Source organism: Waterburya agarophytonicola KI4, from assembly GCF_020640915.1.
Taxonomy (GTDB): domain Bacteria; phylum Cyanobacteriota; class Cyanobacteriia; order Cyanobacteriales; family Xenococcaceae; genus Waterburya; species Waterburya agarophytonicola.
Genome location: NZ_JADWDC010000016.1, coordinates 1 through 57,671 on the forward strand (window position 1 = coordinate 1; position 57,671 = coordinate 57,671).

Below are 57,671 nucleotides of genomic sequence, written 5' to 3' on the forward strand. Positions count from 1 at the left end.
TCAAGACTATTATGCTCTTCTAGTCTGCATTTCAGACTTAGCGGGAAAAGTCAGGACTGAACAACTAAATGGAGAACTTACAATAGATCGAGCCAAAGGTACAAGTTTCAATATAACTTTTAGCGAGCTTCAATACAATGAAAGGGTAGCAATCTAACAACAACTTTAGAACACTACCCAGTAGAAAAACACAATTAAAAATTAGAACGATCATTGATCGCCTTTTGTAATTTCTCAATCACTTCAGAAATCGCGATCGCCCCTAATTCCCCTGAAGCACGGGTACGGATACTCAAAGTATTTTCTTCTACTTCTTTATCTCCCACTACAGACATCATAGGGATCTTTTGCTTCTCTGCATTACGGATCATTTTACCCAAACGCTCCCCACTAGTATCGGCTTCAGCCCGAATACCCACTTCTCGCATTTTGGCAGCAACTTCTTTAACATAATTAAAGTGAGCATCCCTAACGGGTAAGAGACGCACTTGCACTGGTGCTAACCAAAGAGGAAAATCTCCCGCGTATTCTTCAATTAAAATACCGATCAGCCTTTCTAACGAACCAAAAGGTGCGCGGTGAATCATAATTGGACGCTTACGACTACCATCTTCAGCTACATATTCGAGTTCAAAGCGTTCGGGCAAATTATAATCTACCTGTACTGTTCCGAGTTGCCATTCCCTACCCAAAGCATCTTCAAAAATGAAATCTAGTTTTGGACCATAAAAAGCAGCTTCTCCTGGTGCTTCAAAATGATTCATGTCCATTTTTTCCACAGCCCGACGGATAGCATTCTGAGCCTTGTCCCAAGCTTCATCCGAACCGACATATTTATCCGATGCGGGATCTTTAAAACTCAGACGAGCTTTAAAATTACTCAGTTGCAGACTTTTGAAGACAGATAAAATTAGATCGACTACTTTCAAAAATTCATCATCCAACTGTTCGGGAGTAACAAATAAATGAGAATCATCCACAGTAAAACCACGAACTCTTGTCAAGCCTCCTAACTCCCCAGACTGCTCATAACGATAGACAGTTCCAAACTCTGCTAACCGCATTGGTAGCTCTTTGTAGGAACGCAATTCACTTTTATAGATCTGAATGTGGAAAGGACAGTTCATGGGCTTAAGAGCAAAACCTTGTTCCGCTGCTGCTGCTGCTGCACTTTCTGCCATCATCGGGAACATATCTTCTTTATAGTTTTGCCAATGTCCCGAAATTTTAAATAGATCTACTTTCCCCAAGTGAGGCGTAACTACAGGAAGATAACCCCGCTTAGTTTGTTCTCCTTTAAGATAATCTTCCAATTGCGATCGCAAGATAGTCCCTTTAGGAGTCCACAAAGGCAAACCAGCCCCCACAGCATCGGCAAAGATAAATAATCCTAATTCTTTACCCAGTTTACGGTGATCCCGTTTTAAGGCTTCTTCCTTACGGCGTTGGTATTCTTCTAACTGTTCGGGAGTTTCCCAAGCCGTACCGTAAATTCGCTGCAACTGGGCTTTGGTTTCATCTCCCCGCCAATATGCCCCTGCAACACTTTCTAAAGCGATCGCTTTGGGATCGATATCTCCCGTACTCTCAACGTGAGGCCCCGCACAAAGATCCCACCATTGTTCTCCTAAATGATATAGGGTAATTGGCTCAGAGATGCTATCCAAAATCTCTAGCTTATAGGGTTCATGCAACTCTTCAATACGGCGTTTAGCTTCTTCTCGGCTAACTTCTTCTCTCACTACAGGCAATTTACGGTTAATAATCTTAATCATTTCCTTGCGGATTTTTTTCAGATCCTTCTCTGTAAACGCATCGGGACTATCAAAATCATAATAAAAGCCATTTTCCGTCCAAGGACCAATTGTTACCTGTGCTTTAGGAAACAGCTTTTGCACTGCCATCGCCATAACATGAGACGTAGTATGGCGGATTTTTTGTAATGATTCGGATTCGCTAGTGCGGAGTAATTTAATTGGTTGTTGTGCTTTTTCTGCTTCAGGCATCGGCTGTTGTAATCGGCTATTGTAAAAGAGGCTCATTATCTCGTTATATTCTACAAGCACTTTCCCCTTCAATTACCAGCAACGATCAATAAAGCTGTAGCTATTGTATTAATATAAATTAAAAATATATTAAATTTTGTAAAAAACGCTAATATAAATATTGAGATAATCAGCTAATTTAAAGTTAAATGTCCACAGAACAACCTACTGAAAAAGAGTTGCTCAAGACAGTTTTAGAGCCACTTCTAGAAGATTTTCAATATTGGTTCGAGAGATCTCGCAACCTTTTGGAGTCCGAGCAAATGTCTTTCTTTTCTCATCAAGAACAAGCTCAATTATTAGAGAGAATTATTCGATGTCAAAAAGAAGTTCAAACATCACAAATGCTGTTTAAAGCTACCGATGGCTCGGCTGGAATAGATTCTAAAATGTTGCTTCCTTGGCATCAATTGGTAGCAGAGTGCTGGAATGTCGCTCAAAAGTGGCGAGAAACAAAAAATCAATCAGATCGAATCTTACCAGAATCTTAAACAACCCCAGTAGAAATAAGTTTATTAATCAACAATAATAAAAGTATATGTTGCATCTAGTTTATATCTTGGTATTCACCGTTATTGCTCTTTTGGCAGTAAGCAATTTAATTCGTAGCTTAATCACTCTAAGCACAGAAACTCAGAAATTCTATCCTCCTAACTATAATAGTGCGATCAACAACCGATCCCGTACCCCAAAAAAAGTCCATCCAGAATTATTAGACGAACAAGGTCAAGTAATAGAAGAACCATTACTGGTTATGCGTTCTGTGTCTGTGGACGATGCTCGCTCCAGATTAGATGCACTCTATGAAGCTTCTCCTAGCAAAACTATCGATCCAGAAGATTAAATTTAGATCGAAAACAATTCTGGTAAATTAATTGCTAGGTAAATAGCGTTTAAAATAGGATTTATGGGAACTATAGATATTGCAGTTTTCAAATATCTCCTATGCCCAGAAAACCCGACGAATATTCAGTTCATCTTCTAATTGCAGGCGGTCACAGAGAAGAAGTCAGATTTACTAATGTTCAGGAATTCCAAAAATGGTACAGTAGCGAACTGATGACCAAATCCGATTCGGAAGACTTTATCAACGTACCCATCAAAAACATCCAGGGCGAATATATGGTTCTTAGACCCAAAAGTGTTTTAGCTATTAGAGTAGAGCCTATTTTTCTTGGCAGTGTAGAACGGTTTTAGTCATCCAATAATCAACGCCATATTATTTACAGCTGGCTCAAATAACTTAATAAATCAGCCATTTCTTGTTGACTTGGCTGAAATTTTGGCATTGGAGGAGTTCTTCCGCTGGTTACTTGTGTAATTAAATCTCTTGAGGATTTTCGCTTAGAAATATTTTCTAATCTAGGTCCGACATTTCGATTGGCTTGTAGGCTGTGGCATCCAGCGCAATTGATTTGAAAAATAGCTAAACCCTTTTGAACATCTCCTGACAAAGAAAGGACGGCACTGCTATAAGGATCTGAGGTTTTTCGCCAATAGATACCCAGAATGCTAAAACCACCAATAAATATTATTGTTAGTGCAATTATAATTAGGCGATTTAGCCAAACTTGAGATTGGGCTAACTGGTTATCCACTGTTTATCTTAAATATTATATGAACGTTTACTTATATTTATTATGATTTATAAAATAACTTAAATTTTGTAAACAAGCTATGTTGGGTATATTTCGTAACTCGCGAAGTGCAAAGTAAATTTGCAAAACTACAAGAATTAACAACACAATTAATTTGTCCTTGAATTTTGGCTGTATGACAGCGATACCAGAATTAGCGTAGGATATATTTGAGTTAAACAATTTATTGTAGGAGACACGCTGTGATAGAACCTCTGTTATTAGGTATTGTATTAGGTTTAATCTTTATTACCTTGGCAGGATTGTTTTTTGCTGCTTATATGCAGTACAAACGTGGCAATCAATTAGGCATTGACTAAATATAAAAATTTATCAATATAACAAAGTTAATAATAAAGATGTACTAAAGATGAGAGAGTTTAAGATTTTTTCTCATCTTTTTTTTGATCGTGTATTGTGTGTTGTGTATTATGGACTACTTTTGGTCACTGTTAAATAGACTTTGGATAAATTTTAGATCGTAATTCTCCGTACCTTGTTGTCTGATACGAGCTTCTCTAGAATTTTCTTGAGTAACAAGATCTATTTCTAAATAGCTTGATGGTTTGAGCAAAAGACGTTGCCACCATTCGATCGCAGTAATGCCAGGATCTACTTCCATACCTTCCCAATAAATTTCGGGGTAAATAGTATCAACTTGGATGGGTTCTAAACGGTATAAGTCTAGATGATATAAAGGTAGACGACCATCTAAATATTCATTAATCAGAGTGAAAGTGGGGCTAACTATCGACTCTTCAATATTCAGTCCTCGTCCAATTCCCTGAACCAAAGTCGTTTTACCCGCGCCCAAATTACCTGAAAGAAAAATAACACTACCACTCGGCAAATATTTGCCGAGTAAATAACCCAAGCGTTGAGTTTCTAAAGAGTCGTTCAAAAACAATGTCAACATTCAAAAACCCTTATATAGCAAGAGAAATAGCAACATAAAACCAAAAAGAAACTAGTTGTTCAAAATACTTAATTAATTCATATTAGCGAGTTTTTTGACTAATTGAATGCTTATCGCCTATAGCTCATAGTTGAGATTACCTAAAAGATCGCCGTCAATTTAGGGTTGACTTTAGTGCGTAATATCGACAAGGAAGTTATTTTAGAATGGCGATCGGGAATTATAAATCTGTACTCTTATTACGGGCTGTTGAGATAACAATTAAAATTGATGAATGGAGAAGAGTTATTATCGCTTTATCAAAAAAGTAATAGAGATTTTAGCCGTGCCAATCTCAGTCAAGTACAAATCATCCAAGCTCAATTAGAGAATATTGACTTGAGTAGATCGGAATTAGACTGGGCAAATTTGAGCGGTACAAATTTGGCTGGAGCTAATTTAACTAGAGCCAATTTAACCAATGCTCGGCTAATTAAAACCAATTTAGCGGGAGCGAACTTTAAAAGTGCCGATCTCGCCGAAGCAGATTTTAGTTGGGCTAATCTGGAAAAAGCCTGTTTGATCCGAGTCGATTTGAGCAATGCCAATCTCAGTCAATCTTTTTTTCGCGATGCCAATCTATCTGATGCTGACTTGAGTAATGCTAACCTCAGTCGAGCTAACCTTGCAGGGGCTAATTTTAGTCGAGCTAATCTTTCTGGAGCAGATCTTACAGGAGTTGACTTGAGTGGTGCAGATTTTAGCCGTGCGGATTTGAGCGAAGCCAATTTAAGCAATGCTAATTTAACCCACGCCAACTTTAATAGAGCCGACTTGAGTGGTAGTAGTCTGCGTCAATCTAACCTACAACAAGCAATGTTGCAGGGGGCTAATTTACGTTCGGCTAATTTACGCAGTGCGGTACTAGCGGGGGCAGTGTTAAAAGACAGCGAACGAGGGAATAGTAGCCTATCAACTATATCGCAGTTAAGCTTAAGCAACTTTCAAGCAGACAATAAGATAGATTTTGGTTCGGCTAATCTAAGGGGGGCAAATATGCAAAATGCCAATTTGCAGGGTGCTAGTTTTCGATTTGCTCTGTTATTTAAAACCAATTTAGAAAAAGCTAATTTAGAAAATGCTAGTTTAATTGATATATATTTACGAGGGGCTAATTTACGAGGTTCTAACCTAAAAAACAGCATTTTAAGTGGTGTAAATTGGAAAGGAACAGTGATGCCTGATGGTACTATTCACCCATAAATAATATAATTACGGCGATCTATAAACCTAAAATAGTTTTGGCGATGTTGAAGTAGATTAGAACTCCTAAAACATCAACAGCAGTGGTGATAAAAGGAGCAGACATCAGGGCAGGATCTAGGTTGAGGGAACGAAACAGAAAGGGTAGAGCAGAGCCTGCAACAGAGGCTAAAAGAGCGATCGCAACTAGACTAATTCCCACAGAAATGGCTACCTGAAAACTACCCTGAAGAAAATAAGCCCAAACCGTTGCCATCACTCCCAAAATCAAACCCAATAAAATTCCCGCAGCAGCCTCGCGGAAGACTACTTTTCCCGCACCCATGTTTTGAATTTCTTCGGTGTTTAAACCCCGAATAACCACCGTCGAGGATTGCGCGCCAACATTGCCCCCCGTACCAGTTAATAGGGGGATAAATGCAGCTAAAATGACTACTTCTTGTAAAAGCGATTCATTGTAGCGAATTATTGCACCAGTAACGGTATTAGTGAGTAACAAGACAAATAACCAAACCACTCGACGACGAGCAACCGTTAAAAGATTTGTCTGAAAATAACTATCTCCATCAGACTGCACTCCACCCAAAGCATAAATATCCTCAGTGGCTTCTTGTTCGATAATGTCAATCACATCATCTACCGTTACTACTCCCACCAATCTTTCTTCGCTATCTACTACGGGAAGGGCTAAAATATCGTAGCGTTGGATAGTTCGAGCCACTTCTTCTCGATCTGTATCGGTATGGACAAACACCACATCTCTCGTCATGATTTCTGCCAAAGTAGTATCGGGTGCAGCAATTACTAAATCCCTTAAGGAAACAATTCCCGTCAATTGACGAGATGAATCGGTAACGTAGAGATAGTAAACTACCTCTGAGGCGTTAGATAAGCTTCTGATTCTTTCTAAGGTTTGGCTAACGGTTAAATTCTCTTTGAGAGAAATATATTCGGGGGTCATAATTCGCCCCGCAGTATATTCTCCATAACCGAGTAAGATAGCCGTAGCTTGACGTTCTTTGGGGCTTAATTGGGACAATAGACGGCGTACTATTTTGGCGGGAAGTTCGTCAAACATTTTAGCGCGATCGTCAGGAGACATTTTATCTACAATGTCTAATACTTCTTGGCGTTTGAATTCTTGAATTAGTGCTTGTTGAACATCAGTATTGAGATACTCATAAACTTCGATCGCTTCTGCTTTGGAGAGTAAGCGAAAAGCAATTAATTGGCTTGATTCTGGCAAACCTTCGATGGCTTCTGCTATGTCTACTGGCTGTACGGGAATTAATAGAGATTTTGCTCCTTCTAGGTTGCCACTTTCTAATAGTAGTTCCAGTTGCGATCGAACTAATTGTCTTAATTCGTTATGTTTAACTCCATTTGGTATCATACATCACGTCCAATAAAGTAAATTTATTATTATTTGTTAATCTCTATTCTGGAAAGAAAAAATATAGTTATTAAATATATAAATTATTAACTCCTATACATTTTTGGATTTTTTAACATTGTTTTCAATCTTGAGATGAATCCTTTCAATCTAGCTGTGTTAACCTACTAAAAAATGGATATTTTAATTCGGTAAGCGTGTTTGTTTCAATTTGTCATAACCTCTAGGCTACGTAATAGATTGACAAGCTTTCTGCCGAAATATCTATCTCAAAGCAATACTTGTTAATCAGGAGACAAAATAATGTCAATCTATGTCGGTAATCTATCTTATGAGGTTACTAAAGAAGATCTTACGACTGTTTTTGAAGAATACGGTACTGTATCTAGAGTTTCTCTACCAACAGATCGCGAAACAGGTCGTCCCAGAGGTTTCGGTTTTGTCGAAATGGGCAGTGAAGATGAAGAAAATAAAGCGATCGACAGCTTAGATGGTGCAGAATGGATGGGAAGAGAATTGAGAGTAAACAAAGCCAGACCTCGCGAAGATAATCGCGGTGGTGGCGGTCGTCGCTTTGAAAGTTCTTCTCGCAATTATTAAAAATTGCTTTTTTCAAAATTGATGGGTAGTGTTTGACAATAATTTGGCTTCTTCTACCCATTTTTTGATTCGTTCTACAGGAGGAGATAGATCTTTGGTTTGTAGGGTTGCCACCTGCAAGCGAACTATTTGACCATGGAGTCGGTGGAAAGGGGTTTGGGCAAGTTGAGCCACAGAGATAATGCCAGCGTGTAGTAATAATCCGCAGTATTTGTCTCCGACGCTTGGTATACGGGAAAGATCTGCTAAAGCGATCCATTTATTAATATATTTTTGATTTAACTGTAGTTTGCTTGCTAAAGCTAGTTTTGATTCTGAGTTAGTAGAAAAACTCAAGAATATTTTGGTATCGGTTATATTGTTTTCTTCTAGTAATTCTACTTGCGATCGCATGATTCCTGGCAAGCGATCGATCGACCAGTATTGAGATTTCATACTTTTTAAAATGAATAGTTAATAATTATATTGAGACATACTATTAATTAATGGTTTTACTTCCCTCGAAAAATGCACTGTCCCTTGCTACGGGCTTAAAGCAAAGAAGAGCTAAATTAGCTCGGTTAATTAATTATCCAGTTATTTTATGGTCTGGTAGTCCTCTAGGACGTAATTTTTCAGCTAACAAGTACCCTTTTCGCTCTAGCAGCCATTTCTTATATTTTGCAGGGATACCTTTGCCCAACGCAGCGATTTATTTAAAAGAGGGAAGATTGGAATTATATTTAGATAATCCTCCTCCATCGGCTACCTTATGGCATGGCGAGACTCCCGATAGAGCAGAAATTGGTGAGGCTATTGGGGCAGATGCAGTTTATCCTTTAAACGAGTTATCAGTTAAAACACCAGGTGCGGCAACCATAGCAGTACAAGATAGTGTGACTTATCAACAGCAGTGCCAATTATTAAATCGCTTTGTCCCATTATCTCACGAGACAACAGGAATCGATCTAGAATTAGCTAGAGCTATCGTTAAATTGCGATCGCACCACGACGATCTGGCACTACAAGAATTACGTCAAGCTTCCTCTGTCTCAGTAAAGGCTCATCAAGCAGGAATGGCAGCTACATCCAAGGCTAAAAGCGAAGCAGAGATCCGCTCTGGGATGGAAGGGGTAATTATTGCCAGCAATATGACTTGTGCCTATAACAGCATTGTGACGGTGCGGGGAGAAGTTTTACACAACGAAACTTACCAAAACCCGTTGCAACCAGGAGACTTGTTATTAGCCGATGTAGGGGCAGAAACTCCTAACGGTTGGGCAGCAGATATCACTCGCACTTGGGCAGTTTCGGGCAAGTTTTCTAGCACCCAAAAAGATATTTACGAAGTAGTTTTACAAGCTCATGATGACTGTATCGCTAAGATAGAACCAGGAGTAGAATATCAAGATATTCATTTACTGGCAGCAGAAATCATTACTAGAGGTTTGGTAGATTTAGGTATCTTAAAAGGTAATGTCGAAGATCTAGTGGCAATGGATGCCCATGCTTTATTTTTTCCCCACGGTGTCGGACATCTATTGGGTTTAGACGTTCATGATATGGAAGATTTGGGAGATGAAGCGGGATATGAAACGGGAAGATCTAGGAGCGATCGCTTTGGTTTGAGTTATCTTAGATTAAACCGCCCCCTCCAACCTGGAATGTTGGTTACTATTGAGCCTGGTTTTTATCAAGTACCCGCAATTTTAAATCATCCTGACTTTCGTCATAAGTATCGACACCTAGTGAATTGGGAGCGTTTGGCACAATTTAAAGATGTGAAGGGAATTAGGATTGAAGATGATGTTTTGGTTACTGATTTTGGTACAGAAGTTTTAACGGCAGATTTGCCTACTAAGATAGAAGATATGGAAAAATTGGTGTTGTAATAATCATAAAATGCTTGACTTATAGTTAAGCAACCTGAACTTTAGATTATTAATTAGAAGCTTTTCTTGACTTTATTTCTGCAATTTTTTCTTCTGTCAAACGATGTTCTCGCTCTAATGTTTTCAAAACAAACTCAGGTAATTGCTCTGATTTTTCTAAAGCCAAATCGAAATTTTCCAAAGCTTTTTTTAAAACTTTAAGATTATTTTTCTTCTGACCAATTTGTCTTAATATCTGTCCTTTCAAATAATAATGCTCTGGATTGTCGGGAGCAGTTTCTAAGGCTTTATCTGCATATTTTAGAGCTTTATCGTATTTTTCTAGATCGCGATAGGCTACAGCTAAACCACGCTCGACTAAGTAATTTGGGGCAGCATAATTTTCAAAACGGGCGATCGCTTGTTCGGGTTTGGAAAAAGGTAAATTTACTGCCAATAATAAGTCCATATACCCTTTGATCAAGTTTAATTCGGGATCTTTAGCGTCGATATCCTCGGCTCGATCCAGAAACTTAAATACTAGCTGTAACTTACTAATGGCGTCTAACGCCCCTTCTTTTTCATAGACATAAGCACCATCCATAAAATGTCCCACGGCTAAATACAGATTGCCCCGCACGGGATCGGTTTCACTTAATAATTGGGCAGATTCTAAAGTTTGTAGAGCGTATTTTTTAATACTTTCCCAATCTTTTTCTGTATAGGCTAAAGAAGCCAACATTGCATGAGCTAAAGGATCTGCTGCTTCTTTTGCTTCGGCTAATTCTAACTCTTCGCTAACCGTTTTATAATCCCCTTGCAGAAAAATCTTTTCAAAAGCTTTTTCAGTATACTTGCCAATATCCCGGGGATTGCGATCGCGAAAAGGATCTTGGGCTACAACAGCACTATGACTGAAACTCACAACCATAGCAACACTCAATGGTAAAGTCCAAACTATCTGTTTTAACCGAGTTTTTTTAGTCATTGTGCCTTAGAAGTACAGTTATTTAGCAAGTTTCATAAATATTGACGAGATCGCCAAAAATCTAGTTCCTGATAACTCGAACAATATAATAAGATCGATTATCGCAAATGCTGAGGAAAATTAAAAAGATTAAAATTAATCTATCTTTAACTGAACTTCTTTGATTGAAAAAAATACACATAAAAAACGAGTCGATATTTTAGTAGTATGGCGGTTGATTATTAATCTAGTAATTAATTCCGTCTACGACCGACTCTTTCTATTGCTATGCAGTTGCTCGATCTTTGGGGACCAATATTTGTTCGGCAGTAGGTAACTCCAAACAATATCCCGCACCATAAACTGTTTTAATATAGCTGGGATGACGGGGATCTGGTTCTAGTTTTGTCCGTAAATGACGAATATGCACTCTGATGGTTTCAATATCATCGTCTGGATCGTAACCCCAAACTTCCTTCAGAATTTCTGGGGGAGCTACGGTTTGTCCGTGACGCTGCAATAGACAGTGGAGTAATTCAAACTCTAAATGGGTTAATTTGACAGTTTTTTCAAACCAAATTGCTTCAAAACGTTCGGGAATCAGAGTCAAAGGTCCAAAACTCAATATTTCCGAATGTTTAGCTGCTTGGGGAATGCGATCTGTACGACGCAACAAAGCCCTTACTCTAGCGAGCATCTCTTCCACTTCAAAAGGCTTGGTTAAATAATCATCCGCACCAGCATTGAAACCTTCTACTTTATCTTGGGTTTGTCCTAAAGCACTCAACATCAAGACTGGAATATCAGACGTGCGCTCGTCTCGACGCAATCTTTGGCAGACGGTAAAGCCGTCTACTTTGGGTAGCATAAGATCGAGCATGACTAAATCTGGTTGCAATTGCACCGCCAAAGCTTGACCTTTAACTCCATCTTCTGCCTGATTGACATCATAACCAGCCATCTCTAAGTTAATAGAGACTAGTTCGGAGATTGCAGGATCGTCATCAATTACGAGTATTCTGGGCATATTTAAAATATCTAGTTTATATGGTTTATATTTTGATTGATATAATGTCCAACAGACGAAACCGAATTTAGGGCATCGCTATCTATTTTTTTTGATTAAATACAAAAAATTAGGATAAATTCATAAATCCTGTCCTGATTATAAGCAAAAATGCCCATTGTGTTTGAAGTTAGGATCTGATTTCAAAATTTTAATCAAGATTAGTTACTTATTATGTACATATTTACCAGTAAAATGTAAGTATATTTACTTATGTAAAGATGTTAAATTAGCTTTTAGTTTTGGGCAAACAGTGAAATTGTCATTGGCGATAGTCTAAAGTGGAAGATGCTTTCTAAGTAAATATATTTATTTCTATATATTATATTTATTACCGATTTTGGTGTGTGGGGTTGAGAACAATATACTTGCGTAGCTTTTGAGCGGATGGCTTCGATCTCTATCTGGTTATATGATGAGTTTGATGCGATGCGATTTTTTGTGTGAAGCAAGTCATACTGCTTTCTATTTTTAAACACTCATAAAAATTGAAGATTACAATTATCCTGATGAAGAGAATTATTTTATTAGCTGCGTTAATCTTTTCAGCTTGTCAAGCAGAAAACATTACCTCACAGTCTCAAACTGCCGAATTAGCTGCATCAAATCAGACTAGAGAGATTGCCATGCAATCCGTAGCACCAGAATTTTTAATTTCCGCCAGGGGTATTGGCAAAGCTAAATTAGGCATGACACTGGGAAGGCTAAAAAAAATATCCGACCCCGACACTGTATTTGAAATAGTGCCATCTTTTATGGTTGACGTAGATGCGATCGCCGTAAGTCACAAAGGTATCGTTCAATATTACATTCTCTGTGTAGCCGATAATAATGAAGATTCAAATCAACTACTCTTTGATCGCGATCGCGTAATTACCGCCTTAATGACTAATAACGATGATTATCAAACCGAGGGGGGAATCAAAGTGGGTACCCCCATCAAAGAAGCAGAAGAAGTTTATGGTAATGCAGTCTTAGCTTACAATACCGAAGGAGAATCGAGAGAATATATTACCTTTGCAGGAGAACACCCTGAAAATATTCAATTTAGAGCTTCTTACTTTAAATTAATCTCCGATGGTTTGGGTTTCTCGGGCATTTATCCCGAATACCCAGGAGTTTCTTACACTACCGACAAATATCGTAGTGATGCTGCCATTGCAGCCATTGAAGTTTCCTGCAACCCAGAAGACTGTATTAATTAAAAGTCAATTTTTATATAGTCATGCCCGATAATCTATTATTTAGTTTCATTTTGCTCTTGTTGGGTGGGTTTATTGGGGGAGAAATGGCTCGCAAAATTGGCGCACCACCACTGTTAGGCATGATGTTGGTGGGTATTTTATTGGGTTCGGAAGTAGGTAATTTAATTAGCGATCGCGTTTTAGCTTTAGCTGACGATTTAAGAGCGATCGCCGTGACCATTATTTTGATGCGAGCAGGTCTGGGTTTAGACCGCGATAAACTAAAGAAACAAGGTAGTGTGGCTCTGCGTTTGGGTTTTTTACCTGCCTTGACTGAAGCGATCGCAATTTCCTTTATTTCGATCTGGCTGTTTGATTTTAATTGGCTGACAGGTTTGCTTTTAGGTTGTGTTATTAGTGCAGAATCTCCTGCGGTAATTGTCCCTGGTATGTTGCGTCTCAAGAATTTAGGCTGGGGAGTTTCTAAGGGAATTGCCGATGCAATTTTAACGGGGAGTGCTTTATCCGATGTTTTGATTTTGTTACTCTTTAGCTTGCTGTTAAACTTTATCTCTTCGGGAGAAATCAGCCATAACGATCTTTGGTTGCTACCCCTAAAGGTTATATCCCAAGTTATTTTAGGGGTCATAATTGGCTATTTGGCTGCAAAACTAATTGTTTTTGGTACTGTTAAGCAAAAATGGACTCAAAATAGTCTACAAGACACTTTAATCACCGTTAGTATTGCCTTATTACTAGTAGTCTTGGCAAATCGTTTTCCTTACTTCTCTGGATATTTGGCAGTCATGGCGATGGGGTTTTTCGCGATCGAATTCAGCCCTCCTCTAGCTCGTCGTTTGCGCCAAGAATTTAATAACTTGTGGATTGTGGCTGAAATAATCTTATTCTTTTTAATGGGTGCAACTATCCAACTAAAAATATTAGTTAGTATCTTCTTGCCAGGGCTACTATTATTGATCTTAGGATTATTATTAGGACGTACGATTGGTTGGTATTTAGCTACCTTAGGAAGTAATTGGACGACGGGAGAAAAACTGTTTTTGTTACCAGGGAACTCCGCCAAAGCGACAGTACAAGCAGCTATAGGAGCAATTCCTTTAAGCATGGGCATCCCTGGGGGAGATAAAATTCTAGCGATCGCCGCTTTATCTATTCTGGTAACTGCACCCATAGGGGCGTGGGCGATACCTGCCTTTGCACCCAAACTATTAACTAAAAGTGAAATAGATCCGACTAAAACAAATTTGGCAACTGCCACTATAGTTTTAGGGATAACTTTTGCCCCGCTAGCATTTAACGATCCCTTGCACGATCAAAATGCCGCTGTATTAACCAAAGTTGCCGATCTAGCTCGTCGTACCAATGGCGAAGCTATAATCATCTGTGTAGCCCAAAATAAAGAATCGGACGCTCATCAATTAGAGTTACTCACAGCCAAACTACTTTTAGATATTCCCCACAAGTTTGTTGCGATCGCAAGAGAAACAACGGCAGAAATAATTCATATTGCTCAAGAATATCAAGTGAGTGAAATTATTGTCGCCCAACAAAACCCAAAAGACTCGGGACACAGTACTCTCCGCTCGTTGACCGAATTTATTCTCGAAAATAGTAATATCCCCGTGCTTTTATTAAGATAAAAAAAACCAAGTTGGTAATTTAACTAAAAAATAATAAGTTAAACTACCAAAGCCGAAAATTACATCAAACCAAATTGAGCCAAAACTCCGTGTCCCGTATTCATTTCGACAATAAGTGCTGTAACAAAACCAATCATTGCCAAACGCCCGTTCCAAATCTCGGCATAATTAGTAAAGCCAAATTTACCTTCTTTCTTTTCCATAATTTAAAACTATCCTCTAGTTGCAGGGAACTGCTAAAGTCAACTATTCTTAATATAGTGTAACTTTTTTATACAAACTGTTGCAATATGACTTTGGTATGAGTTAGATAAAAAGTATAATTGTATTTCATTGAGTCTCAAGCACCTTCCACTAAACAAACCAACCATTAAAGCAATTTCAACTGCCCGTGATTAGCACCGAAACTTTAGATCTACTAGAATGGCATCGTCTGTGTCAAAATCTATCTACTTTTGCCGCAACTAAGTTAGGTGTTGTAGCTGCAAGTCATTTAAAATTGCCCACCACACAGATAGAAAGTGAAAAACTATTAGCCCAAACTAAAGAAATATACAATTTAGAGCAAGAATTAGATTCTGGGTGGACTTTCAAAGGAATTCATGACGTAGGAGGATCTTTAGAAAGAGTGGGCATTGGCGGTCTATTATCAGCTAAAGAACTGTTGGATTTAGCTACTACTCTAGCTGGAGTGCGCTATCTACGTCGCTTAATCGATCGCCAAAGGGAAATATTACCAACCTTAGAAGAATTGGTATCAGATATTCGGACTTATCCCGAAATAGAACAGGAAATTCATCACTGCATCGACGATCGCGGGGAAATAACCGATCGCGCCAATCCCAAACTAGCAGGTATTCGCAGTGAAATCAAAAGTCTGCGAGAACGTATTTATAAAACCCTGCAAAATATCATGCAGCGCAACTCTACTGCTATTCAAGAGGCGGTAATTACCCAAAGAAGCGATCGCTTTGTTTTATCCGTGAAACCAGCCCAAAAAGAAACTATCAAAGGTATCGTTCATGATGTTTCTAGTACGGGTTCGACATACTATATCGAACCAAATGCCATAGTGCAGCTAGGAAACCAACTACGTCAAAAAGAGCGTCAAGAAAAACGAGAAGAAGAAATTATCCTCAAAGCTCTTTCGGAAAAGGTGGGAGAAGTACAAGAAGATTTAGAGAGAGTTTTGGCAGTAGCTACTATCTTAGATCTGGCTACTGCAAGGGCGCGCTATGGCTTATGGCTAGAAGCAAACCCACCCAAATTTATCGATCTAGATAAGGAAGAAACCATTACTCTGCGTCGTTTGCACCATCCTTTGTTGGTATGGCAACAACGTCACGAGTCAGGTATGGAAGTAGTTCCCATCGACGTTTTAGTCAAGCCAGAAACCAAAGTAGTCGCCATCACAGGCCCTAATACTGGGGGGAAAACTGTTACCCTCAAAACAATGGGATTAGCTGCATTGATGGCAAAAGCAGGGATGTTTGTCCCTGCTAAAGAACCTGTAGAAATACCCTGGTTTGATGTAGTATTGGCGGATATTGGCGACGAGCAATCTTTACAACAGAGTTTATCGACTTTTTCTGGTCATATACGCCGAATTAGCCGTATTATTGCAGCTTTACAACCTGAAAATATTCGTAGCTCTTTAGTTTTATTAGACGAAGTCGGTGCGGGGACAGATCCCGCTGAAGGTAGTGCTTTGGCGATCGCCCTATTGAAGCATTTAGCCGAACATAGTCTGCTGACTATTGCTACCACTCACTACGGAGAATTAAAGGCTCTCAAGTATCAAGATGAGCGATTTGAGAATGCTTCGGTAGAATTTGATGATAATACTCTTCAACCAACTTATCGTCTCCTGTGGGGCATTCCTGGGCGTTCTAATGCTCTTACTATTGCCCAGCGTTTGGGGTTAGATAGCAAAATTGTCGAAGAAGCTCAATCTTTGGTGGGGACGGGTTCGTCCTATGATGTCAATGAAGTAATTGCAGCCCTAGAAGCCCAAAGAAGAGAACAAGAAGCCAAGGCAACTGAAGCGGGGAAACTATTAGAAAAAACCGAACGTTTCTATTCAGAAGTATCGGCAAAAGCTTCGTCTCTCCAAGAAAGAGAACAAGCCTTGAAAGTATTTCAGGAAAAGGCTGTCACTGATGCGATCGCCGATGCTAAAAAAGAAATTGCCAAAGTTATTCGTCAATTACAACAGGGGGATCGCACCATGCAAAAGACGCAACAGGCGACAGAAGCGATCGATCGCATTACCGCCCAAGAATTAGCCAAAACTCAACCACCTAAGACAGCCAAACCAGGCTATAAACCCCACGTAGGAGAAAAAGTGAGGATTCCTCGTCTCAATCAAACAGGAGAAGTATTGAGTATAGATGAAACCACCGAACAATTGACAGTCAGGTTTGGCATTATGAAGATTAATGTCGGTTTAACCGAAATTGAATCTCTAGACGGACAAAAAGCCGACGTCAAACCCAAAGCAAAAGCAACTACAAAAACTACTCCTGCTAAATCCAAAAAACCTGGGGTGATGGTGCGTACTTCTAAAAATACTTTAGATATTCGCGGCAGTCGGGTTAATAATGCGGAAATGGAAATTGATAATGCGATCGCCCATGCGATAGAATCAGGAGTGCTTTGGATTATTCACGGCAAAGGAACGGGACGTTTGCGCGAAGGAGTCCATGAATATCTCAAAAGTCATTCCCAAGTAGATAAATTTGAACTAGCCGAGCAAAAAGAAGGTGGTTCGGGCGTGACTGTGGTACACATTAAATGAAAAACTAGTTAACTAAAGAACATTTTAAATGTAGAATCAAATCAGAGCTATACAGTCAGAGCAATACTGTAGATGTAATTCAAGTATATACTAAGATGTCAATCGAAAAATATTGCTCTAACCTTAAAGTGTAATATTTGATTTTTTTTAGCCCCATGACCTCCCTGATCAAAAAACAACCTGCTTTCTCATCTCTCATAGCAAAAAAAAACAGAGTGGCTCTTTTAGACAACAAAGTCATTTCTGCCAGTGGTAGAACTTTCGATCTGGTTTTAGGAGTTTTTACCGCAGCGATCGCCTTTCCTTTGGTTAGCTTAACTATAGTGTTGAGTGTTTTCTTTTCTGACGATCGATGGGAAGAATTTTGGGATAAGTTTTTAGAAAACTAGTACTCTTGTTAGTACCTAATCATCCAATTTGTTAGTTAATTTTTGTAATTCGTGGAACTTCTCTCGCCCTTCGTTATATTTATTACTGGGATATCCCATAACATTATGGATAATCCATTTTTGGGGTTTGCCATCTTTTAACAATAACGAAATAGCCCGTTCCATAATTTCATCGTCATCAAAACAATATTCCTTCATAAAACTGCTCACTTTACGAAAACTACTCTTACTATTTGACTCGTTCAAGTTTAAATATACTTTTGCCAATAAAGTTTTACAGGATTTGGGCTTATTTTCATTGGAAACAATTTCTCCCCAAGCTGCATCTGGTATTTGGGCAACATATTTGCTTTGACTATCTTTAGCAGTTAGTTTTTTGGCTAAAGACTTCAATCTAGTAGGACTAGCGGAAAGAATATGGCGGTATAAATAATCTACCGCGACTCCTTCGAGTAAACTGTTGCCTAAAAGCTCGATCTGTTTTACCGATGAATCTCGTGACAATTCTGGTTTGAGGTAAGGTTTTAACAAAGGAACAATCAAATGTTTTTGTAACCAGTTGCGCGCCTGAGAAAAACCGCGATCGATATAGATTGCTCCCACCAGCGCCTTAAATGCCTTTTCAAAGGGATTGCTTTGCTTGACTCGCAACCGATGTCGTTCCTCTTTCAACCCTAGAAATGGATAGCTTTCCCCAAGCTGAAGATCGTACCAAAGCTTAGTTAAGCGATCTGACTCGGTTAATTTATCTCGTAATGCTTTGAGCTTGCCAACTTGAAAATGGGAAAAATTGTCGCATATATAATCGACAATAATCAAATTCAGCATCGTCTCGCCGAGATATGTCAAACGTTGGTTATCAATTTCTGGTTCTTCAATTAGTTTGGCATAGGAAGGATGAATTAACGCCAGACGGAGGGTTTCATCATATTTAAAATTGATGCTGATTTTTTGTTCGACTCGCGATGAATCCCAATTATCACTCATTTATTGCTGTAGGTTAATCGATTAGGGCAAAAAGGCTATTAGCTCAAAAGTAGCAGAAAGCAAGTAGCAATAAGCATTCCTTCGATAAACTCTTTAAAAAAATTAATTCATCAAATAAAAATCCTCCCCAGAATAAACCTTGGAAGGATAGACAATATTTAAAGAATATTTAAAGTAAAAAAACTATCTGTTAAAGCTAACTTACACGCCTCTTTTCAAAGAAATTTCTACTTGTCTAAATTCTTGAGTTAGACGCTTTTTAAGTTTGTCTGGTAAGGGGCGATTACCATAGGAGCTATAATAACCAGCGATCGCATTTAAGGCGGTTTGCATAGTCGTAAAAGAGCGCAGCCCAGAAGTCTTAGAATTGCGACGATAACGAGAAGCATAGTCGCTGATTTGCTTGCGTGCTAGAGTCACAACTTCTTTTTTGTTGCTAGCATCGTCAGGTAGATCGATTGCGGTTCTTAAATTCTCTAGTACAGCGACAGTATCTTGGTTATAATTTCCCGATAATCCAGAAGGATTAGAACCACAACCAATCAAACTAAAAGAAACTACTAGAACTAGAGCTAGTATGCGAGATAAGTATTTTTTTGAAAACATAAATTTTTTGTAAACGATCCCAGGTTCAAACTATCCTACCAAGAAATTGACCGCGAGATTCGACCAGATTATCTGGCATTGAAAGATCGCTGTCGTACTACACTTTTGATTGTGATTGCCAAAAATAAGTTAGAGTCTGGTAATTAACCAAAACGACCGCTTACATATTGCTGAGTTGCTTCTTCTTGGGGATTTTGGAAAATCTGTTCTGTGGGGGCATATTCGGCTAAATAGCCCTGACGATTTCCACCTTCCACTTCCGTTACGTTAAAGAATCCTGTATAGTCTGCCACCCGCGAAGCTTGCTGCATATTGTGAGTAACGATCACGATAGTGTAGTTTTCTTTTAACTCGTGAATTAATTCTTCAACCTTGAGAGTAGAAATAGGATCTAAAGCCGAACAAGGCTCATCCATCAAGACCACTTCAGGTTGTAGGGCAATAGTGCGAGCAATACACAATCTTTGCTGTTGTCCCCCACTAAGAGCCAAACCACTTTGTTTGAGTTTATCTTTTACTTCATCCCACAGTGCAGCACCCCGTAGAGATTTCTCTACCAGTTCGTCCATATTGCCTTTGTAGCCATTAATTTTCGCACCAAAGGCAATATTGTCATAAATAGATTTAGGAAAAGGATTTGGTCTTTGGAAAACCATGCCAATTTTACGTCGTACTTGTACGGGATCGATATCTTTGCCGTATAAGTTTTGATTGCGATATGTTACCAATCCTGACAAGCGAAAAATCGGAATCAAATCATTGAGGCGGTTATAACAACGTAACAGAGTACTTTTACCACAACCAGAAGGTCCAATAAACGCTGTTACCTTATTTTTAGGAATATTAAGATAAATACCTTTAACTGCTAAAAAATCACCATAATATACATTGACATTTTCTGCTTGCAGCACTGTTTCAGTCTGATTAGCAGTTTTGTTATCGTAAACCATAAAACTTTCTTGCTCTAAAATCTAAATTGATATATCGAATTCTTTCTTATTCCCATTAAACTCAATCCTAATAGGCAACAGTTATGACTATTTTAACTTTTGGTAAAGAAATTTTTGATCGTTTTTTAAACTGGAATCTCCAAAATCATCTATAGTTTTAAAGTTTTTAAATAGTCAACATCCCTAGAATTATGTTACGTCAAACCAGAACAAGTATAAATAGTAAAATCAAAATTGAGCGAAAATTGAGCGCAATTTTATTGATTATCTCCCCCAAAGATCTCCCAAGTTCCCCTAGAATTCATCTTTGACGACCCAAATAGTTAACAAATATTTACAATAGTTGCTAAGGTATATAAAAAAGGTTGTTATGAATCTTACTTATTTAGATAGTAATTCTTGGTTGATAGAAATAGACGGTCAAAGAATCTTGCTCGATCCTTGGCTGGTAGGAGAGTTGACCTTTGGTAATCTGGATTGGTTGTTTTGCGGTAAAAAAAATAATCCCCAACCCATTCCCACAGACATAGATTTAATTCTTTTATCTCAGGGATTAGAAGATCACGCCCATCCTCCTACCCTCAAAAAATTAGACAAACAAATTCCCGTAGTAGCGTCTCCCAATGGAACAAAAGTAGTTCGAGAATTGGGTTACAGTACGATAACTACTCTAGATCATGGCGAAAATTTCCAATTAGGAACTACAGTAGAGATTAAAGCCGTTCCAGGTTCTCCTATCGGCCCTACCCTGACAGAAAATGGTTACATCATTAAAGGATTGGAGTCCCATAAAAGCATTTATTATGAACCCCATGGCTACCACGATGATTCTTTAAAAGATGCTGCGCCCATTGATGTAATTATTACTCCCATTACCAATCTTAAATTACCCCTACTCGGAGCAGTAATTAAAGGACAAGAAACCGCATTGCAAGTATGCCAGTGGCTCAAGCCCCAAGTAATTTTATCTACCGCCGCAGGAGGAGATATCGATTTTAGCGGTTTATTAATGTCGATTCTCAAAGCAGATGGTAGTGTGGAGGAATTTAGCGAGCTTTTGTTGCAAAATAATCTTTCTACTAAAGCAGTCGATCCTCCATCGGGAGAGACTATTGAACTATCTTTAGTTTAAATGACGCGCCCTATATGAACAATAACCGAATTTCTCTTTCTCTTACCAATATTGCCCTGCTGATTTTGCTTCCTTTGTTGTTAATTTTGTTATGGCAATTACGGAGCTTGATTGTGGTGCTGATGGTTGCGATAGTACTGGCTGCTACCTTAGCTCCTATTGTTAATACGACTCAAAAACTAGGAATACCCAGATTTTTAGCAGTTTTAATCGTTTATGCTAGCTTAATCGGTACTTTGACTATTTTTGGTTTAATTATAGGGCCTACCGTAGCAGAACAAATTCAACGTTTGATCGGGAAATTACCTGTTTATCTAGAAGCATTGCGATCGCTTTTATCAGATCTGATTCTGCGTTTTGGCATGGACGACACTGCTGCGCCAAATATTATCAATCAATTGCTGGACGTACAGGGATTAATTTCTTGGGCAATTCGTTCCAGCCAACAACTGGTAGTTCGCTCTTATAGCGTCACTAGAGGTATCATCGGTAGTGTTTTAGGGGCTTTATTGGCATTGTTACTTTCTGCATATATGCTCTCCAATTCCAACCAACTCCTAGAGGATATTATTAACCTGTTTCCCGCCCCTTGGAATCAAAGGTTGGCAGCTCAAATTGAACCTGTAGCCAAAAGAATGGGGGGGTATATCCAGGGCAGAATATTAGTTTCTAGCATTTTAGGCGTGGTTATTAGTATCAGCCTCAAATTCTTGGGTTTATCGGAATTAGCTTTGGGTTTGGGAGTAATTGCTGGGTTTACCAATCTAATTCCCTTTTTTGGGCCTGTTTTGGGGGCAATTCCCGCCTTGATTGTTGCTGTTGCTCAAGGAGGACTGAGTTTTTTCTCAGTATTGTTGCTTTTTGTAATCGTCCAAAATTTGGAAACTTATCTTCTAGATCCCCTACTTGTGGGTAATTCGGTTAAAGTTTCTCCCCTATATCAGCTATTAGCTGTTTTGGGTGGGGCGCAGGTATTAGGAATCATTGGTGCGTTAATTGTACCGCCCTGGATTGCGGGGATGGGAGTATTGCTCGAAAATCTCTATATCAAGCCCAAATTGATTATGGAAGGACAATACAATCTTTCGGTAAATTCAGATTAATTTTTTTGTAAAAATAATCCCATCTAAATCATGAAAACATTAATCATCTTAGATGAGATTGTGATTGTTAACTGGTAAGTTTTAATTACAAAAACCAACCATAAGAATGCAAACCCTGACCTAAAAGATTCACTCCCAAATAACACACCCAGACAACTACAAACCCAATTGCTGCCAGAATTGCGGGCTTTCTACCCTGCCAACCCCGAGTAATTCTAGCGTGGAGATAGGCAGCAAATACCAACCAAGTAATAAATGCCCAGGTTTCTTTGGGATCCCAACTCCAATACGAACCCCAAGCTTCATTTGCCCAGACTCCACCAGCAATAATACCAATGGTTAATAAAGGAAATCCTAACCCAATGACGCGATAGCTAATATTATCTAAAGTGTCTGCCAGACTCAAACGTTCGGGAGATAGGGTTACTGTTTCGGTTTGGGGTAAATCTAAGACTGCGGTAGTACCACTATTAGAGTTGCTAGGATAAACATTTTCGGGAGTAGGTTGGACTGTCTTTTGCTTAACGCGATCGCGAAAACTACCAGTCCCTACCGAACTACCTTTAAGTTCTACTTTTTGTCCGCGAGTGATAATCAAAAATCCAATGGCGATCGCACTGCCTACCATTAAGGTAGAATAACTCAGCATCATCACGCTAACGTGCATCATCAACCAATTGGATTTTAATGCGGGTACTAAAGGCGCAGATTCCTGCATTTCTACAGGTAGACTCAAGGCAGCAAAAGCAGTAATTCCCATAGCTACAGGGCTGGTTACTACTCCTACTAATCGGCTGCGACTCATTCTTTCGGCGATGAAGTGTATGGTGGTAATTCCCCACCCTAAGAAAAAGAGAGATTCGTAAAGATTACTGAGAGGAAAATAACCAGCCTCTAGCCAACGCGAAGCTAATAAGGTTGCCATACAGAGGTTGGCGATCGCCATGCCAATCGATCCCAGGGTTGCTAGATAAGGCAAATTGGGAAATGCAGCCCCTCCCCAATAAATCAACATCGTCACTAGCAACACTCCAAAGGAGGTGTTATCTAGTAAACTTTCTAATGCTATTAAATCCATAGTGTTTTATTATCTTCCCTTGCTTTCAATCTTAAATCTTATTAGTAGTTAGCTTTTCTCTGACAGATACCGCTTTAGATATAGCTGTCAGTTTTTCAAAAGAATTGCGATCGCATTTTTAGCCACACTCTTATTATCTCTCATTACTTTAATGTAGAGACAAGTCCGTAGTCCAGGGAACAAAATCTTCACCCAGTCACCTCGTCTTAATGTCTTAATGTCTTAATGTCTTAATACTTAACCCTCGGATCGAGCAAAGCGTAGACTAAATCGGCAATTAAATTAAATAACACGATCAAAATAGCGTAGATAAAAGCGATCGCCATAACTACAGGAGTATCGCTGCGATAAATAGAATCAATTAGCAACGCGCCAATACCAGGTACGCGAAATACTTGTTCGGTAACTAATGCACCCGTAAAAATTGCAGGAATATCTAAGGCAATTAAAGTCACTACGGGAATCATCGCATTACGCAGGACATGATTTTTAATAACGGCGAACTTACTCAATCCCTTAGATAAGGCAGTGGTTACATATTCTTGCTTTAATTCATCTAAAACTGCCGAACGAATAAAACGCATCAAAATTGCTGCATGATATAACGCTAAAACCGATATGGGCATAATCGATTGTCGAACTTGAGCGAGAAAGCTTTGCCAGTCTGTTACTTGGAGGGTGCTGTTGTAGATAAAAGGAAACCAACGTAACTGCACGCTAAAAATAATTATAAAAAGTAATCCTGTAAAAAAAGGAGGAATGGAAAAACCCAAAAAAGCGATCGTGGTAATCAGGCGATCTGCGATCGAATATCTTTTGATCGCCGAAATAATACCTAAAGGAAAAGCAAGTAATAAACCAATAAAATACGCAATTCCCACAATCCAAAAAGTAGTCAACAATCTTTGAGCTAGGAGTTGAGCTACGGGACTTCTACTATTAAAAGAATAGCCCATATCTCCTCTAACAAATGATATTAACCACTTGAAATAACGAATATAAACTGGTCGGTCTAGACCAAAAGATTTACGTATATTTTCTCTTACGACCGCAGTAATTGCAGGATTAGAAGCAAATTCACCTAAGGGATCTCCTGGAGCTACTGCCAAGATAGTAAAAATAATGATGCTGATAACAACTAAAGTAGGAATTGCAATTAATAGTCTTTTAATAAAATATTGACCCATTATTTTATTTCTAAATTAAGTTAAATAGCCTAATGACGTTCTATTAATAAATAGACTATTATTGTTGATAATTGTAAAGTTTTTCCACAAATATAAAACATAATTTGTAAGATAGCATGTTTCAAGTAAAAAACAAGAATGATATTCTGGTTAATTACCGTTCTGGAATAAGACATTTTCCTCAAACAATTTTAACGGCAGTTAACTTGACGGGTACTAATCTAAAGCAGATTAATTTGGATGAGTCTAATTTAATTGAAGTCAATTTGAGTAATTGTAATCTAGAGAGATCGAGTTTTGTGCGATGTTGTCTTTGTTTATCTAATTTTCAAAGCTGTTATTTGAAAGAAGCTAATTTTCAACAAGCAAACCTAGAGCTAACTAATCTTGAAGGAGCTAATCTTGAAGGAGCTAATCTTGAAGGAGCTAATTTACAACAGGCTAATCTCAAGGAAGCTAATCTCAAAGGAGTAAATTTCAAAAATATTCAATTAGATGGTACTTGTTGTGTCGGTGCAGTCTATAATCGTAAAACTATTTTCGATCCCAACTTTAATCCCCAAGCAGTAGGAATGATTGCTGAAATAGTAGATTCATCATCTAAAGAAAATCATAGTGCTGTCCAAAAAATATTTTCTTGGTATCGCTCCTCAAAATTAAATGTAGAAACTCAAGACTAATATGCAAAAAAGTTGGGATTAGGTCAAATAACCTAATCCCCAAAACTGATTCTTTATCTTCGGAAGTTGCAAAAAGTAAGATGCTTATTGCTGACTCAATAAGCGATATTTTTCAATACTTTGATAGTTATCTTGTTCTTCATAAAGATGACATACCTTGGTGACTTTTTGAACCAATTCCCAGTTAAAAGTACAATCAGGATAAAGATATTCGCCCCAATTTTCTACTAGACTATTGTGAGCTTGACGTAGGTTGTACCAAGGAATAGCAGTAGTGACATGATGGGGAATATGTACGTTGATATCGTGACAGAGAAATTCTACCCACCAAGGATACTTACAATTCACAGTACCAGATAACTGGGCGCGAGCTTCATTCCATTCTCCTTCCCCCTTAAAAGGAATTTCAGGCATAGTGTGATGGAACATCGTAAAAGTACTCATCCAGAAATGATATACCAGAAAAGGCATGAGCCAGAACTTAATCAAACCTGTAATTCCTGTGGTGATAATTAAAGCAGGGAAAGCGATCGCCATAGCAGCCACAACCAACAACACAGAAAAACGAACCTGCTCTCTTTGTTTCCCTTCAAATTGACTCCAGTTGAAATGCAATTTTGCCCAGTGAGCGATCGAACCCATCCACCAAAACCAACCCCGCATTCTGCGATAAAACCATTTTAAAGCAGGAGAAGCATTGTCAAATATTTCGGTAGTAAAAGGAGTCCAGGTATTATCTTTATCTAGGTTATTAGTATACTTGTGGTGATGATTGTGCAAAATACGCCAAGCATGGAAAGGATATGCTAATGGCAAGGTTACTATATGTCCCACAAGGTCATTTAGCCAAATACGATTGGAGAAAGAACGATGACCGCAATCGTGAGCAATGACAAAAAATCCTTGTAAACTAGTTCCTAGAAATATCCAAGCAAAAGGCAATAAATACCAAGGAGAAACGGCAACTGTCCAGTAACCCAACACAACACAAACGGCGTTGATTGCTACTTTAGTCCAAGCTTTGCGGGGATTTTTGACAAAAACTTCCTTGGGTAATGTATTGATCACATCTCTCAGCTTTACGCTATCATCCAACTGTTTTGGCTGAGAAGAAGTCAAGGTTGGTGGGGATACTGCTGTCATAAAATTTGTTTAATGAGTGAAATATTTATACTTTTTGGTATCTTGCGGACGATTTTGCCAAACAGTTTGCTTTGCTTATGGTCTTGAAAAAGCATTTTGAAAAAGCATTTTGTATGCAAATAAAAGCTCAACCACCTACAAAAAGCAAGCATGAAGAGTAAATATCCAATCTCTAGCAGCAACAGCAAGTTAGTCCACAACTGCTAAGGAAATATTACAAGATATGGCTTTTATTTCATAATCCTTAATATTTATAGCATAGTTATGGATCTTGTAAAATTTTGATGTTTTTTTTATTTACTAGTTCCTTTCCTTTGATCAATGTCGATGGTTTGTCTAATTAGGAAAATTTAGAATTAAATAGTTTATTCTGTAAAAAAGCGATCGGGAGAAAAATTTTGAAACTATACGGCGGCGCAAGAAGTAGAGCTTCAATCGTTCAGTGGTATTTGGAAGAATTATCTATACCCTACGAATTTGTCTTACTAGACATGGCTACAGGGGAACATCTTAAGCCAGAATATTTGGCGATTAACCCGATGGGTAAAGTACCTGCTCTTGAAGATGGCGAGGTAAAACTCTGGGAATCTGGAGCAATATTACTATATCTGGCAGAAAAATACGGCAAAGCAGGAACTTCAATTGAAGAGAGGAGTATTAGAGAGCAATGGGTACTATTTGCTAATTCTACTCTCTCTACGGGATTATTTATCGAAGCTAGTCGAGAGAAAGATGTACCCAGGTTGCTCACCTCTTTATCCAAAATCTTAGAGCAGACTCCATATATTTTGGGATCGGAGTTTACAGTAGTTGATGTGGCGGTAGGTTCAATTCTGGCTTATGTGCCAATCATGCTGCCCATCGATCTCAGTCCTTATCCAATAATCGTAGATTACATCAAGCGGATGAATCAAAGACCAGCTTTTGAGAAAACAATTGGCAAGCGATAGATAGTTGAACAGTTGGAACTTTAGTTCAAAAATAATAAGCACCCAATTTATAGAGTTCCTGGGTGCCGTATTTATATATCAGCCTTTTATACTGGTGGCTGACGGGCTTTATATAAATAAATGTAACTAACTTTCTTAAGAAATGTTGAATATTTATATTTTCTTAAGATTTGTCTTGAATCCTTGCTAGTGGATGTTGGTTGTTTAGAGTCACTACGATAAGGGGTAATTTATTTAGAGAAAATATTATGGCGATTATCAATACGCGCCGTAGTCTAATTTTTATTTCCTTATTAGCGATCGTTCCTTTGGGATTATATTCTAAAGTTTATATGGGAATAGCCCAAACCTGGGTACATGATTATTCAGGGGATGTACTGTACGAAATATTGTGGTGTTTGGTTATTTTTTGGTTCGTGCATTCTCCCAAAGATGTTAAACAGCTAAAAAATATCGCCTCTAGAATTGCTTTGTGGGTATTTGCTGTTACCTGCGCGATCGAAATTAGTCAATTATGGTTTCATTTAGTACCCCCAATATTGCGATCGCATGTAATTTGGAAACTATTATTAGGTGCGGGTTTTGCTTGGTGGGATTTTCCTCACTATGCTTTAGGATCTTTGATTGGCTGGTGGTGGATTTATTCAATTGGGAGGATCGAGTAGTAATCGCTGTATAGATAAAACATCTCTTGTCTATTTCATCCTAGAATTAATTTTAAATAAACACCGATCGCGCCAAAGATGTTAATTATGGTTAAAACTGCTTCAACTATGCTGGCTTTGGGTACTGTTGCGCCTCAGTTTGAGTTACCCGACGTAGTTTCTGGAAATACTATTACTTTAGATACTTTTAGCAATGAAAAGGCATTATTAGTAATGTTTATTTGTCAGCATTGTCCTTTTGTCAAGCACGTTCAAACTGAATTGGGTAAAATTGGTCGAGATTATCGCCAACAAGCTTTAGGCATAGTCGCCATTAGTGCTAATGATGTAGCTAATTATCCCAATGATTCTCCTGAAAAACTCAAGCAAATGGCAGAAGAATTAAACTTTAACTTTCCTATTTGCTATGACGAAAGCCAATCAGTAAGTAAAGCTTATACCGCTGCTTGTACTCCTGATTTCTTTTTATTCGATGGGAATAATAAACTGGCATATCGCGGTCAACTAGATGATAGTCGCCCCAGTACAGATATTCCCGTCACTGGTCAAGATTTAAGAAAAGCGATCGATCTCGTTTTGGGCGGGTTAGCAGTTGATTTTACCCAGAAGCCTAGCATTGGCTGCAATATTAAATGGAAGCCAGGAAACGAACCCGAGTATTTTGGCTAATTACCACGGAAAATGTCGATAAACTGCTGTAATTAACCATTGGGTATATCCTTTTTTGACTCGATCGCTGTAGGCTAAAAAAAGCCTACAATATCATCCTAGTTAAAAATGGGAAGTATTTCTTCTATCTATCAGCAAATATCAAACCATATTAAAATTATAGATCTACAAGATGATGAAGGGATTCTCGAAACAATCTCTTCCGATAACAACACATCAATTCTCAACAGAGAACTATTAGTTTCCCTTAATGCTGAATCTCAAGGCACTTTATTTGTTCCTTTTTTGGGTCAATCTAATGCCGAGCATATGAGCATAATTTACGATCCTTATCAACCAGGATCTGTCGCCAACGAAACTTCAGGGGCGATCGTTTTAGATCTAGACTTAACTAACTTAACGGGTAGCAATGTTGTTACTAGCGATGCGAGAGAAACCAATTTTGCAGTTGGCGGTAGTAAAGTTAATGGAAATGCCTACTATCAAGATCCTGAGTATATTTGGTGGTATCCCAATGAAAATCGACCAGGGGGAGCATTACTACAAGCCGAACAAGGATTAAAACAATGGTTGATTGATGGAGGAGCGCGATCGACAGATGAAATCGCGATTGTTTGGTCTCAAGGAGAGTCGGATGTGGGAGATATTACTCCTAGCGATCCTAGTACCAAAGAAAAGTATAAGGAGTCTACTCTAGCAGTTTTTGATTATCTCAAAAATAATTTGGGCTATGATAATGTCACTTTTTATCTCGTCCCTACTGGTCGTTTTCAGTCAGAAGGTGGGTTTAATGTGGGCTTGAATCCCCAAGAAATTGATAGCATCAATCAAGGTACGGCAATAGTCCGCAATACTCAATCAGAAATTGCCTTGGAAAGAGATGACGTGCAATTAGCACCAGATTATTCTGACCTAAACATGGTTTACGAAGAGGGTCAAATATATGGTGGAAGCTATGATCTAAGTTACGATCGCTGGTCTAGGGATTTTTGGCATCTGGGTCATGATGGGTTAAAGGTTAACGGCAGTCGTCTGGCTCAATATATAGCCTTAGATCGAGGACAAAATAACGTTATTAGTTTTACTGATTCTTTTGGCAACCCTGCTGAGTCTATTTCCTTGAGTCGGGATGGAATATTAGACCTCAACATAGCTGAAAATTCCAGTCAGGGAGTTATTCGGGGTACAGATAACCCAGATGTTATTGTTGGCAGTTTGGGGGTGGATGAGATTACAGGAGGCGTTGGTAATGATGTAATTATTGCCAGTCAAGGAATTGATACTCTCACTGGTGGTGCGGGTAGGGATATCTTTTTTTATGATTCTTTGGTTTATGAGAATCTTAATGCTGATGGCGATCGCATTGTGGATTTTGAACTTGGTAGCGATCGCATCGATCTTGCCGAACTTTTAAATGTTGCTGGATATAGGGGTAACGATCCGATTGGAGACGGCTATGTGGTAGTTAATTGTCAAAGTGAAACTAGCCTCGAAATTTTATTCGATGCCGATGGTGTGGGAGGGCAAACCGCCAATACCTTAGCTATTTTAGAAAATATTGACTCCCCAGGATTTCAAAACGATCTCGGCGATCGATTTGTGTTTATTCCCACAGAATATTAGAAATAAAACCCAGATTTTATTTTTTTATTTTAATGCGATCGCCATTTGCGTCTGATTTCAAAACAACTAATTAAAATTAAAGCGATCGTCAGAGGCAGCAAAAAGCGAATTGCTCGATATACTAATAACGATCCTAATATGTCTGGGGTTGCTAAAGTTTTGGGTAGTAAAAAAATAATTACGGTTTCAAATACTCCCAATCCTCCTGGGATATTGCTCATAATTGATGCGGTCATTGCTAATAGATAAATATCAAAAATATCAAGATAGGACTTGTGGAGATAATCAGGAGTTAAGCAATATAAGATTGCTGCTGCTAATGCCCAATCTAAGGAGAAAAGGAGTATTTGAGCCAGAGATATATTCGGTCGTGGAAAATAAAATATTTTATGTTTAATTTTTAAGCGTTTTCTTTGACAGCAAAAATAGAAATAAATTCCGACTAAGGACAAAGCCACAATTCCTATGGAACGAATTATTACTAAATTAAAATTTAAAGGATTGGGGAATTCTAGAGGATTAGTAACAAAAGTAATTCCAGTTAAAGTTAATACCCCCAACCAAAAAGTTATATTACCTAAAGCAATAATTTTGGCAATATGTTTTGCTGGGACGCCCCAAAGAGAATAAAAACGATAGCGAATTCCTCCACCAATTAATAAGGTAAATCCCGTCGTGTTGCTAACAGCATAGGTAATAAAAGTAGTAAACAGAATTCGCTTAATATCTAGACTATATTTTAAAAACCAAAAAGCAATTACATCGTAGCTACTAATAACCAAACAACCCAGAAAGCCAAATCCTAAAGCACAAGCAAGCTGGCGATCGCTAATTTGGGATAAACTAGTTAAAATATCTTGAGGATTATAACGAGCTAATTCTTGATTGAGAATACAGAAGGAAAAAGCTAACAAAAAAAATCCCAAAGTGGGATAAAGCCAAGAAGTCAGGCGATCGCGATTCATTAAATTGGTTGATGATCGTTAAAGATATCGGGATAATTAGTAAAAATACCATCTACGCCCAACTCTCTCATTTTACTAATATCCTGGGGTTTATTAACCGTGTACGCCCAAGCTTGCAAATTTTCCTGATGTACGGTGGCGACCAAGTTGGCATCGACATAATCTAAATTACTAATAACTATATTTGCTCCCAATTCATGAGCTATTTTAGTATATTTCCAAGGTAGACCATAAAATAATATTCCTGTTTCTATTTTTGGTTCAATTGTCTTGATTTGATTCAATTCATAGTGATTAAAAGAAGAAACTAGGAAATCACTATAAGACCATCCTAGATCAATATATTTTAAAATTGTATCGGCAGCCAATTTAGCTGTATTGTTTCCTTTTAATTCAATATTAACTATAGCCTGTCGATCTACCGCGTTTAAAACTTCAACTAGAGTAGGAATTTGTTGTCCTTTTCCCGCATCGAGGGTTCTTAAATAAGCAAAACTATAATTTTCAAGGTATCCTGTACCATTAGTAGTGCGAGATAAATCGCGATCGTGTATTACTACTAAGCGATCTTCGACGTTATGAACATCGATTTCAACTGCATCTACCCCCAACTCTAGAGCCTTTGCGATTGAAAGTAGAGTATTTTCAGGTTCGTGTCCCATCGCACCCCGATGTCCAATACACAGCATAATTTAAGTAATAAGCAATAAGTAAGATCTATCATAGGTGATTAGTGTATAAGCCGATGTCTATCCCATAACTCAGTCAGGAAAGGTTTTATCACAAACTCTGGAACAAGAAGCGATCGCTAAAATTGCCCTCAATCAACAAGCATAATTTCAAACAAAGAAAGCTAACTTTGACGATCGCTTTCAACGTTATTATGATTAATTTGAATTTTTAAAAACATTCAATTGCGATCGCATTTATAGTGTTCAAATCATTCTCTATTTTTTTGTGTCTAATCTTCTTATTCGCCTGTAGTCCTAACCAAGAAAAAACTAATCTATATTCAGGTAAAGTCAGGCGAGTACTTAGCGGTCAAACTATTGAAATAGCTTTTACAGAAACATACCAAACTGCAACAGTCAGAATTACTGGTATTGATGCACCCGATTTACGCCAGTCTCCTTGGGGAAAAACAGCCAAAGAAAGATTAAAAGAATTGGTAATAGGTTTGCCCGTCAGTATAGAAACTGATAACTTAAAAAGCGATCGCTTTAATCGCCTAAATGCCCATATTTGGCAAGATAAAACCCTAATTAGCGAAAAGCTAGTTCAAGAAGGTTGTGTCCTGGCAAACATAGAATATCCCCATTCATATAGTAAGCTGCTTATAGACGCTCAAGAGTATGCTCGCCTGATGGGTTATGGAATATGGAATCCTCAGCAAGCATTACGGCAAACTCCCAATCAATTCCGTTCAAAGATTAAATAATGACTCAACCTACCCAAGAACAACTGCAAATTTTCTTAGATGTCGCTACCGAATCAGTTTTGGCTGCGGGTGCAGTATTGAAAGATCGCTGGGGTAAATTTAATAATGTTCGAGAAAAAGGTCGTCAAGGAGATTTAGTTACTGAAGCTGATAAACTAGCCGAAGTAGAAGTTTTAAAAGTACTCAACTTACATTTACCAGACCATCAAATCTTAGCAGAAGAATCTGGCGCATTGGGCAATGCGGATAGTAAATATTTATGGGCGATCGATCCTCTAGATGGTACGACCAATTACGCTCATGGTTTGCCCTTGGTAGCTACTTCTGTCGGCTTGATGATTGATGGAGTTCCCACCGTTGGTGCAGTTTATAATCCTTTTAGCGACGAACTATTTCGTGCTGCTAAGGGTTTGGGTGCAACGCTCAATCGTATTCCAATTCAAGTATCTCAAACCAAAGAATTGAGTAAAAGCCTCTTGATTACTGGTTTTGCCTACGATCGCAGAGAAACAACCGATAATAATTATGCTGAATTTTGTCACATGACTCATTTAACTCAAGGAGTTCGTCGCTTGGGTTGCGCCTCGATGGATTTAGCAGGGGTAGCTTGTGGCAGACTTGATGGCTATTGGGAGAGAGGAATTCAGCCTTGGGATATGGCAGCAGGAATTGTTATTCTAGAGGAAGCTGGAGGTCTGGTTACGGCTTATGATGGTAGCCCCCTCGATATTAGTTCGGGTCGTATTTTAGCCACAAATAATTTGATTCACCAGAGTTTAAGTGAGGCTTTATTAGCTACTCCCGATCTAGCAACTTGGAAAAAATAGGATGGCGATCGCTTTGAATGTTGTTAATAGATCCTCTGCATAAGTAACGAAAATCACTCGTAGTATTATTTAGACAACGTACTATAAAAGTAGTTGTAAAATTTTGTATATAAATGGCAATTTTTTAGATTATACCTAGTCCATATATAACAATCACTTGAAGTTTTCCTAAGTGCTTTATACTACCTCTTGGAGTTCTATAAAACTGCTTTAATATTCAAAGTAATACATATTATTAAATTCAAAGCCTACACTACCTAATTGAAATATGAAATTATCTCTTCCTATCGCCTTTGCAACTATTACAACTATGGGCATGAGTGCGATCGCTCCCATGCAACCCGTTCATGCTGTTGAATTTGATGAATTTGCTGTGGATCAAAGTCAATTTGTCGCAGTGGCAGTTCCATACAACTATAGAAGATATAAACTAGCCATTATCGAGCAAGTCCCTGGTCAAAAATCCTGCTGGAGTGAGTCTGGTAGTAGACCTACTACTGTAGACTTAAGATTGCTCACTTTCGACCATACCAACGATTGTCTTAAAGCAGTTGATACTAATGGTTATTCTTTAAGAGTTAATGGCAAAGATGACAAAGTAGAATACACCCTCAATTTAGTAGAAAATAGAGGACAATTGGAACTAATTGCCGACCATAAAGATCCCGCTAAACCCAATATAGTTATCGGTAGTACTAATGGTTTGGTAGAATCTCCCATGAAAATAAACCTCGAACCCAATTGGCAATTTACTAAACGCCTTTATGAAGGTGGTGCAATTCAGCACATATATATGAGCAACAACCCCAGTCCTCAGGTATTGGATAACGTTGCTACTATTCCTACTACCAACCTTCCTGGGGAAGCTCCTGGTACATCTAGTAATCCTACTCCTCAACCACTACCCCCCGCAGGTACTGTAGCATCTCAACCCGCACCTCCTGACGTTACGACAGTAGAAGGATTTATTAGTAATATTTTGACTCCTCTAAGTCAGGCTGTATACAACACATATAACAGTTTGTTTACTACTACTACTCCTCCTGGCAGCCAGTCTACGCCAAATAAATAGGTAGGGTTGAATTTCCTACAATAATCATGAAAGTTGATACATAGCTCTAGATGGTAGCAAGATCGCGTTACTATCTAGAGCTTTTATCTTTTATATTATAAAATCAGTGTTTGTCATCCCTGAAAATCTATGTCTGACTCACAAGCTATTAATCAAGCCGTTGCCAAACTTTATAATACTTACCCTTTTCCTCCCGATCCTCTTTCCGATCTAGAGCCTCCTGGCTATAATTGGCGTTGGAGTTGGACAGCAGCCTATAGTTTTTGTACTGGAATAAAACCCGGTACTCAAGATATTTCTATTCTAGATGCGGGTTGCGGTACGGGTTCGGGTACGGACTATTTGATTCATCAGAATCCAGGTGCAGAAGTTACAGCGATCGATTTGAGCGAAAAAGCCTTATCATTGGCTCAGGAACGTTGTAATCGTTCTGGGGTAATAGCCAAGCACGACAAACCAGTCAATTTTTATAACCTAAAATTAGAAGAAGCTACCCAATTGGAAGGGGACTTTGATTTTATTAATTGCGTAGGAGTATTACATCATTTACCCGAACCAGATAAGGGTATTAAAGCATTGGCCAAAAAATTAAAACCAGGTGGTATTTTGCACATTTTTGTCTACGCGGAATTAGGGCGTTGGGAAATCAGTTTGATGCAAAAAGCGATCGCTTTACTCCAAGGAGACAAACGAGGTGACTATCGCGACGGTGTAAAAGTTGGTCGAGAAATATTTGCCAAATTACCAGAAAATAATCGAATTTTACAACAAGAAAAAGCAAGATGGGCGTTAGAAAATCATCGAGATGAAGCCTTTGCTGATATGTACGTTCATCCCCAAGAAATTGATTATAATATCGATACTTTATTTCAATTAATTGATGCTTCTGGTTTAGATTTCATCGGCTTTTCTAATCCTAAATATTGGCAATTAGATCGTCTTGTAGGGGAATCAGAAGAATTGATGTCTAGGTCAAAAGACTTGAGCGATCGCCAATTGTATCGTTTGATAGAATTACTCGATCCTAATTTAACTCACTACGAATTTTTCTTAGCCAAACCACCATTAGATCGACAAGATTGGTCGAATGATGCAGCATTAAGTAAAGCCATTCCCGAACGTCATCCTTGTATGCAAGGCTTCCCCAGTAAAAGCTTCCTCAACTTTGAATATCAAATGGAAAAGCTCTCGGATGATGAGTATGAATTTATGGTTGCTTGTGACAAGAAGATCGAGCAGACAACAGTCCAAGATATATTAGCCGATTGTCAATTGGATTTGGCGGGAGTGCGATCGCTGTTTGAGAGACAGTTGATTATTTTAAGTTGAGCGAAATTGTTCGCGATCGCATTCTACAGGTTGTATTTTCTAAAACTTGTCTTGTGTTCGCGAACTTAAAATTGATGGCAAAATTAGATTAAATAAAAATTTTGTAACGGTTTGTATCAAGATACCTGTGGCAAGATTAAGTTGAACTTTTCTTGATTTGACAAACAAAGATTATGACTCAGCCTTTTCAGTTTCCCAACGGTCAACTAGCTTATAGTGCGGAAGACTTGTTAAAACTTTGTCAACAATTTCCAGATGACGGAGTTAATTATTTAGTTAGAGAAGATTTAGAGAAATGGCTTGCTTATATAGGACAAGAGGATATTGCTCGATGTGCTGCTAATGCGCGTCAAACTCCTTTAGAAGATCGTCAAAAACTAGAGGAATTTTTAACTAAATGTCATGCTTTATCATCTCCAGAAAGCAGAGATTTAACAGAAAAAGCGATCGAACCTACTCCTGTTGCAGTGGAAACTCCTGTAGTAGAAGCAAAACCCGAACCTATTCCTGTTGTAGTAGAAACTCCTGTAGTGGAAACTAATCCCGTTAAACAACAAGCAGAAAATATTCAATCTTCTAACTCTTCAAATTCCACTGAAGCAAAACCTAGCTTCTTTAGAGCGATCGCTAGATTGATTGTTAATATCCTTTATCGGAATAAAGGTTAATTCAAGTTAAAATCTCTCTACTCATTAGACCTCTTACTCAAGAGGTTTAATCTATCATAATTATTCACACCCCCTCCTAAAAAGTGTTGATTTTCTTGTTTTTCGTTGATAAGTAGGGGGGGGAGTGAACGGTTACTAATCTATCGACTTTAGTCATTCTCTCCAGTTTTTGTCCTGTACTTAGTAAATAACCTTAAATTCGCGCAAACAGTAAAAATCCCTAGAAAGCAAAATTCTAGGGAAACAATAGTCAATCGAATTGAGTCGATTTAAAATATCTCAATCAAAGTAAGAATGGTTATTCTTTACCTACAACTTGAGTTTTAAGAGATTCAAACTCTTGGACTAATTCTTGACGAGAAGATTTGGTCAACAAGTACCGATATACAAACCAGCCAGTATAGCCCAAGCCTACTAATTCAAACATTGGTGCTAGTAAAGGAATATCGTTGATAGCTGCCACAATAGCCAGAGTCACTTTAACTGCAACTATGCCTAAGAAGATTAGCAGTAGATTGACGAGTAATTTTTGATTTTCGTCGACAAACTCTTTGATGTATTCAAAGATTTGACTCAAAAAACTCGTACCAATATTCAAATACTCTTGAACTTGGGTATCTTTTGGTGCAGATTTAGTAGCAGTTATTTTACCAGCGGTTTCGCCACTTAATCCTGTTGTGCTTACCTGAGTTTCGGTTACTTCTGGAGTATTAGCTTCCATATTTTATTCTCCCCTATGGTTTAAATGAATATTAGTGTGCTGTTATTACAGATGATGACTATACTTTTGCTAATAGTATCAAACACTTTCTGGTGTTGGGCTATTTATTAAAGCAACTTTTAACAGTCTGGAATATCCTTCCACAGTATAGTAGGCTATTTAGGATATAAGATCGACATTAGCAGACTATATTGCTGCTTTGAACCAGATTATCGCAGTTATTTGCTTTTAATTGCCATAACTTGCTCGGTTAATCTTAATTTCTCCTTTATATTAGACTTATCATAACTTATACTAATTTTTCATCTAAGACCCAAAAGTAACGAAATATCGGTCGCTTTGTGGGTTTGAATAAAATAAAATAGGACACCTTATAGTTTTAAATAAGATATCCCAATTAATCAAACATTAGATCGAGCTAAATATGGTGAAATATTTAGGAAACCATTGCTTGTTTCTGGTTGGCAGTTGTGTCTCCACCAGATTTGACTGTGCGACAATTAATCTCACAGGAGTTGTTGGGACTTTCGATCAATTTGATTTTATCTAATTCGCATCCCAAATCCTTAACAGGCGATCGCAATAAGTCGGCAATGCGCACTGCGATATTTTCCGCCGTCGGTACGACTTCAGCAAAATAAGCAATATCTTTATTTAAAAAAGTATGGTCGAAAGGTTCGACGACATAGTGATCGATCGCCTCTTGCAATTGCCCTAAATCCACCAGCATCCCCGTGCGATCGTCAATTTCCCCCGCCACAGTCACCTCTAAATGATAGTTGTGTCCGTGACCGTTGGGACGAGCGCATTTACCATATATTTCTTGGTTTTCTTCAAAGCTGAGACTGGGTATTGCCAAACGATGAGCAGCACTAAAATGAGTTTTAACGGTTAAAGTAGCTTCCATATTATTTCCTTGATAATCCGCCCAAAGTTCGGGATGCTCGAATAATTGAATATTAACTAAAGGTAAATGAGGTGAGAGTTTTTCCCAAATTACTCTAGCGATATTTTCTGTAGTAGGTAATGTTTGCTCAAATTCCGACCAGGCATCGTTAAGGTGAGAATAGTTTAGTTGGTTGGTAACTTCTTGTTTAATGACTTGTTTGACCACAGACAAGTTCTCTACCATGCCATACTTGTCTAAATCTCCCTCTAGAGAGACAAACAAAACATAATTATGTCCGTGTCCTGGAAAACGACTGCAAGCACCAAAAAGACGTTGGTTTTCTGCTTCGTCTAGTTCTGGTAGCCAGTAGCGATGACTCGCGGAAAACTGAGCGCGACGATTAATAGTGCATTTCATATATTGAGTTGAAACTCGGAAAATGTAAAGTTTAGTAAACTATGTGGTTATTATAGCAAGGTTGCTTTGGTTATTAAAGGCAAGACTTAGAAGATTGGTATTACTTGCACCTAAGAAATTGGCAAAAGATGTTAGAAAGAAGATTATATTAAGCGTTTTTTCTGCGAAGCTATGTCTGAGTCCACCCAGTCCGAACCACAAGATAGTATTTCAAACCCCCACGAGTCAAGCAGGGATTTGTTTGTAGTTGGTATTGGTGCATCGGCTGGGGGGCTGAGTGCTTTAGAAGAACTGTTTAGTAACCTCTCTACAGCTAGTGGTGCTGCATTTGTAGTAATTCAACATCTCTCGCCAGATTTTAAAAGTCTGATGACAGAGTTACTCGAACGGCGTACTTCGATGCCAGTATATCGGATTCAAGACGGTATGGGGTTGCAGCCCAATTCAGTTTATTTAATTCTTCCAGGGCAGAATTTAGCCTTAGACAAAAACGTCCTGCGTTTAGAAGATCGCAAAAAAGATAAAAATCAAAAGCACGAACTTAATTTTCCCATCGATTTGTTTTTTACTTCTTTAGCAAAAAACTATGGAGAGCAGTCTATTGGGGTCATCTTATCTGGTTCTGGTAGCGATGGAACTCGCGGACTGAAAGCCATTAATGAAGCGGGGGGAGTCGCTTTAGTACAAGATCCCGAAACAGCAGAATTTGATGGTATGCCTCGGAGTGCGATCGCCACAGGAGTAGTCAATCAGATCTTGCCTCCCAAAGAACTTTCCCAACTAATTTATCAGTGTATTGTTGCTCCTGTAAATACTCTGGAAACTGAATCCAGCAGCAATAATCAAATTAACTCGACCAATTTAAGTCGAATTGCCAAACTGTTAATCGAAAATGAAGAACTAGACTTTTCTCAATATAAGTCGAGTACAATTTCACGGCGTATTCATCGTCGTTGTCTAATTCACAACTCTAGGAGCATTGATGATTATATCAAACTGCTCAATGATTCGGGAGAAGAAAGACAAATCCTCTGTTCAGATTTATTGATTAACGTGACTCATTTTTTCCGCGACTATCCAGCTTGGCAGAATTTAGAAAATAATATTTTGCCCCGCTTAATCGAGCAAAGCCAAGACGGAGGAGAACTAAGATTTTGGATTACTGCTTGTTCTACAGGAGAAGAAGCCTATTCTTTGGCGATTTTAGTCCACGAAGCCCTCCAAGATTCGGACAAAAGTATTCGAGTAAAAATATTTGCCACGGATATAGATCGGGTAGCTTTAGATAAGGCATCTCAAGGAATTTATTCAGCTTCTATTGCCAGAGACATCGGTCAAGAGCGTTTGCAAAGGTATTTTATTGCCAAAGACAACTCTTATCAAATCATGCGGAAGATCCGAGAAATGTTGATCTTTTCGCCCCACGATTTGACCAAAGATGCGGGGTTCACTCGAATCAACTTAGTTAGTTGCCGTAATGTCCTGATTTATATGAAATCTGACTTGCAATATCAAGTATTACGCAATCTGCATTTTTCCTTAGTGTCTAAAGGAATCTTGTTTTTGGGAGAGGCAGAGACATTAGGAGAGTTTGAGTCAGAATTTAAACCTTTAGATAAAAAGTGGAAGTTCTTTCAAAAGCAAAGAGATATCAGACTACCCCTTCCTTTAAGATCTACACCAAAAATTTCTCGAAATTCTGCTTTACATCGTTTTAGCCCATCCCAGAATAGAGTTCAATTCGAGCCTATTTTGGAGCAGTGTCTCAATCGACTGTCAAATGAATCTAACTCGATTATTTTATTGATTAGTAAAGAAAATCATCTACTCCATGTCAGCGGAGATTCGGACAAAATATTTAAAGCCCCTGACGGCAAAGTAACCACCGAGGTTACTAAGATGGTTGTGATTCCTCTACAATTACCTCTGAACACTGCCCTACACCGAGCCAAGCAAAAAAAGACATCAGTTCAATATCAAGGCATCAAAATAGAATATCAAGGCGAACCTCTCCTTGTCAGTTTGGAAGTTATTCCTCCTCAAATTAATCGCCGACACGGTGACTTTTTTTTAGTCAAAATCAAGCAAGAAATAATTGCCGAACCCATAGCAATTCCTGCAACTGAAACTTTTGAACTTGGTAGCGAAGCCTCAAGACGCATTATCGAATTGGAAAATGAACTACAGCAAACTCGGGAAAATCTTCAAGCATTAGTTGAAGAGTTGGAAACTACCAACGAAGAACAACAGGCTTCTAATGAAGAATTAACTGCTTCCAATGAAGAGTTACAAAGTACCAATGAAGAACTCCATTCGGTTAATGAGGAGCTACATACAGTTAACATTGAATATCAGTCTAAAATTGGCGAACTGACTCAGCTCAATAATGATATTGATAATTTACTCAAGAGTACGGAAATTGGCGTTATTTTTCTCGATTCTCAATTGAGAATTCGCAAATTCACCCCTGCTGCTACTAAAGCAGTATCTTTACGAGAAAACGATTTAGAACGTCCCTTAGGAGAGTTAACCATGAAGGTAGACTGTCCCCAGTTAACTGAACTACTAGAAAATGTGTTGGCAGGAGGTGAATTAATTGAATTGGAAGTCAAGCAGAAAAAGGGCGATTCTTTCTTTTTAATGCAAATCAATCCTTATTTAACCGAATGCGGACAAAATGATGGGTTGGCAATTAGTTTTGTGGCAGTTGATGAAATTAAACGAGTCCAGCTAGATCTAGAAAATAGCCTGAAGGAGAAAAATCGCCAATTAGCAGCGATTGAGACTGCCACCAACGGTATTGCTATTCTCAATGATTATAAGTTTATTTATATCAATCAGGCTCACCTAGATATTTTTGGCTACAGTCAACCAGAAGAATTGCTCGGTCAGTCTTGGCGCATACTTTATCAACCAGAAGAGCAACCTCAATTTGAACGAGAAATATTTCCTATCTTGCAAGAGCAGGGAAGATGGCAAGGAATAGTTAAAGCTAAACATCGTCAGGGATATACTTTCGATGAAGAATTAACCCTTAATTTTTCTCCTACGGGGGATTTAATTTGTATTTGTCAAGACGTTAGCGATCGCCTTAAAGCCGATCGGGTATTGCGATCGCAAAAAACCCAACTAACTAAACTGAATCGTAATTTAGAACAGAAAGTAGCTCGCCGAACTAAAATATTAGCTAATTTCAGCGATCGCCTCAAACAACTACATCATCTGGCAATTAGCGATTATGAGACTCTCGAAGATCTATACGATCAGTATCTCAAAACTGGATGTGAAATTTTTGGTTTAGCTACAGGTATCGTTAGTCAAATAACAGAGCAAACCTATAAAATTTTAGCCGTGCGATCGCCTCTCAATTTGTCTGTCGGTTTAGAGTTCGATTATCGAGAAACCTATTGTCAACAAATAGTCGATAAGCAAGAAACCATTGCTTATTTCAATGTGAGCCAGATGGTAGAAATGCAGAGGCATCCTGTCTATCTTAATTTGGATTTAAAGTCATATATTGGAACACCAATTTTCGTTAATGGTAATTTATACGGGACATTGAACTTTTCTTCTATTCCCCCTCGCGGTAATGATTTTCATTCTTCGGAGCGAGAAATAATCGAACTTATGGCAAGGGATATCGGCAATTCCATCGCAGCCTTTCAAAGTGCAATAGCTCTCAAACAAAGCGAAGCGGAGTTTCGTAAAACTTTTGAACAAGCAACAGTGGGTATTACTCACATTGGTTTAGATGGAAAATTTCTCAAGGTTAATTCCGCACTATGCAAATTTTTGGGCTACAGCTCTCAAGAACTACTAGAAATGACGTTTCAAGACATTACCTACCCTGAAGATCTGGCTCTAGATGAAAAATATGTCCCTTTAATCATGGCGGGAGAAATGGAAAGCTGCACCTATGAAAAACGCTATATTCATGCTGATGGCTCGATTATTTGGGGAAATCTAACTTTTTGTCTGGCAACAACCGAGGGAGGTGAACCAGCTTATTTTATTGCAGTTGTGGAAGATATTAGCGATCGCAAGGAAGGAGAAATTGCGTTACTACAGGTAACTCAAGCCAAAGATACTTTTATTGCTCATATGAGTCACGAACTACGTACTCCTTTAAACAGCATCATTGGCTTTAGCAATATCCTGAAACAGGATTCCGATTTAACGGCGCAACAGCTTAAGTCTGTAGATATTATCAATCAATCGGGGCAACACTTACTCACTTTAATTAACGATATTTTAGACTTATCTAAGCTCAACGCCAATAAACTAAAACTTTTATATAACGACCTTAATTTGATTGATTTTCTCTATGATATAGCAGCTATTTTTGAAATTCGCGCCCAAGAAAAAGGCTTAGACTTTATTACTCAAATACCATTAGATCTTCCTGGAGTAGTAAACACAGATGAAACGAAACTGCGACAGGTTTTACTCAATCTACTGAGTAATGCAATTAAATTTACGACCACTGGTGCTGTTACTTTTTCCGTTAGTTGTGAGACGATCGACTCCGATCTTGAGACTAAAATGATTCGCTTTCAAGTAGAGGATACGGGTAGAGGAATTCCCGAAGATAAATACGACACTGTTTTTGCTCCATTTGGACAGGTAGACCAAAATCGTAATGATACGGAGGGAACGGGTTTGGGACTATCAATTTGCCAAAATATTCTAAGTCTGATGGATAGCGAACTACATTTGGGGAGTAAAGTTGGAGTCGGCAGTTGGTTTTGGTTCGACCTAGAATTAGAAGAATTATCTAGTTGTTCCTTATTACCCACTCCCAGACAACCCGATACTCGAATAACTCGTTATTTGGTTACACCTTGTAAGATTTTGGTCATAGACGATAATGACGATAATCGAATGCTGCTGGTGCATTATTTACAACCACTGGGATTTACGGTTGAGGAGGCCGATAATGGCAAGACAGGAATTGCGATCGCCGAAAAATTTCAGCCCGATCTTATTCTGTTAGACTTGCTCATGCCTGTAATGAATGGTGGAGAAGCGATCGAGCAGATTAGGCAACATCCTGACTTACAAAATACTGCGATCGTGACTATTTCGGCTAATGTTCATTCAATTGATGATTCATCACGGATCAGGTGTGAGGGATTTTTAGCTAAACCAATAGACTTAGAGAGATTAATGGAATTATTAGAGAAACATCTAGAATTGGATTGGCAAACTTTACCGCAAAAGGAAGTCGAATCAATTACTTCTAATGAACTTATTAGTCCTTCGCAAGCAGAGCTAATTAACTTGCTGGAATTAGTTAATTTTGGTAATATGACAGCTTTTTTAGCAAAAATAGATTTGCTAGAAACTGGCGATTCTCGGTATATTTCTTTCGCTCAGAAAGTTAGGCAATTGGCAGATAATTGCGAACAAGATAAATTGGAGAAATTGCTCCAAACTTTGATTTAACGCCAAAAATAGAGCCGAAATAAAGCCAATAGTTTAAATCAAAATAAGTTATAAGTCCGTATTTTTACTAAGCTGTAACTAAGTAAATTAACTTAGATCATGGTTAATCAAACAATCTTTATAAAGACTTAATATTAGTAATTAAACCCATTACTAAATAATGTTTGCTCAGTTAGAACAGATATATGTATTTTGCTCTACATATATTTTAAAATGGCTTTATCTAAAAATATTTTATCATCAAAAACTATTTTAATAGTTGATGACAAAACCAACAATTTGCAGCTTTTATCTAAGTATTTAAAAAACGCCAACTATAAAATTCTAATCGCACAAAATGGCAACAAAGCGATCTTAATAGCAAAAAAAATGCATCCAGATTTAATCTTATTAGATATCATGATGCCAGAAACTGATGGATATGATATTTGCCGCCATCTTAAAAACAATCCCACAACAAAGGATATCCCGATTATTTTCATGACGGCATTAGCCGAAACCGAAAATAAGGTCAAAGGTTTTGAAGTAGGTGGAGTAGACTATATTACCAAGCCCTTTGAAGAGCAAGAGTTATTGGCACGAATCAAAACTCATCTCGCTCTGAGTCACTTTTATCAAAATTCTCTCAGAGATGCCGTTCAACGCAAAATGCTCTCTGAAATTAGCGATCGCATTCGTCAATCCCTCGACCTCAAAATAATTTTTGAAACTGCCACCAAAGAGATCGAAACTTTATTAAATTGTGATTTTGTCGGATTAACTTCTCTTAAAAAGCAAAATGTTACTTTGAAAGCTTATTCTTCAAGGGAAAGAATTAAGATTGCCACTCAAAAATTTATTTCCTACGACTATTTATGTCCCAATTCAGATGTATATCAGTCTTATCTCAAAGGGCATATTGAAATTATTGAAACCGAGACTCAAGATTCTTCTGCAACAAGATTATTACCCAAATTGCGATCGCGATTGATAGTTCCCATTCTGATCGAAGATACCAATTATACATCGGGTTTCTTTTCCCCTGCCGAAGATACAGTATTTACTCAAAATTCTTTATATGGCTGGCTCATTGTCGAGCGTTCTTCTTCTTTGCCTTGGGAATCATCAGAAATCAGCTTACTCAAAGAGTTAACAACCCAGTTGGCTATTGGTATCAAACAAGGATTACTCCACCATCAATTGTCTCAGCTTGCTCTTTTAGACTCTTTGACTCGCGTTTACAACCGTCGTTCCTTCGACCGTCAGCTTAAACGAGAATGGGGCAGATTAAAACGAGTTCCCGCCCCTCTATCGCTGATTATGTGCGATGTAGACTGTTTCAAAATTTACAATGATGCTTACGGTCATCAACAGGGAGATAAGTGTCTGCAACAAGTAGCTAAAGCCATATCTTCCGCACTTAAAAGACCAGGAGATGTACTAGCTCGCTATGGTGGAGAAGAATTTGCGGTTATTTTGCCTTACACTCCTCAAGATGGTGCAGCCCAAGTTGGTGAAACTATTAGAAACGCGGTCAAAAATCTAGCAATTCCCCATAGCAATTCTTTAGTTGATTCGGTAGTAACGGTGAGTTTGGGAGTAGCTAGTACTGTTCCTAATTCTATAGATAATCCTCAGCTATTAATTGAGGCTGCCGACCTTGCTCTATATCAAGCTAAAGATCGCGGTCGAGACTGTGTGGCAGTCTATCCAGAGTCTATTTCTCGCTCTAAAGATCGTCATGATTTAAAGATACGTTGGGTCAAACGGCTGCGTCAGGCTCTTCACAAGAATCTATTTAGTCTTTATGCTCAATCAATTACATCTTTAAAAGGAGATGACTCTCGCCAATGTTTTGAAGTTTTACTGCGTCTTACTGACCAAGGAGATCGGGTAATTCTTCCTGGTGTCTTTATGGATATTGCCGAACGTCATTTTTTGATGACAGATATTGATACTTGGGTGGTCAACAATTTATTTGAAACTTTAGAAAAATACGACAAGCCCAAAGGTATGGCTTTACCAAGAAATATCTGGGACAATCATCGTTTTTCGATTAATTTATCGGGGGCATCTTTAAATAACGAGTCTTTTTTACAGTTTCTCAAACAAAGACTGACAAGTTCTCCCCTACCTCCTGACTTATTTTGCTTTGAGATTACCGAATCTATCGCCGTTTCCGATCTCAAACGAGTAGTGGCATTTATTCATTCTCTCAAAGAAATTGGCTGTAGTTTTGCTTTAGATGATTTTGGCAAGGGAGTATCTTCTTTGACTTATCTTAAAAGTTTGCCCGTAGACTATTTGAAAATTGACGGTTCTTTTATTAGAGAGTTGAATATCAACCCTGCTTCTAAAGTGATGGTAGAAGCGATCAATCATATTGCCGAAGGAATTGGATTAAAGACTGTAGCGGAGTTTGTCGAGAATGAAAATATTTTGAATAGCGTTCGCGACTTGAATGTAGATTATGCCCAAGGTTTTCATTTAGGTCGTCCCAAAGCTTTAAGGGATTTAATTGAGATTGCCTAGACAAGCGATCTCTCTTACCATCTTAATATTTGATCGAAAAAAGCCGTATCGGGGAACTATAAACATAAGGAATTGCTTGAGAAATAGAGAACTTGAAGCATAAATTTTGATAAACAGGAAAGATAGATCCTATGGGCAAGATAGTTGGCATTGATTTGGGAACAACTAATTCCGTTGCTGCTTTTAAATTTGTTAATACAGAAATCGTCACCGCACCAGATAATAGTCCTCCCGATCGCAAATTAACTCGTTCTGTGGTAGCTGCCAAGGGCGAGAGTCTCATAGTCGGGAATGATGCTTATTTTCAATTAAAAGCGGATACAGAAAATGCGATCGTTTCGATTAAGCGTTTAATTGGTCGAGGTTTTGCCGATGCGGTAGTGCAACAGCAATTAAATCGTTTTGGTTATAAAGTTTCTCAATCAACCCAGGGGACAGAAAATAGTCTTTCGGTATGGCTGGGGGGAAAAGAATACGAGCCTGAAGATATTAGTGCGAAAATTTTAGCCAAGCTAGTTCAAAATGCTCAAACCTATCAAGAAACCTATCAAGAGCAATCCGCACCAAAAGAAAGAATTACCGAAGCAGTAATTACTATTCCCGCTTATTTTAACGATAAGCAGCGCAAAGCCACCCAAATAGCCGCAAATAGGGCGGGTTTAGAAAATTCAGAATTATTACCCGAACCGACAGCAGCAGCTATTTCCTACGGTTTTAAACCCAATTGTGATGATGTTAAAACTATTTTGGTATATGACTTTGGTGGGGGAACTTTTGACTCGTCAATTGTAACTTCCGTTGGCGATCGCTTTATTGAGTCGGGGAAAGCTGGAGATTTGTGGCTTGGTGGCGATGATCTTGACGATCTGATGATTGATTTTATTAAACAACAAGTAGCAGAAATTGAAGATCTTGAAGATATCGATTTTGTAATCGCTCAGATGCCCCATCATCAAAGAGTTCGGTTTTTAGGGGAGCTTAAAGTGGCGGTGGAACAAGCCAAGATCGATCTGAGTGACGATCTCAAAACGAGAATTAGAATTTCTACTCCTTTGTTGGACGATTTGGGAATTCCGATGCAGCTGATCGATCTCGAAATTACTCGCCAACAATTTGAAGCGATAATTGAGCCTTTAGTAGAACGTTCAATTGCCGTATGCCAAGATACAATCGAGTATTCTGACTATCCAGAAGATATGATTGATGCTGTTTTATTAGTCGGTGGTTCGTCTCAAATTCCTTTAGTCCAAAATAAAGTCAGAGAAGTTTTTGGTGCAGACAAGGTAGTTATTCATCCTCGTCCGATGTATGCTGTGGCTGAAGGTGCTGCAATTGTTGCTGCTGGGTTGATTGAAAAGGTAAGTACGGTATCTCGCGACTACTGTGTTGAGTTGGCTGACAATTGCCAATATACAATCGTTAAAATCGGCGATATTCTGCCCGTGAGGACTACTCATACATTTAAAATAGAAGCCGACGGACAAGGGTTAATTCACTTTAAGTTTTATAGTCCAGATCGAGTCAATCAAAGAAATCGAGAAAGAATTGGTGATATGTGGCTGGCATTGGAGCAATATTATTCCAAAGGCACAGAGATTCTTTTTATAGCGGAATTGGACGAGAAAAATAGCTCTTTGCAAACTACTGCTTTTTTGAAAAACGATCCCACGGTAAAAGTCAGTTGCTCTCTATCTACAGGAGGGGAAGATGAAAGTATTGCTCGCCAAGTGGAACAAATTATCGAGAGACTCAATCAAGATGGTAATTTGACCCAACATGGAGTTAAGGAAGCCTATCGTATCGCAGGAGAGACGGTTAAGGCTGCCAATCAAATTAAATCTCCCGATGGCAAAATTCAAGGAGATCGAGTAACTGTAGCTAAAGAGAAATATCAGGAGTTAAAACGCTTTGCTGATGATGATTATGATACTGCGGAATTTTATGTTGGTTGTTTGAGATTTATTGCAGGGGAGTGCGGTTTTTTGCTCGATTTGGATCTGCGATCGAGATTATCTAGTTTGTGTCGAGATTTAGAAAATGCGATCGCCAATCATCGCAAGGGAGAAATGCAAAAGCTAGGTGAAGATACCAGGCGGGAGTTGAATAATTTACCTGAAAAAATTGGGTTAATTTTAGCTTGTCGTAATGGAGTCGCCAGAGCGCATCAAATCGCCCCCCACGAAAGTAAGGTTTTGGTAGCCAAATTATCTCAAATGATGGAAGCGATAAAACAAGAAGATAGTTACGCAGCAGATCGGATGTTTGGAGAATTAGCTCGGGATATCGAGCCTTATTTGGATCGCGATCTTTCTAGTGCTAATAATATTATTGTCACGGGATTGACTAAATAAATTAAAAGAATTATGTCAGTCAAGTTAACTTGTCCAGTATGCGATCGCTCCCTCCTATCAGAAATTATTTGTCCTAATTGTGAAACGGATCTTTCTATCTATAAAATGTTGGCAGAGTTACCAGGAGAAACTCCCATAGAAGTTGCTGGAAAAAAAAGTATTATTTCTCTTTGGTTGCCTATAATTATTGCAATTTTATTTCTTTTGTTAGGCTTAGGTTTGGGAATAACGGGGAAATCAATTGTTGCCGAACAAACACCACAAATTACAGAATCTTATTTTGATTTTTTTAGTTCCGAATCTAGAGTTGAATCTGATGGATTGGTAATGCCTATTCTGGCAAAAATATCTCCAGAAATAAGACCGAGGAATTTGCAATTTTGTGGTGGATTTAATTATATTGTGCGGAGGGGAGATTCTTTATCTTTAATTGCCGATCACTTCTATGGCGATCGCAGTTATTTATTTTTAATTAGGGATGCAAATAAGACATTAAAAGGTCGAGAAAATTACTTACAAATAGGCGAACATCTGTTTATTCCTAATTTTAGAGAGGATTGTTAGTCGAGTTTATGCTATTTTTGCTTTTGCTGATATTAATGGGATTGGTTTTTTTTCTGGGGATTTACTATCGAAAATCTTACAAAGTCGATCGGCTTTATCATCAAGGGAAAGAGCTAGAAAAGCAAGGTAAGATCGATTTTGAAGATCTGAATGCTCTCAAACAAGCACTAGCTATATATAGACAGTGTAGTAAATTAGTTAATAATTCTAAGTATTTAAAAGCTGCTAGTCAATGCCAACAAAAAATAGACAATCGCTATAGATTCAGACAATTGTTAGTATTAGCTGATCGCTATAGTCAAGATGGTTTTTTTACTAAAGCATTGATTGAATTGATCGAAGCTCAACAGCTTTGGCAAACTCAAGCATTAACAGCAGAAATATTAAAATGCAAATCGGGTATTAAACAGCAAAAACAATACGAACACGTTTTAACCCAAGCACATCAAAAAGCAATCGAGGGAGAATTTCAAGGAGCAATTGATTTATTAAAACCCGCCATCGATAGATTCTCTAGAAGGGATGGAGAACAACTATTAATTAAGTTGAATCAAGTAATTCAAAGTAAAAACCTCTATCAATTAGGATTAATTGCCGAAGCCCAAGGTGAATCTAAGAATGCGATCGCTTTTTATCAACAAGCTCTAGAGTTAATTCCTGAATTTATTGACTGTCAACTTAGACTAGCTATAATTGCTCTACAAAATAATCCCCAGCAAGCAATAAATTGGCTAGAAAAAATCGAAGACGAACGTGCTGCTTATATTCGTGGTTTTGCTTATACTAAGTTAGCAAATTGGCAACAAGCTAATCAAGAATGGCGATCTATTGCTCTTCCTCAGATTGAAGCTCAACGTTATTTACTTAAGGAATTAGTAGCTCGCGATCGCTTGATGGCAATATATGAAATCGAGCAATTAGTAGATCGAAAAGAATTAGAAGTTGCTCGCACTATCAGTTATAAATTTATCGATCGATATGGAGTAGATTTAATAATCTCTCACAATTTAGAAAACTATATTGAGCCTACTTTAGAAAGCCAGATGTGGCATAGTAAAGATTGGCAAAAAATCACCGCACAATTAGAACAAATTTGGCTTAAACAACAAGATATTAAGTCTTTACACAATTGGGCGATCGCAACTTATTATCAAGCGCAAATTCATCCCGATAAATTAATAGATTTGATCGTTGCCTGGACAACAGCGATCGCTAATTTAAAATTAGATCCTACTTTAATAGATGTTCCCTGGATGGGTAATAATAATTTAGATTTGAGAGAAACTTATCTCAACTTAAGACAGATTTTGAACAATGCGATCAATCTAATTAGAGATAGAGATATTGAAGAGTATTTGAACTTACGCGATATCTATCTGACAGACATAACAGCATTATTTCTAGGGAAACAAAATCAGTTAGATTCAACAGTAAACCAACCATTATTTATTCTACCCAGTTGTTATCGAAGCTATAAAAAACACTTTGCTCAACTTAAATTATCCAATAATATTTGGGGTGCATTATATACAGATTGGGGAATAGCTGTAGCAGCTTGTTATGAGGGAGATATTGCTCGGGCTATCCAAATTAAACCCCATAAAAACCCATCTTCTGCCCTCGATCGCTTTGGGGAATGTTTTGTTTTATATCATGAAGGCTGTCATTACTTACATAATCAATATTGGCGTAAAGCGATCGAACCCTTACAAAAAATTAAAGCAGCAATAAACAGTGATTTTCAATGGTGTCATGAAATCGATCGCCTGTGTAAAATACAGCGTGAGTATATTAGAGATTTTAACGAGCATTTAGAATTTAGTGAATTTTGCTATTTATTAATCAATAGTCAAGCAGCAAAAAGTTATTACATCGAATACCAAGCCATGAAAATAGGCTTAGAAATAGACAATCGAGACATCAGCTTTCAACAAGGATTAAATAAGCTAAAAAAATTACAAAATGCCGACTCCACTAATACTGTTGCTTCTAATATCATCAAAACCCTAGAAGTAAATCTAGAACTAGAAAAAATCAATCATCTCTGGCAACAAAGCGAATATGAAATAGCAGTTAGCATTGCCAAAAAATCCCACCATGAAAAAGTTAAGTTTGCTGTTGCCGAAATATGTTTAGAAGTAGTATTGCACATCTTACAAAACGAAAATTTAACCTACGAAACAATTCAATCCATCCAAAAAATCGTTCAATGGGCTTACGAACTTTGTCCCCACGAACCATCATTACAGCCAGTTTATAACCACTTACAACAAATAGGAATCTACCCATAAAAACAATGCACAACTTACCTCTTCCCAACCCTTATGATGTTCTCGAAATATCTCCCGCAGCTTCCCATCAAGAAATTACCATCGCCTTTACCAAGGCAATGAAGCGGGGTAAATATTCTCCCCGTGAGATCGCCCAAGCCCGTAAAAGCTTGATGAATCCTCAAGAAAGAATTATTGCCGATTATTTACGTCCAATTACAGGTACGATTGGCAGTTTTAAACGTAGTGATTTTACTGCTTTGGATACTCCTATACCAAAGTTAAAATTTCTCACAGAATTTGATGCTTTAGCAGAAGCAATTGGCGATCGCGATCGCGTATCTGATAGCGATAAAAGATTAGGAAAACTTTTATTTTCAGATCGTTCCCATAAAAAGTAATTAGTAACAATATTAAATAAAATCGTGAACGACAATCAATCACCCATTTTTCAATTAGATAAATCACAAAGAGATAGACTGCAACAAGAATTAGGCAGTTTACTCAAAGAAAAAATGTCTCTCAAACAAGTTCTTAAACAACAAAAACAGCAAACAGAACAAGAACAAGAAGAACTATTTTTAGAATTATTAGAAGTTTTCGATTCTCTAGAATTTTTTCTTAACTACATCAAAGAAAACCCCAAACCCAATTCCAAATTTTATCAACGGCTGCCAAAATCTCTCCGTACTATTCAAAAAAAAATATTGAGCATATTAAATAAAAGACAAGTACAACTTATTGAACTTAAAGACAACAAACCAGACTACAGTATTTGCCAAGTAGTCGATCGCGAAGCAAGAGAAGATCTAGAAGAAGAAACCATTACCAAAGTTGTCCGTCAAGGGTTTAAAGTTGAATCAAAAATATTGCGCCCGACAGAAGTAATTATCTCTAAAAAACTATCTTTATAGAATCCAATTTACTCTATACTTTACTTGTTTATTATGAGATAGGAGGATTCCACTTTTTCAAATAATAATTAGTATATTCATGTATCGTATTTTCTATTTTTGATAAATGCTGACTTTTCACTTCTTTCAAATCATTATGATTAGGACAAATTGCATTCCATTTGTTAATTTCAAAAATTTCAGTAGAAACTTCTATAAAATCCTTTTCTTCCTGTGCTAATGTCTTTATATTTCGTATTCTTTTTTTTGTGATTTTTTCTCTAATCCCTGTAGTTAGTATTCTTAGAGAGCTACCATGTAGTGGGGTGTTCAAAATGTCAGTTTTAGCTAAAATAGTGTTTTTAATGTCAGTAAAATAAATATGTATAGCATAGCTATTATAAAAAACATCTCTAGCACTATAATAATATTTTTTATATAGTTTATGCTCTCCTATTAAAAAATAGCAATAACTGATTAGCATTGTTGCTATAAATATTTTCTCGGATAGTGAAGCATAATCTCTAAACAAAACAATATTCCTGTTTTTAGCTTTATTTAAAGACTCTTCATATAATTTATGTGATTCTTTAATTGGTTGGATTATACTTCTTACGATAGCCTTCTGATCTATGCTATCAAGCGTATCTTCTAGCAACGTCTCAAATGCTACACTTAATTTAACATCACCAAATTCAGAGAATATTTTGTCAATAGTTAGCTTTTATTCTTGATTAGCTATGTCTTTAAAAGTCAATACAAGCTTATTAATTGTTGATGCTTTTTTTATGAATTCAAAAAGTAATAATAATGATATTGGCTCCATGGTTGTATATATAATATTTCCTTGATACGCTTAGTTATTTTCGTATTTTCTCTAAATACTGTATTTTAACTTATTTCTTATGAAACTTAGGATAAAGCATAGCTTTAACAGGACAACCATTAATAATATGCTGCTTGATTATTATCGCCACTTCATCGGGATGAACTTGAGAATACCAAGTGGGATCTGACTCTACCATTACCATAGTGCCATTACCGCATTGTCCCAAACAGGGAACAGAAATCAAATCTACGTCTGGTGGCAAATTCCGTTTAAAATTCTCAAAAACTTCCTCCGCACTATATTTACGACAGCTACGCCCTCGACAAACTATAACTCTTGCTTTTGAAGAAGGTTTGATCGCATTAACTGGAGGTAACTGCACTTCTTGTTTCATAACTGCGGGTTAGAGACAAATTTTCAATAGCTGTAACGATAATATTATCGTTTTTATATTTTTCTCTCGCAATACTTTAATTTTTGCTGCCAAATATTAACTTTTGGGACTTCTAGGTATATCGACTGAAAGTGAGTGCTAGCTTAATCCTTAATGAAGCTCGGATTTTAACTCTCCGCAATGCATAACAAATATTTATCCAAAATTCCGATTCATAACTAAACAAAACTTAACTAAGGAAGTCACAAGTGGTTACAATCTCCCATCAGTCTAAATCTACGGCTCACGAACACCACCACCATCATGAGTCAGAACAAAACAAAAGCGATAAGCCTGACGGCATGGCTTCGCAACGCGTAGCAGTATTGTTAATGGGTTACGGCGAAGTAGAAAGCTATGAAGACTTTGCTAACTATAACGAACAAGCATTAAACCTTCTGACAGCAAAATTCGCTCCCGTACCTACCTGGGTTTATCCTGCGATCGCAAAATTACTCGCAATCTTCGATCTACACGAGTGGAGTCACCAGCACGGTAACTTTATCTCCCCCCACAATGCCATCTTTGAAGAACAAAGAGAAGGTATTGAGAAAGAGCTACAAGCAACTTGGGGAGAGAAAGTCAAAGTCTTCAAGGCATTTAACTTTTGCGCCCCCCATTTACCCGAACAGGTATTAGAAGAAATTAAAGACCAAGGATTTGATAAAATCCTGATTTATCCCTTGCTAGTGGTTGATTCTATCTTTACCAGTGGTATTGCAGTAGAACAAGTTAACAAGGCTTTAGCCAACCAAGCTGATGGCGACTCCCATTGGTTAAAAAGTTCTCGTTACATTCCTTCTTTCTTCAATAAGCCAGACTACATCAAGCTATTAGCACGTATGGTAGAAGAAAAGATTGAAGAGGAATTAGCCCAAGGACATTTAGCTTCTCAAATTGGCATCATCCTCATGAATCATGGCTGTCCCCACAAAGCCAAAGGATTCACATCTGGAATTGATGAAAGTCAAGCCCTCTACGAACTAGTCAGAGAAGAATTAATCAGTAAATATCCTCTAATTTCTGTCGGCTGGCTCAACCACGACACCCCATTAATTGAATGGACGCAGCCTAATGTCAAATTAGCGGCTCAAAACCTAATAGAATTGGGTGCAAGTTCGATCGTCATGATGCCCATTGGCTTTGCGACAGAAAACCACGAAACTCTTCTAGATGTGGATCATATTATTCATAGTCTACAGCACAAAAACTCTGACGTTACCTTTATTCGGATGCCTTGTGTCAACAGCCGTCCAGAATTTATGCACATGGCAGCAGAGTGGGCAAACCCTCAAATTGAAGCTTTGCTAGAAGAATCAGGCATCACAGTCAATCCTCAATTGGCAAAACAGCAAGCTATACAGGCTCATTCACACCACCATCATTAAACCGCTTTCCATTTTAATTTAAACCTAGGGTGGGCATTGCAAAATCTTTGAAGCGTAACAGTTCATTGGTCAATGCCTACGATTTTGATGATGGTAGATTTAAAAGCAATTACTCACTAAAAAAGTAACGTTTATTAACAAAAATATTAAGCAGTATTTCAACTTTAGTCGAATCAGGCGATCGGCTGAAAATAGTACGGGACAACATGATACTATCCATTTCTAGGCGGACAAAAAGGTTAAGTGAACCTCCTAAGATAGATGAGTCACTTTTGTCCTCAACATCAAAAAAGATTTATTAAAGATATAGGAGAAAAACTTTGGGATTAAAGGTAGCCGTTGTCGGTTCTGGACCAGCAGGGTCATCAGCAGCAGAAGTTTTAGCCAAAGCAGGTATTGAAACTTATTTATTTGAACGCAAGCTAGATAATGCCAAGCCTTGCGGTGGTGCAATTCCTTTGTGCATGGTAGACGAATTTGATTTGCCTCAAAAGATTATTGACAGACAAGTCAAAAAGATGAAGATGATTTCTCCATCTAACAGAGAAGTGAACATTGGTTCGACTCTTAAAAATGGTGAATACATTGGTATGTGTCGTCGTGAAGTATTAGATGGCTTCTTACGCAACCGTGCTGCGGAATTGGGTGCAAACTTAATCAACGGTACTGTCTATCAACTAGACATTCCCGACAGCGATAAAGGACTTTACACCCTTCACTATGCAGACCATTCTACTGGTGCAATTAAGGGAGAAATGAAAACCCTTAAAGTAGACCTAGTAATTGGTGCTGATGGTGCTAATTCTAGAATTGCTAAAGCTATTGACGCTGGTGATTACAATTATGCGATCGCTTTCCAAGAGCGCATTCGCTTACCAGAAGACAAAATGGCTTACTACGAAGATCTAGCAGAAATGTATGTCGGTAACGATGTTTCTACAGACTTTTATGCTTGGGTATTCCCTAAATTCGACCACGTAGCAGTCGGTACGGGAACAATGAAAGTTAACCAAGCCGACATCAAAAAACTACAGGCTGGTATTCGCAAGCGTGCTGCTAAACGACTAGAAGGTGGCGAAATCATCAAAGTCGAAGCCCATCCTATTCCCGAACATCCTCGTCCCCGTCCCATTCGTGGCAGAGTTGTTTTAGTTGGTGATGCCTTGGGTACAGTAACTAAGTCTTCTGGGGAAGGTATTTACTTCGCAGCTAAGTCTGGTCGTATGTGCGCCGAGAAGATCGTGGAAGCTTCTCAAAATGGACTAAAAGTTCCTACAGAGAAAGATCTCAAAGACTTTATGAAGCGTTGGAATAAAGAATACGGTGCAACTTACCTCGTTCTAGATATTTTACAAAGAGTCTTCTACCGTAGCGATGCAACTCGCGAAGCGTTTGTCGAAATGTGCGACGATATCGACGTTCAAAAAATGACTTTCGACAGCTATCTTTACAAAACTGTAGTTCCTGGTAGTCCTTTGACTCAGATGAAGATTACAGCGAAAACTCTTGGCAGTTTGCTTAGAGGTAATGCTCTAGCACCCTAGTATCGCTTCGCTTAAGTAATAAGTAATAAATTGTTACTAACAGATAATTTATATGGCATCAGGTTTTATTATCTGGTGCTTTTTTTATTATCTATAAAATATTTTGATAAATCCTGTGGTTTAAACTAACGGGAAAGCGATCGCCTTAATCAAAAAGCGATCGCAGAGTAAGTAAATCTCAATTAGATTTAAGCAAAAACAAAATGACTCTCATTTGCCAAGAAATCAGCAGGAGTATTAGCCACAATTGCCAGGTCATTACCATCAGTAGAAATCAATGCCCCAGCATCAGTTTGGCTAATCTCTAGATCGCCATAACCAATACCCAAGCCAGCTATACCAATAAGATCTTCACTACTGGTAAAGTCATTAATCGTATTAGGAGATTCGGGATATTCGCCATTAGCAATCCAGAATTGATCCGCACCCAAGTTTCCATTGATGCTATTGTTGCCACCTGAAAGAACAAACAGACGGTCATCATCATCATCGGCAAAAATGCGGTCTGCTTCACCCAAGATAAAGACATCCGAACCGCTGCCACCATAAGCACGATTGTTTCCCTCACCAGGAGAAAGATCTAATAGATCATCACCT

The 57,671-nt window shown here is 38.1% G+C and carries 53 protein-coding genes (1 of these 53 running past the window's edge); 32 read left to right on the forward strand and 21 right to left on the reverse strand.

Annotation, left to right across the window (positions count from 1 at the left end; all coding sequences use genetic code 11):
* Positions 1-194: 194 nt before the first annotated feature.
* Positions 195-2,006 (reverse strand): threonine--tRNA ligase, encoded by a 1,812-nt coding sequence (gene thrS / locus I4641_RS08595; protein WP_263858188.1) that lies wholly within the window; start codon positions 2,004-2,006, stop codon positions 195-197.
* Between the two features lie 188 nt (positions 2,007-2,194).
* Here thrS and I4641_RS08600 point away from each other — a divergent pair, with 188 nt between their 5' ends.
* The 3 genes from I4641_RS08600 to I4641_RS08610 all read left to right on the forward strand — a co-directional run bounded on the left by I4641_RS08600 (position 2,195) and on the right by I4641_RS08610 (position 3,242).
* Positions 2,195-2,536 (forward strand): DUF2605 domain-containing protein, encoded by a 342-nt coding sequence (locus tag I4641_RS08600; RefSeq protein ID WP_229640075.1) that lies wholly within the window; start codon positions 2,195-2,197, stop codon positions 2,534-2,536.
* 47 nt (positions 2,537-2,583) lie between these two features.
* Positions 2,584-2,889, forward strand: coding sequence for a DUF2973 domain-containing protein (locus tag I4641_RS08605; RefSeq protein ID WP_229640076.1), 306 nt, complete (start codon positions 2,584-2,586; stop codon positions 2,887-2,889).
* Between the two features lie 101 nt (positions 2,890-2,990).
* A complete protein-coding gene (locus I4641_RS08610) occupies positions 2,991-3,242 on the forward strand; it encodes a hypothetical protein (RefSeq protein ID WP_229640077.1) in 252 nt (83 codons plus the stop codon).
* Positions 3,243-3,268: 26 nt separating this feature from the next.
* Here the strand turns inward: I4641_RS08610 and I4641_RS08615 are convergent, their stop codons facing one another.
* On the reverse strand, positions 3,269-3,643 hold the full coding sequence (locus I4641_RS08615) for a c-type cytochrome (protein ID WP_229640078.1): 375 nt from the start codon (positions 3,641-3,643) through the stop codon (positions 3,269-3,271).
* A gap of 242 nt (positions 3,644-3,885) precedes the next feature.
* On the opposite strand from I4641_RS08615, the gene petG reads away from it, so the two are divergent.
* Positions 3,886-4,002, forward strand: a complete 117-nt coding sequence (petG, locus tag I4641_RS08620; protein WP_015144708.1) for a cytochrome b6-f complex subunit V — start codon at positions 3,886-3,888, stop codon at positions 4,000-4,002.
* Positions 4,003-4,118: 116 nt separating this feature from the next.
* Here the strand turns inward: petG and tsaE are convergent, their stop codons facing one another.
* The gene (tsaE, locus tag I4641_RS08625) at positions 4,119-4,598 is read right to left on the reverse strand and encodes a tRNA (adenosine(37)-N6)-threonylcarbamoyltransferase complex ATPase subunit type 1 TsaE (RefSeq protein WP_229640079.1); all 480 of its coding nucleotides are present in this window, start codon (positions 4,596-4,598) and stop codon (positions 4,119-4,121) included.
* A 270-nt stretch (positions 4,599-4,868) separates the two neighbouring features.
* On the opposite strand from tsaE, the gene I4641_RS08630 reads away from it, so the two are divergent.
* Positions 4,869-5,840 carry a pentapeptide repeat-containing protein gene (locus tag I4641_RS08630; protein WP_229640080.1) on the forward strand — a complete coding sequence of 324 codons (972 nt, stop codon included), beginning with the start codon at positions 4,869-4,871 and terminating at the stop codon, positions 5,838-5,840.
* 19 nt (positions 5,841-5,859) lie between these two features.
* Here the strand turns inward: I4641_RS08630 and mgtE are convergent, their stop codons facing one another.
* Positions 5,860-7,233, reverse strand: coding sequence for a magnesium transporter (gene mgtE / locus I4641_RS08635; RefSeq protein WP_229640081.1), 1,374 nt, complete (start codon positions 7,231-7,233; stop codon positions 5,860-5,862).
* 303 nt (positions 7,234-7,536) lie between these two features.
* On the opposite strand from mgtE, the gene rbp reads away from it, so the two are divergent.
* A complete protein-coding gene (rbp, locus tag I4641_RS08640) occupies positions 7,537-7,833 on the forward strand; it encodes an RNA-binding regulator (RefSeq protein ID WP_229640082.1) in 297 nt (98 codons plus the stop codon).
* Between the two features lie 12 nt (positions 7,834-7,845).
* Here rbp and I4641_RS08645 read toward each other — a convergent pair whose 3' ends face one another.
* Positions 7,846-8,268, reverse strand: a complete 423-nt coding sequence (locus I4641_RS08645; protein WP_229640083.1) for a DUF4332 domain-containing protein — start codon at positions 8,266-8,268, stop codon at positions 7,846-7,848.
* Between the two features lie 50 nt (positions 8,269-8,318).
* On the opposite strand from I4641_RS08645, the gene I4641_RS08650 reads away from it, so the two are divergent.
* Positions 8,319-9,704 carry an aminopeptidase P family protein gene (locus I4641_RS08650; RefSeq protein ID WP_229640084.1) on the forward strand — a complete coding sequence of 462 codons (1,386 nt, stop codon included), beginning with the start codon at positions 8,319-8,321 and terminating at the stop codon, positions 9,702-9,704.
* Positions 9,705-9,753: 49 nt separating this feature from the next.
* Here the strand turns inward: I4641_RS08650 and I4641_RS08655 are convergent, their stop codons facing one another.
* Both I4641_RS08655 and rpaA read right to left on the reverse strand, forming a co-directional pair.
* Positions 9,754-10,671: a Sll0314/Alr1548 family TPR repeat-containing protein gene (locus I4641_RS08655; protein WP_229640085.1), complete on the reverse strand. Its 918-nt coding sequence runs from the start codon at positions 10,669-10,671 to the stop codon at positions 9,754-9,756.
* Between the two features lie 265 nt (positions 10,672-10,936).
* Complete coding sequence (gene rpaA, locus I4641_RS08660; RefSeq protein WP_229640086.1) at positions 10,937-11,677, reverse strand: two component system response regulator RpaA; 741 nt, start codon at positions 11,675-11,677, stop codon at positions 10,937-10,939.
* Between the two features lie 548 nt (positions 11,678-12,225).
* Between rpaA and I4641_RS08665 the strand changes: the two genes are divergently transcribed.
* Both I4641_RS08665 and I4641_RS08670 read left to right on the forward strand, forming a co-directional pair.
* The gene (locus I4641_RS08665; RefSeq protein ID WP_229640087.1) at positions 12,226-12,921 is read left to right on the forward strand and encodes a hypothetical protein; all 696 of its coding nucleotides are present in this window, start codon (positions 12,226-12,228) and stop codon (positions 12,919-12,921) included.
* A gap of 20 nt (positions 12,922-12,941) precedes the next feature.
* On the forward strand, positions 12,942-14,561 hold the full coding sequence (locus I4641_RS08670) for a cation:proton antiporter domain-containing protein (RefSeq protein ID WP_229640088.1): 1,620 nt from the start codon (positions 12,942-12,944) through the stop codon (positions 14,559-14,561).
* A gap of 59 nt (positions 14,562-14,620) precedes the next feature.
* Here I4641_RS08670 and I4641_RS08675 read toward each other — a convergent pair whose 3' ends face one another.
* The gene (locus tag I4641_RS08675) at positions 14,621-14,764 is read right to left on the reverse strand and encodes a CAB/ELIP/HLIP family chlorophyll-binding protein (RefSeq protein WP_229640089.1); all 144 of its coding nucleotides are present in this window, start codon (positions 14,762-14,764) and stop codon (positions 14,621-14,623) included.
* Positions 14,765-14,952: 188 nt separating this feature from the next.
* Here I4641_RS08675 and I4641_RS08680 point away from each other — a divergent pair, with 188 nt between their 5' ends.
* Together I4641_RS08680 and I4641_RS08685 are read left to right on the forward strand one after the other, a co-directional pair.
* The gene (locus I4641_RS08680) at positions 14,953-17,358 is read left to right on the forward strand and encodes an endonuclease MutS2 (RefSeq protein ID WP_229640090.1); all 2,406 of its coding nucleotides are present in this window, start codon (positions 14,953-14,955) and stop codon (positions 17,356-17,358) included.
* Positions 17,359-17,573: 215 nt separating this feature from the next.
* Positions 17,574-17,747, forward strand: coding sequence for a hypothetical protein (locus I4641_RS08685; protein WP_229640091.1), 174 nt, complete (start codon positions 17,574-17,576; stop codon positions 17,745-17,747).
* Positions 17,748-17,762: 15 nt separating this feature from the next.
* Here I4641_RS08685 and I4641_RS08690 read toward each other — a convergent pair whose 3' ends face one another.
* From I4641_RS08690 to pstB, 3 genes are all read right to left on the reverse strand, one after another.
* Positions 17,763-18,734, reverse strand: a complete 972-nt coding sequence (locus tag I4641_RS08690; RefSeq protein ID WP_229640092.1) for a ribonuclease III domain-containing protein — start codon at positions 18,732-18,734, stop codon at positions 17,763-17,765.
* A gap of 201 nt (positions 18,735-18,935) precedes the next feature.
* On the reverse strand, positions 18,936-19,340 hold the full coding sequence (gene psb27 / locus I4641_RS08695) for a photosystem II protein Psb27 (RefSeq protein WP_229640093.1): 405 nt from the start codon (positions 19,338-19,340) through the stop codon (positions 18,936-18,938).
* Between the two features lie 143 nt (positions 19,341-19,483).
* A complete protein-coding gene (gene pstB / locus I4641_RS08700) occupies positions 19,484-20,290 on the reverse strand; it encodes a phosphate ABC transporter ATP-binding protein PstB (RefSeq protein ID WP_229640094.1) in 807 nt (268 codons plus the stop codon).
* 370 nt (positions 20,291-20,660) lie between these two features.
* Between pstB and I4641_RS08705 the strand changes: the two genes are divergently transcribed.
* On the forward strand, positions 20,661-21,422 hold the full coding sequence (locus tag I4641_RS08705) for an MBL fold metallo-hydrolase (RefSeq protein WP_229640095.1): 762 nt from the start codon (positions 20,661-20,663) through the stop codon (positions 21,420-21,422).
* A 14-nt stretch (positions 21,423-21,436) separates the two neighbouring features.
* Entirely contained in the window at positions 21,437-22,525 is a 1,089-nt protein-coding gene (locus I4641_RS08710) for an AI-2E family transporter (protein WP_229640096.1), read from the forward strand.
* Between the two features lie 85 nt (positions 22,526-22,610).
* Here the strand turns inward: I4641_RS08710 and ccsB are convergent, their stop codons facing one another.
* Both ccsB and I4641_RS08720 read right to left on the reverse strand, forming a co-directional pair.
* Positions 22,611-23,603, reverse strand: coding sequence for a c-type cytochrome biogenesis protein CcsB (ccsB, locus tag I4641_RS08715; RefSeq protein WP_229640097.1), 993 nt, complete (start codon positions 23,601-23,603; stop codon positions 22,611-22,613).
* A gap of 230 nt (positions 23,604-23,833) precedes the next feature.
* Complete coding sequence (locus I4641_RS08720; protein ID WP_229640098.1) at positions 23,834-24,790, reverse strand: ABC transporter permease; 957 nt, start codon at positions 24,788-24,790, stop codon at positions 23,834-23,836.
* Between the two features lie 116 nt (positions 24,791-24,906).
* On the opposite strand from I4641_RS08720, the gene I4641_RS08725 reads away from it, so the two are divergent.
* Positions 24,907-25,470, forward strand: a complete 564-nt coding sequence (locus tag I4641_RS08725) for a pentapeptide repeat-containing protein (protein ID WP_229640099.1) — start codon at positions 24,907-24,909, stop codon at positions 25,468-25,470.
* Between the two features lie 84 nt (positions 25,471-25,554).
* Here the strand turns inward: I4641_RS08725 and I4641_RS08730 are convergent, their stop codons facing one another.
* Positions 25,555-26,613: a fatty acid desaturase gene (locus I4641_RS08730; RefSeq protein WP_229640100.1), complete on the reverse strand. Its 1,059-nt coding sequence runs from the start codon at positions 26,611-26,613 to the stop codon at positions 25,555-25,557.
* A gap of 395 nt (positions 26,614-27,008) precedes the next feature.
* On the opposite strand from I4641_RS08730, the gene I4641_RS08735 reads away from it, so the two are divergent.
* The 4 genes from I4641_RS08735 (at position 27,009) to I4641_RS08750 (ending at position 30,520) form a co-directional block, all read left to right on the forward strand.
* Positions 27,009-27,563 carry a glutathione S-transferase family protein gene (locus tag I4641_RS08735; protein WP_369426753.1) on the forward strand — a complete coding sequence of 185 codons (555 nt, stop codon included), beginning with the start codon at positions 27,009-27,011 and terminating at the stop codon, positions 27,561-27,563.
* Between the two features lie 248 nt (positions 27,564-27,811).
* Positions 27,812-28,228 carry a ribosomal maturation YjgA family protein gene (locus tag I4641_RS08740; RefSeq protein ID WP_229640102.1) on the forward strand — a complete coding sequence of 139 codons (417 nt, stop codon included), beginning with the start codon at positions 27,812-27,814 and terminating at the stop codon, positions 28,226-28,228.
* A gap of 87 nt (positions 28,229-28,315) precedes the next feature.
* Positions 28,316-28,897 carry a thioredoxin family protein gene (locus I4641_RS08745; RefSeq protein WP_229640103.1) on the forward strand — a complete coding sequence of 194 codons (582 nt, stop codon included), beginning with the start codon at positions 28,316-28,318 and terminating at the stop codon, positions 28,895-28,897.
* Positions 28,898-29,005: 108 nt separating this feature from the next.
* Positions 29,006-30,520, forward strand: a complete 1,515-nt coding sequence (locus I4641_RS08750; RefSeq protein WP_229640104.1) for a M10 family metallopeptidase C-terminal domain-containing protein — start codon at positions 29,006-29,008, stop codon at positions 30,518-30,520.
* Positions 30,521-30,549: 29 nt separating this feature from the next.
* Here the strand turns inward: I4641_RS08750 and I4641_RS08755 are convergent, their stop codons facing one another.
* Positions 30,550-31,485, reverse strand: a complete 936-nt coding sequence (locus tag I4641_RS08755) for a lysylphosphatidylglycerol synthase domain-containing protein (RefSeq protein WP_229640105.1) — start codon at positions 31,483-31,485, stop codon at positions 30,550-30,552.
* Complete coding sequence (locus I4641_RS08760; RefSeq protein WP_229640106.1) at positions 31,485-32,174, reverse strand: glycerophosphodiester phosphodiesterase; 690 nt, start codon at positions 32,172-32,174, stop codon at positions 31,485-31,487. The genes I4641_RS08755 and I4641_RS08760 overlap by 1 nt, the downstream gene beginning before the upstream one ends.
* A gap of 266 nt (positions 32,175-32,440) precedes the next feature.
* On the opposite strand from I4641_RS08760, the gene I4641_RS08765 reads away from it, so the two are divergent.
* The 5 genes from I4641_RS08765 (at position 32,441) to I4641_RS08785 (ending at position 36,819) form a co-directional block, all read left to right on the forward strand.
* Positions 32,441-32,923, forward strand: coding sequence for a thermonuclease family protein (locus I4641_RS08765; protein WP_229640107.1), 483 nt, complete (start codon positions 32,441-32,443; stop codon positions 32,921-32,923).
* Positions 32,923-33,750, forward strand: coding sequence for an inositol monophosphatase family protein (locus tag I4641_RS08770; protein WP_229640108.1), 828 nt, complete (start codon positions 32,923-32,925; stop codon positions 33,748-33,750). Before I4641_RS08765 ends, I4641_RS08770 begins: the two co-directional genes overlap by 1 nt.
* A 268-nt stretch (positions 33,751-34,018) precedes the next feature.
* A complete protein-coding gene (locus tag I4641_RS08775; RefSeq protein ID WP_229640109.1) occupies positions 34,019-34,822 on the forward strand; it encodes a DUF3747 domain-containing protein in 804 nt (267 codons plus the stop codon).
* 129 nt (positions 34,823-34,951) lie between these two features.
* Positions 34,952-36,151, forward strand: coding sequence for a class I SAM-dependent methyltransferase (locus tag I4641_RS08780; RefSeq protein ID WP_229640110.1), 1,200 nt, complete (start codon positions 34,952-34,954; stop codon positions 36,149-36,151).
* 173 nt (positions 36,152-36,324) lie between these two features.
* Complete coding sequence (locus I4641_RS08785) at positions 36,325-36,819, forward strand: hypothetical protein (protein WP_229640111.1); 495 nt, start codon at positions 36,325-36,327, stop codon at positions 36,817-36,819.
* 298 nt (positions 36,820-37,117) lie between these two features.
* Here the strand turns inward: I4641_RS08785 and I4641_RS08790 are convergent, their stop codons facing one another.
* Together I4641_RS08790 and I4641_RS08795 are read right to left on the reverse strand one after the other, a co-directional pair.
* On the reverse strand, positions 37,118-37,540 hold the full coding sequence (locus I4641_RS08790) for a CAAD domain-containing protein (RefSeq protein ID WP_229640112.1): 423 nt from the start codon (positions 37,538-37,540) through the stop codon (positions 37,118-37,120).
* 436 nt (positions 37,541-37,976) lie between these two features.
* The gene (locus I4641_RS08795) at positions 37,977-38,846 is read right to left on the reverse strand and encodes a 6-carboxytetrahydropterin synthase (protein WP_229640113.1); all 870 of its coding nucleotides are present in this window, start codon (positions 38,844-38,846) and stop codon (positions 37,977-37,979) included.
* Between the two features lie 171 nt (positions 38,847-39,017).
* Here I4641_RS08795 and I4641_RS08800 point away from each other — a divergent pair, with 171 nt between their 5' ends.
* From I4641_RS08800 to I4641_RS08830, 7 genes are all read left to right on the forward strand, one after another.
* On the forward strand, positions 39,018-44,291 hold the full coding sequence (locus tag I4641_RS08800) for a chemotaxis protein CheB (RefSeq protein WP_229640114.1): 5,274 nt from the start codon (positions 39,018-39,020) through the stop codon (positions 44,289-44,291).
* A 213-nt stretch (positions 44,292-44,504) separates the two neighbouring features.
* Positions 44,505-46,802 (forward strand): EAL domain-containing protein, encoded by a 2,298-nt coding sequence (locus I4641_RS08805; RefSeq protein ID WP_229640115.1) that lies wholly within the window; start codon positions 44,505-44,507, stop codon positions 46,800-46,802.
* Between the two features lie 131 nt (positions 46,803-46,933).
* Complete coding sequence (locus I4641_RS08810; RefSeq protein ID WP_229640116.1) at positions 46,934-49,153, forward strand: Hsp70 family protein; 2,220 nt, start codon at positions 46,934-46,936, stop codon at positions 49,151-49,153.
* Between the two features lie 12 nt (positions 49,154-49,165).
* On the forward strand, positions 49,166-49,717 hold the full coding sequence (locus tag I4641_RS08815; protein ID WP_229640117.1) for a LysM peptidoglycan-binding domain-containing protein: 552 nt from the start codon (positions 49,166-49,168) through the stop codon (positions 49,715-49,717).
* Between the two features lie 8 nt (positions 49,718-49,725).
* Positions 49,726-52,008: a tetratricopeptide repeat protein gene (locus I4641_RS08820; RefSeq protein WP_229640118.1), complete on the forward strand. Its 2,283-nt coding sequence runs from the start codon at positions 49,726-49,728 to the stop codon at positions 52,006-52,008.
* A 5-nt stretch (positions 52,009-52,013) separates the two neighbouring features.
* Entirely contained in the window at positions 52,014-52,388 is a 375-nt protein-coding gene (locus I4641_RS08825) for a J domain-containing protein (RefSeq protein ID WP_229640119.1), read from the forward strand.
* 24 nt (positions 52,389-52,412) lie between these two features.
* Positions 52,413-52,901 (forward strand): nucleotide exchange factor GrpE, encoded by a 489-nt coding sequence (locus I4641_RS08830; RefSeq protein WP_229640120.1) that lies wholly within the window; start codon positions 52,413-52,415, stop codon positions 52,899-52,901.
* 31 nt (positions 52,902-52,932) lie between these two features.
* On the opposite strand, the gene I4641_RS08835 is transcribed toward I4641_RS08830, so the two are convergent.
* The gene (locus tag I4641_RS08835; protein WP_229640121.1) at positions 52,933-53,538 is read right to left on the reverse strand and encodes a hypothetical protein; all 606 of its coding nucleotides are present in this window, start codon (positions 53,536-53,538) and stop codon (positions 52,933-52,935) included.
* A gap of 238 nt (positions 53,539-53,776) precedes the next feature.
* Positions 53,777-54,103, reverse strand: coding sequence for a (2Fe-2S) ferredoxin domain-containing protein (locus I4641_RS08840; protein WP_229640122.1), 327 nt, complete (start codon positions 54,101-54,103; stop codon positions 53,777-53,779).
* Between the two features lie 341 nt (positions 54,104-54,444).
* Between I4641_RS08840 and I4641_RS08845 the strand changes: the two genes are divergently transcribed.
* Positions 54,445-55,530 (forward strand): ferrochelatase, encoded by a 1,086-nt coding sequence (locus tag I4641_RS08845; protein ID WP_263858192.1) that lies wholly within the window; start codon positions 54,445-54,447, stop codon positions 55,528-55,530.
* Positions 55,531-55,850: 320 nt separating this feature from the next.
* Positions 55,851-57,074, forward strand: coding sequence for a geranylgeranyl reductase (chlP, locus tag I4641_RS08850; protein WP_229640124.1), 1,224 nt, complete (start codon positions 55,851-55,853; stop codon positions 57,072-57,074).
* 188 nt (positions 57,075-57,262) lie between these two features.
* On the opposite strand, the gene I4641_RS08855 is transcribed toward chlP, so the two are convergent.
* A protein-coding gene (locus I4641_RS08855) for an esterase-like activity of phytase family protein (RefSeq protein ID WP_229640125.1) crosses the window boundary here: on the reverse strand, positions 57,263-57,671 show its 3' end. The gene runs 4,076 nt beyond the window's last position; only the last 409 of its 4,485 coding nucleotides appear in the window; the start codon falls outside the window, past its right edge — the gene reads right to left on this strand; the stop codon is at positions 57,263-57,265.

What these genes read in the sequence shown, in the direction of transcription:
- I4641_RS08800 (WP_229640114.1), top strand. Translation starts at nt 39,018, where the DNA reads ATGTCTGAGTCCACCCAGTCCGAACCACAAGATAGTATTTCAAACCCC.
- I4641_RS08720 (WP_229640098.1), bottom strand. Translation starts at nt 24,790, where the DNA reads ATGGGTCAATATTTTATTAAAAGACTATTAATTGCAATTCCTACTTTA.
- I4641_RS08655 (WP_229640085.1), bottom strand. Translation starts at nt 10,671, where the DNA reads ATGACTAAAAAAACTCGGTTAAAACAGATAGTTTGGACTTTACCATTG.
- I4641_RS08845 (WP_263858192.1), top strand. Translation starts at nt 54,445, where the DNA reads ATGGCTTCGCAACGCGTAGCAGTATTGTTAATGGGTTACGGCGAAGTA.
- rpaA (WP_229640086.1), bottom strand. Translation starts at nt 11,677, where the DNA reads ATGCCCAGAATACTCGTAATTGATGACGATCCTGCAATCTCCGAACTA.
- rbp (WP_229640082.1), top strand. Translation starts at nt 7,537, where the DNA reads ATGTCAATCTATGTCGGTAATCTATCTTATGAGGTTACTAAAGAAGAT.
- I4641_RS08810 (WP_229640116.1), top strand. Translation starts at nt 46,934, where the DNA reads ATGGGCAAGATAGTTGGCATTGATTTGGGAACAACTAATTCCGTTGCT.
- I4641_RS08705 (WP_229640095.1), top strand. Translation starts at nt 20,661, where the DNA reads ATGAATCTTACTTATTTAGATAGTAATTCTTGGTTGATAGAAATAGAC.
- I4641_RS08630 (WP_229640080.1), top strand. Translation starts at nt 4,869, where the DNA reads ATGAATGGAGAAGAGTTATTATCGCTTTATCAAAAAAGTAATAGAGAT.
- I4641_RS08840 (WP_229640122.1), bottom strand. Translation starts at nt 54,103, where the DNA reads ATGAAACAAGAAGTGCAGTTACCTCCAGTTAATGCGATCAAACCTTCT.
- I4641_RS08780 (WP_229640110.1), top strand. Translation starts at nt 34,952, where the DNA reads ATGTCTGACTCACAAGCTATTAATCAAGCCGTTGCCAAACTTTATAAT.
- I4641_RS08670 (WP_229640088.1), top strand. Translation starts at nt 12,942, where the DNA reads ATGCCCGATAATCTATTATTTAGTTTCATTTTGCTCTTGTTGGGTGGG.
- I4641_RS08675 (WP_229640089.1), bottom strand. Translation starts at nt 14,764, where the DNA reads ATGGAAAAGAAAGAAGGTAAATTTGGCTTTACTAATTATGCCGAGATT.
- I4641_RS08785 (WP_229640111.1), top strand. Translation starts at nt 36,325, where the DNA reads ATGACTCAGCCTTTTCAGTTTCCCAACGGTCAACTAGCTTATAGTGCG.
- I4641_RS08745 (WP_229640103.1), top strand. Translation starts at nt 28,316, where the DNA reads ATGGTTAAAACTGCTTCAACTATGCTGGCTTTGGGTACTGTTGCGCCT.
- I4641_RS08760 (WP_229640106.1), bottom strand. Translation starts at nt 32,174, where the DNA reads ATGCTGTGTATTGGACATCGGGGTGCGATGGGACACGAACCTGAAAAT.
- I4641_RS08770 (WP_229640108.1), top strand. Translation starts at nt 32,923, where the DNA reads ATGACTCAACCTACCCAAGAACAACTGCAAATTTTCTTAGATGTCGCT.
- I4641_RS08730 (WP_229640100.1), bottom strand. Translation starts at nt 26,613, where the DNA reads ATGACAGCAGTATCCCCACCAACCTTGACTTCTTCTCAGCCAAAACAG.
- pstB (WP_229640094.1), bottom strand. Translation starts at nt 20,290, where the DNA reads ATGGTTTACGATAACAAAACTGCTAATCAGACTGAAACAGTGCTGCAA.
- I4641_RS08645 (WP_229640083.1), bottom strand. Translation starts at nt 8,268, where the DNA reads ATGAAATCTCAATACTGGTCGATCGATCGCTTGCCAGGAATCATGCGA.
- I4641_RS08790 (WP_229640112.1), bottom strand. Translation starts at nt 37,540, where the DNA reads ATGGAAGCTAATACTCCAGAAGTAACCGAAACTCAGGTAAGCACAACA.
- I4641_RS08795 (WP_229640113.1), bottom strand. Translation starts at nt 38,846, where the DNA reads ATGAAATGCACTATTAATCGTCGCGCTCAGTTTTCCGCGAGTCATCGC.
- I4641_RS08805 (WP_229640115.1), top strand. Translation starts at nt 44,505, where the DNA reads ATGGCTTTATCTAAAAATATTTTATCATCAAAAACTATTTTAATAGTT.
- I4641_RS08605 (WP_229640076.1), top strand. Translation starts at nt 2,584, where the DNA reads ATGTTGCATCTAGTTTATATCTTGGTATTCACCGTTATTGCTCTTTTG.
- I4641_RS08710 (WP_229640096.1), top strand. Translation starts at nt 21,437, where the DNA reads ATGAACAATAACCGAATTTCTCTTTCTCTTACCAATATTGCCCTGCTG.
- I4641_RS08820 (WP_229640118.1), top strand. Translation starts at nt 49,726, where the DNA reads ATGCTATTTTTGCTTTTGCTGATATTAATGGGATTGGTTTTTTTTCTG.
- I4641_RS08610 (WP_229640077.1), top strand. Translation starts at nt 2,991, where the DNA reads ATGCCCAGAAAACCCGACGAATATTCAGTTCATCTTCTAATTGCAGGC.
- I4641_RS08755 (WP_229640105.1), bottom strand. Translation starts at nt 31,485, where the DNA reads ATGAATCGCGATCGCCTGACTTCTTGGCTTTATCCCACTTTGGGATTT.
- I4641_RS08740 (WP_229640102.1), top strand. Translation starts at nt 27,812, where the DNA reads ATGGCGATTATCAATACGCGCCGTAGTCTAATTTTTATTTCCTTATTA.
- thrS (WP_263858188.1), bottom strand. Translation starts at nt 2,006, where the DNA reads ATGCCTGAAGCAGAAAAAGCACAACAACCAATTAAATTACTCCGCACT.
- I4641_RS08650 (WP_229640084.1), top strand. Translation starts at nt 8,319, where the DNA reads ATGGTTTTACTTCCCTCGAAAAATGCACTGTCCCTTGCTACGGGCTTA.
- I4641_RS08750 (WP_229640104.1), top strand. Translation starts at nt 29,006, where the DNA reads ATGGGAAGTATTTCTTCTATCTATCAGCAAATATCAAACCATATTAAA.
- I4641_RS08825 (WP_229640119.1), top strand. Translation starts at nt 52,014, where the DNA reads ATGCACAACTTACCTCTTCCCAACCCTTATGATGTTCTCGAAATATCT.
- mgtE (WP_229640081.1), bottom strand. Translation starts at nt 7,233, where the DNA reads ATGATACCAAATGGAGTTAAACATAACGAATTAAGACAATTAGTTCGA.
- I4641_RS08815 (WP_229640117.1), top strand. Translation starts at nt 49,166, where the DNA reads ATGTCAGTCAAGTTAACTTGTCCAGTATGCGATCGCTCCCTCCTATCA.
- I4641_RS08600 (WP_229640075.1), top strand. Translation starts at nt 2,195, where the DNA reads ATGTCCACAGAACAACCTACTGAAAAAGAGTTGCTCAAGACAGTTTTA.
- I4641_RS08775 (WP_229640109.1), top strand. Translation starts at nt 34,019, where the DNA reads ATGAAATTATCTCTTCCTATCGCCTTTGCAACTATTACAACTATGGGC.
- psb27 (WP_229640093.1), bottom strand. Translation starts at nt 19,340, where the DNA reads ATGTTTTCAAAAAAATACTTATCTCGCATACTAGCTCTAGTTCTAGTA.
- I4641_RS08665 (WP_229640087.1), top strand. Translation starts at nt 12,226, where the DNA reads ATGAAGAGAATTATTTTATTAGCTGCGTTAATCTTTTCAGCTTGTCAA.
- I4641_RS08725 (WP_229640099.1), top strand. Translation starts at nt 24,907, where the DNA reads ATGTTTCAAGTAAAAAACAAGAATGATATTCTGGTTAATTACCGTTCT.
- ccsB (WP_229640097.1), bottom strand. Translation starts at nt 23,603, where the DNA reads ATGGATTTAATAGCATTAGAAAGTTTACTAGATAACACCTCCTTTGGA.
- I4641_RS08690 (WP_229640092.1), bottom strand. Translation starts at nt 18,734, where the DNA reads ATGAGTGATAATTGGGATTCATCGCGAGTCGAACAAAAAATCAGCATC.
- tsaE (WP_229640079.1), bottom strand. Translation starts at nt 4,598, where the DNA reads ATGTTGACATTGTTTTTGAACGACTCTTTAGAAACTCAACGCTTGGGT.